The following is a 57,671-nucleotide window of genomic DNA, read 5'->3' as shown; positions in this document are numbered from 1 at the left end:
CAGCAGGTTCGGCGCAAAGATGCCGCTGTCGAGGAACGTCTTCGAACCGCCGTGCTGATTGTTCACATAGGTCACGCCGGCATCGATCAGGCCCGTGACCGTTACGCTGCTCTGCGGAAAAGCGGAACCGGACGCCGACAGGGCAATGGCCCCCACGCAGAGCGGGATATTCTTTCGTTTCATCGTGATCGTCTCCGCTGCCGGCCGGCTTCGCCGACCCTGGCCAATCTCGTGTTGCCCCGGGCCGGCTTGCACGGCCCAGGTGGAAGTCCGGGTTGTTCGTCAGGAGTGCAAGTCAATAACTTGACGACGCCGGAACCGGGTGTCACAGGTATCGTCCGGGAAGCATGGATGGGTGCGGTTTCCATGACGCGGATCGCCGCTGGAAATCTCGTCGCGAGCATGCCGGGAGCGAAGTACATGGCGTGTCCGATGCCGCGGCGCTTGATCGCATGGCAGGCCGGCACCGGAGCGATTTCTCCGCCGGAAGTGAGGGTGGCAATCATGAAGAGGGGCGTCATGAACAGGAATCCTGGATCGACATGCCGGTTTCACCTTCCCGTGGAAATCCGATGATCTGCGTTTTCGGTGCATCGCTTCTTCATGTCCAGTCGCATGCCTGCTCGACTGGACGCCAATCGCCGCGCTAGTCGAATCGGGAAGACGTCGCGGGCACGACCTGTTCGAGCGGGCGCTCGGACACTTCCGCAAACCGGTCATGACTATCGGCAAGTGCCAACGGAATCTCGTGCTTCAGGAACTCCACCCAGGCCCGTGTCTTTGCATCGATGAACTGGCGAGATGGATAGATGACGTACAGGTTGAGCGCGCTCAGCTTGACGTCCTGAAGCACGCAAACCAGTTCGCCGCGTTGAAGCGCGGGCAGGGCCGACGCGGCGGGAAGCACGCCGATCCCGAACCCTTCCTGCATCGCGGCGAGCAATGCGCTCTCGTGATTGAAGGAAAGCCGGACGGGTAAATCCCGGATCCGGTCGAGCGCTTCCTTGCCGGCAAGCGTCCAGGTGCCTGTCGGCATATGCGGCGTGACCATGCGCAGGCAGGTGTGCCGTGCGAGATCGTCGAGGTTGCGTGGTGCGCCGTGGCATCGAACATACTCGGGAGATGCACACGCCACTGCCGCGACGGCGCCCAGCGTATGGGCAACCATATCGGAATCGGGCAGCGCGGGGGCCAGCACCAGGGCAGTGTCGTAGCCGCCGTCGATGAGATGCAACGGTGCGTCCGAAAGCACCAGGTCGACATCGATGGAAGGATGCTTCTCCCGGAACCGCAGGACGGTCGATACGCTTTCGCTCTGCCCGAATCCAAGCTGCGCGCATACCCGGAGCGTGCCGGTGGGATCTTCGATCGCCCCTCGGGCTTCCGCTTCGGCCGAGTCCAGCCATTTCATGATCGTCTTGCAACGCTCGAGGTACTTTTCGCCGGCTTCAGTCAGCATGAAGGTGCGCGTGCTGCGGTTCAGCAGTCGCGCCTGCAGATAGTTCTCGAGCTCCGATATCGCGCGCGATACCCGTGATGCGGAAACCCTCATGCGTTTTGCCGCGGGAGAGAACCCTCCCGAGGCAACAACCGTCATGAAGATGCGCATGTTCTTGATCGTATTCATCTGAGATATTCAACCTGGATTCCGCTTCCCGAACATCGAGTCCGTGCCGCCAGAGATCCGGCGGGAGTCTTGCCGCAGCCGCAGCCGCCGGCGGTCGAAGCGGGAGGTCTTGCACCGGTGCCGGCCCGCTTCCGGGCGCTCGCGGCGGCCTGCCAAGCCGTAGTCCGATCGCGTGGATGGCTTGTCGTTCGACGGTCAACCTTTCCGGCCGCGGATGCGGGAATCGCATCCCGGCGGACTGTCGCGCGTGTAACGTCAAGCTGTCTTCCGGCACCGTTGTGATGCTGGCCATGGGCAAGCGGCAACGAATGCGCTGCAGTGTCCAGATTGCGTCTGGTCATGACTTCGCCGGCTCGATCGCCGCGCAGGGGCAGGTCGTCGCACACGCGCCCGGGCAATGTATCGGGCGCGGGGTCGCCGCGCTTCGATTGCCACGTCCGTACCGGCATCCGATGTTTCGACTGCGCGGTTCGCGTACGACACCTGGCTTCCGTCCTGGCAATTACCGGCGGGTACCCCTGGCTTGAGTCCGCTGCCGTTACCGCTTGCTGCGTCACGTGTCTGGCCCGGGAGCGCATTCACGTGACGCACGTCATGTCAGCCCGGCGCGACGCCCGAGGCGGATCGCCCGGGCGGACGCCGACGCCGATGCTTCAGACGCCATACTCGCGGTAGATCTGCGGCAGGAAGCCGCCGAGGCAGGTGAACTCCGTCATGTCGTGCAGCGCCATTTCGTATGCGAAGTTTTCCAGTGCGACCTTGTCCATCCCCATGCGCTGGATCAGCGACTTCGAGAGATGCGCGCCGCCGGGGAACTTCTTGAAGCGATCGAAGGACGCGTGCGTCCCGATCCAGTAGCGATTGATCATCTCGAGCCCGGCCGGCGTGTCGCGACCCAGGTGGATCATCAGGACGAGCGGCGTATCGCGTGCGTCTGCCGGCGTGATGATCCCGCTGGCATTGAACGTGAACCCGTGTTCCTTCAGGGCAGCCTTGCTGACGCCGAAGCTTTCCGGCGTATCGAAGTTGATGTAGCCGTCGAGGAAGAGGTTGCCGATGTACTCGGTGATGTGGTTCGGGTTGCCATACAGGCGCTCGCCGTAGGACAGCTTCGAGTTGGCCAGCCGCTTCGGGTCTTCCACCGAGTTGTGGATATGCGCGTACGGGAACCACAGCATGTACCGTTCGCTTTCCAGCGGGTGCCACGTGAACCACCATTCGAACATCTTGGCGGTGACGCCCGGAAAGACGTGACGCGACTGCGCGTAGGCCAGGGGGCCTTCTTCAACCAGCGCATAGCCGGAGACCGGTGCGCTTTCGAAGGTGTGCATCATCTTGTCGAGACCTGCAACCGTCGGCGGCAGGACGTATTCCGGCGGCAGCGGGCCCTGCTCGAGGGCGTTCACCATTGCCATCGGTGCGACCAGGTCCTTCGTGAAGTACTTGGCGTATGACTTTTCCTGCACGAGCTGCTCGTTGATCGGCCAACGCTTCTGCATCGGCACCTGATAGTACGTAATCCTCGTCCGATCGGCTTCCGTGCAGCCACCGGCCGCCGCAGGCGTGGCCGCCATCGCCGACGGCAGCGTGTTTGCAACTGCAACACCCGCAAGAAGGGCCGGGGCCGCACCGAGAATCCGTCGTCGTTTGATATCCGTTGTCATCGCTTCGTACCTCATTAGTCGTACATATCACCTGGAACCACTCTCGATCACCCATCCGATGGTGGCCAATCAGAGTCCGGAAAAGACGCACACCGCTCTGATTTGTTCGAATTGCAAGCCGCGCAGCCGTTAGATCCTGAAACGGGGGCGAACCCCTTGTCTGCGCGGAATGCACCGAGACGCGCTGCGCTTCGGCGTTTTTGATACGCCGCAATCGCACCGCTATTCGATACTTGTGTACCGTATAGCGGTGCGATGCAAAGTCTGGCAAAATTTCACCCGGGCGTCAAGGGAGAAATGAAGTGACAGATGACCGGGAAGGTGATGGGGGCGGGAAACAGGTGGTGGCGCGTGCGGTATCGGTGCTGGAAGCACTCGAGGGGCAGGCGTCGGGCTTGAGCCTGGGCGACATCGCGAAGGCGACCGGCCTGCCGAAGAGCACGGTTCAGCGTCTGGTCGGCGCACTCGAGGCCCGACGTTTCGTGGTCGCCGGTGCGGCCGGCGTTCGCTTGGGTTCGGCGATCACGCGGCTTGCCGCGTCGATCCATACGGACGTGGTCGCGATCAGTGCGCCATTTATCGAAGCCGCATCGAGGCGATTGCGCGAGACGGTCGACCTGTCGGTTTTCCGTGGATCGCACGCGATGACCATCTTCCAGTACGCATCCGATCGGGAATTACGGGTCGTCTCGCCCGTCTGGGCGGCGTTTCCGCTCTATTGCACCGCGCACGGGAAAGCCATTCTGTCGACGCTGGAAGACGACGAGATCCGGAGGCTCGTGAGCGGCCATCTGGACGCGCGGAACCCGCGCACGATCACGGACATGCAGGCGTTGCTGGACGACATCGCCTCCGTGCGACGTACCGGATTTGCGCTCGATGACCAGGAGCACGAGGAGGGGGTGTGCGGAATCGGCGTCATCCTCGAGTGCCGAACGGACGAGCAGCATGCCCTCTCGATCGCCGTACCTTCAGTGCGGTTCGAGCGGCAGCTGTCGGAGATCAAGGGCACGTTGTTGAAATGCAAGGCGGAAATCGAAGCCCAGTTTGGTTGAGCCGACTCCAAACCCGGCCTAGGCTTGCGGGAGCGGCAGGCGGTCGCAAACGCACGATGCCTGCCACCCGATCGCCGAAGCACCAACTGTTGGACCCTGGGCAAATGTGAAGGCGCGGCGCCCGAAACGCCGGCACGCTGCCTGCCGCACGTCGGGAGCGCGTCGGCAGTGATCCGCGCGGTGGTGCGGCCGGCGCGTGCTCATGGTGCTCCGGCGGCCTGAACCCGGGCACTGCGGGAACAGGCTGGTCGAGCCGAAGGCGAGTGCGATCGCGTGGAGCCCGCGAATCCACAAGAGCGATCTTTCGCCGCCTTGCTACACCTTCGTTTCCGCATCTGGACGACATCGAACGGCACCCCAGGGACGATCGCGACGATGTGAACCCTTCCCTGCAACGCGATACCGACGGCCGAACGCGTTCGCGGGGAATGCACGCGCCGAGCCTTCGACAGGCGGTCGACACGGAGGGGGCGCCGCCATGCAGTCATTCAGTTTCTTCCGGGGCGCGTGATTGCGCATGGCGCGGACGCGTGCGCCGCCAGGCGACACTTCGAGCGAGCAGGCGCTGCGCGCCGGCGAAATGGCTGATCGAACCGGCCATCGTGGTGACTTCACCGCCAGCCGGAAATCGACAGGTTCAAGCAACGTGTGGACGCTGCCCGTTGGTAAAGCGAAGGCACGTCGAAGATCCATCGACAGCCAGGTCGGAAACAAAACTCAAGTGGCCGTATTGCGAATGAAATGCCTGGAGCACTTTACGCAACTTAACATTCCCGAACCGTGGTGAACGGTAACCAAGTCTACGATACGTGAATCGACGGTCCCTAAGGTTCGTCAGGTTTCGACCTCGTGCTCCGGCCGTACCCCGATGGTTCACTTGTTTCAATGTCCGAGTTGCGACGACTACCCGTCCGAGGTGCATGCGCGGGTACCGGATTAACTCGCTAAAGAGGCGACTTGCTGGTCTGTATCTGCCATCGAATCCCGGCGCCGATGCACCTTGCAACAGTCAACTTCGTCTTGTCCATGAAATTTCCTCGTCCCTATCACCTCTTTGTCGTAGACGACGATTTCAGTCAGAGAGCCAGGCTTTGTGCGTATCTTGAAAAATACGGATTGTTAATAACGCAAATGAAGACCGGAGAGGAAATGCTGCTTCGGATTCATCGGGTACGTCCGGATTTGATCGTGCTGAACGCGGTCTTGCCAAATATGTCGGGACTTTGTGCTTGTCGCGAGTTGCGTGCGGACGGTGACCGCATTCCCATAATCTTGCTGAACGACCACGGTGACGACATTGAGCGCGTGCTTGCGCTGGAAACGGGAGCCGATGACTGTTTGAGCGAACCCTATACATCCCGCGAGTTGCTCGCGCGGGTGCGGGCAGTCTTGCGCCGCGCATCGTCGGCGCCGGGCGGGTTATGGGATTCCAATGTTCCGATACAAATCGGAGACTACGAATTCAATGTGGCAAGACGAAGCCTGATACGAGGGAAAGATGTAAGAATTCTAAAGACCGTCGAATTCTCGATGCTTGCCGAGCTAACGGTAAATGCCGGGATTTCGGTGTCGCGCGAACGGTTGAGGGCCGTTTCGCACGGTCGTGATCAAGCGATTTCGTTACGTGCCGTGGACGCCACCGTTGTTCGGTTGCGTAAATTGCTCGAACCCAATCCTGGCGCGCCCCGCTATATTCAGACCGTACGCGGGCACGGCTATGTGTTCATAAAGAATGAGCAGAAAGGCTGGCATGAGCGATCGACATAAATGTCCATTGGTGTGTCAGCTCGCCGTACTCGTGATAGGTGCTGCAGCGGTACTGCTTTGCGCACTGGCCATCGATATCGATTCCGATGCTTTGTTCGATGGCTGGTTGGCGTACTCTATTTTATTCCACGATTAGCCTTCGACCTTGCCGCCGCACTAATGTCGGTGCGACGCTGCTGCAAAGGAATGACGGCGAGCGTAGTCGAACCGAGTGTGAACTGAGAATGCCGGGAGCGTGTAACTGGCCATCGGGTCACGACCGTCATCAACACGCGGCTTTAATGAAGCAGGCGGGTCGAAGATTATCGACCGCGAGTCCGCACGCAGACGAACCTTCTCTGACGCAGGCGAATCCGTCAAGGGCGCAGCGCGTGCGAGCGCAACCGGCGGAATCTCCATGGTTCGAGGGTAGTTGCCGGAGCGACGCGCTCTCGCCGTAGGTTGAACGGTCCGGTGCCTGGGGGCGTTTCGGTCTGAGCGTGTCTGATTGATCCATCTTTTCCGGCTTGGGCGTTGCATGACTGCTTCCTGACATAGTGGAACCGACACATGCGTGTTTACGATGAACATCCGAATATCGTATTTGGTTGGCGGCTTCGATGCCCGATCGGTGGGTTGAGGTGTGGTACCCATCAACGCTTTCTCCGGGATGCCGCGGAGATTCTCTTCGGAAATGCAGGCTGTTCGAATATGTTCTCGCGAGCTTCCAGGCGAAGACCCTTTAAGGGCCCGGGCAACTCCCGGGTCCGGGGTCCCGGCTTCCGGTGGACTTTGTACAAATGCACCGACGTTGAAAGCTGTCGCGATCCGGACGAATGATCTCGCTCCAATACATGTGATGGCGCTTCCCCGTTAAAAAGAGGAATCGACCGTTTATGCACCAGTTCGACCTCGACTAAGTACAAGAGGTGACGTCGTGTGACGGATATATCCCTCTTGTGACGTAGCGTATCAGGCGTTTGTGGCGTGGTTGGTATGTCGCGATGCAAGGTTGGCGCTCTCGGTTACCGCGCTGCGATCCCGATCCCGATCCCGATCCGGTATTCGGGAGGATGGTCCACGTCACGAATATGGCTGATCAGGATCAAGCTCGACCCACGGGTATCTGCGAATTTTGCTTTCAAAAATTTTGGCAGGTTTTGAATTGCAATTTTTCAATCAATTTACAACAGGACATTCCTGCATATGAGTATCAGAATCGTGAACTTCATGACTAGATTTGCAGTGGTAGGTACGGTTTCAGTTGCATTTACCCTTGCCGGGTGCACGTTACTGGAGCCTGCAAAGCCGACGGTTTTTCCGGAAAGTGTGCCGGATATTGAGGTTTCCATCGACTGTGGCGAGTGCGAGGTCCGACCGGCGGTCCCGGAATCGCTACGAAACGGCTACATTGCCGCAGCCGAAAAGGCTGGCGTAAAGATCGATCCTAATATGCATGCGAATATTATGATCAAGGCGTACAAGGAGCGCAGCGTTGCGATGCGATCCGCGACTCTCATCGTTTCCATCATTCTGCCCCCTGTCGCAATGGTGTTGAAGGACGAAATAAAAGCCGATGTGGTGATAAACGGCAAGGTTGCGCAGGTGGAGTATAACTATCGGATACCGTTTTTGGGGGTTGAGTCCGTCGCCCGGAAGGTGGGCGAGCTGAGCTTTTACGAAGCTGTGAAGCATATCAATAATCCGAAATCAGCCGATCAGAAGGATTCTCTGAATCAGGGTTTTTACGTCAACCCGGCGGTGAACCTCGCGTCGATATTGTCGCAATCCAATCAGACCCGACCGATGGCGGTCGGAAGCTGATTGGCTTTCCACCCTTCTCCCGGAGGCATCAGCCAAGCTGATGTCATCCGAAGAGGGCAGGAGGGGCAGGGCAAGAAAGCACGTTACCGACGAATCCAGGCGTGAAGCCGCGCGGCGGTGAAATGAGCCTGGTGCGACGGTCATGCAGATCGGGTGAGGCCTGGATATTGGCGATAATGCATCGTGTCTCAGGCCGGTCGGGCCGGGGCCGAATTGCTGAACCGCGAATGATTTCACGGTCGCGCCGCCGCCACGGGCACTCTTCTGACGCTGGCGGACGTTCTACAACGAGCGACTCGCAACGCGCGAATCGCAACCCGCTTCCGGCCGCGGCCCATCGGGCCTGGCCGGATTCCGACAATGTCGGTGCGAGACTCGCTGCCCGATCGGTCACGGAACGTCGCTGAAGATCAGCCGGTCATTCTCGCGGTGCGCCTGGAGAGGCGCCGGATCCAGCGCTCAAAGTCGTCCACGTACGTGTAGCCGACGGGAATCACGACCAAACTCAGAAACGTCGATGCAAGCAAGCCACCGATGACGACAATCGCCATCGGCTGACGAAAGCTGGGCTCCGCACCGAGTCCAAGCGCATTTGGCAACATGCCGGCTCCCATCGCAATGGTCGTCATCAGGATCGGACGCGCGCGCTTGTGGCACGCGTCGACGAGCGCTTGCAGCCGGCTCATTCCACGCTCGCGTCGTGCGATCACGACGTACTCGACCAGCAGTATCGAGTTTTTCGTGACGATACCCATCAGCATCAGCAGTCCTATTAGCGCCGGCATGGAAAAACTCATGCGCGTGACGAGCAGCGAAAGCAGTGCGCCACCGACCGATAGCGGCAATGCACAAAGAATGGTGACCGGCTGCAGGAAATCGTGAAACAGGAGAACCAGCACCGCGTATACGCAGAAGATACCGATCGCCATGGCGACACCGAAGCTGCCGAACAACTCGTCCATGTGCTCGACCTCGCCTTGCTGCACCTGATGGATCGTGGGCGGCAGATACTTGAGCGCTGGCAATCGCTGTGCTTCCTGGCTGACTTCGCCGAGTGTGCGTCCATTGAGTTCCACTGAAAGCGTGACATTGCGATCACGGTCAATTCGGTCGATCTGCGATGGGCCGCTTCCGATCGAGAGCGAGCCGACGGAGTTCAACGTCACACTGCCGTGGGTGCCTGCCACGCGCAGTTGGCCGATTGCATCCAGATCCTGCCGTAGCAAGGGGTCGACGCGCACGCGTAGCGGGATCTGCCGTTCGGGCAAGTTCAGCTTCGGCAGCGACGTGGAGTAGTCGCCATAGGTACCGATGCGCATGGCGTCAGCCGCCGCCTCGGCCGTCACGCCGAGTGCGGCAGCGCGTGCCGGGTCGATCCTGAATTGCACTTCGGGACGCTGCAGCGCGGCACTGGATGAGACGTTGCCGATTCCCTGCAGCGTGCGCAACTGCTTTTCCAATGCAGTGGCCGCCGCCTCCAGCGCAGCGGGATCGCTGCCGGCCAATGTGATCTGCAGCTTCTCGCCATTGCCGCCGTTGTTTGCGGAGACGCGTACGCCAGGCAATTCGCGCAGCTTCGCGCGAATGATCTCTTCCACCTCGAATTGCTTGAGGCTTCGCTCCTTTCGAGGCACTAGATCGACGATGAGCGTTGAACTCCGTGCGTCCACGGCGCTGCTTGTCCCGGCGGCAGGATTGCTTGCATCGGTCGAGCGACCGACCGATCCGAATACACCGGCTACTTCCGGCAACTGACCGATCAATCTGCCTGCCTGGAAGACGATGTCGCGGCTTTGCTCCAACGTGGCGCCCGGCTCCAGTTCCAGCTTTATCTGCGTCTGCGATTTGTCCTGGAACGGGATGAACCCGGTTTTTAACGCCGGAATCAGCGCGAACGACAGCACCAGGAATATGCCGACGGCGATTGCTGTCCGACGACGCTTGTCCAGACATGTTCGGACCCAGCCCAGATAACGCGTCATCATCGATCCGTCGGGCCCTTCGTGCATTGCCGCCTTCATCACGTAGGCGGCCATCATGGGCGTGAGCAGCCGCGCCACCAGTAGTGACATCACCACGGCCACGGAGGCCGTTACCCCGAACTGCCTGAAGACCAATCCGGGAATGCCTGTCATGAACGCCGTCGGCAGAAAGACGGAGACGAGACTGAGTGTCGTCGCAATGACTGCGAGTCCGATTTCATCCGCGGCTTCCATCGCGGCCTGAAAGGGTGGCTTGCCCATGCGCAGATGACGCTCGATGTTCTCGATTTCGACGATCGCGTCGTCGACCAGGATCCCGATCACGAGCGAGAGTGCGAGCAGCGTCACGGTATTCAACGTGTATCCGGCCAGATACATGAAGCCGAAAGTGGGGATGATCGAGAGCGGCAGCGCCGCCGCGGACACGAGCGTCGCACGACCATCGCGCAAGAACCACCAAACCACCACGATCGCGAGAAGCGCCCCCTCGACCAGCATGCTCATCGAGCCTTTGTAGTTGTCCTCGATGGGGGTGACGGTGTTGCTCGCCTCGTCGATCCGTATTTGCGGATTCCTGGCTTGGAATTCGGCGATGGCTCGACGTACGTCGTGTACCACCGTGACGTCGGAATATCCTTTCGCACGCGTGATCTGCACGCCAATGACAGGCTTGCCGTTGATGTAGGCATAGGTCGTGCGGTCGGCGGCACCATCGCCGACACGCGCGATTTGATCGAGGCGCACGCGACGCCCGTCGCCGGCGGCGATGGTCAGCGCGGCCACGTCCTGTACCGTCCCGATGCCGGCGAGCGTGCGTGCTGCTTGCCGTTGACCGCCGATATCCCCTTGGCCGCCCGAGCGCTCGCGTTGCATCGCCTTGAGCTGATCAGAAACGGTTTCTGCCGTCAGGCCGAGACCCGACATCACCGACGGATTCAGATCGATATGCACCTCTCGATCAATGCCGCCGATGCGTTCCACCTTGGACACGCCTTTGACTGAAAGCAGCACTTTGGACAGGTCGTTGTCGACGAGCCACGAAAGGTCCTGTTCATCCAGCTTCGTCGAGTGCGCTGCGTAGGTGAGCAGTGAAGCCCCTGCGTTGTCGACCTTTGAAACGGTCGGCGCCGCCATTTCGCCCGGCAGGTCTGCGCGTGCGCTGTCTACGGCGTTACGCACTTCGCTCAGTGCGGCTTGCGGATCCTTTTCCAGTTTGAACGTGACGCTGATGCTCACCGCGCCATCGGTGATCTCGGTCGTGATGTGATCGAGCTTCGAAATCGACGTAAGCTTGTCCTCGATCTTGCGTGCTACCTCATTTTCCAGCTGCGACGGCGCCGCACCTTCAAGTGACGCGGAGATGGTGACGGTCGGGAGATCCATCTCCGGAAAGTCCTGCAGTTGCAGGCGTTGAAAGCCAACGAGTCCGAACAGGGTGAGCAGGATAAAGCAAAGTATCGCGGGAACCGGATTGCGAATCGACCAGGAGGAGATATTCACGACGCGCGCCCCCGTTCGGTGTCGGTTGCAGTGGGCCTGGATGGTGCGTTGCCGGGTGATTGCCTGTCGGCAATCACCTTCACGACTACGCCGTCGGATAGGAAGCCGCCGCCGCCGTTCACGACGCGCATCCCGGACTCGAGGCCCGAGAGGATCTCGCTGCGTCCGTCGCGGTGGCGGCCAACGACAACGGTACGGCGTGTAACGGTCGTGCTGTCGGAATTGAGCACGTAAATGTCGGTTCGACCATCGCGCGGCACCAGTGCCGCTTCCGGTAGCGTCCACGCGTTCGTCATGCCCAATTCGATGTTGCCGCCAGCAAACATGCCGGGCTGCGCATCGTGCCCGCTCAGGGCGACGTAGACAATGGCACGGCCGGTGCTGGTCGACACGGTCGGGGAGACCAGTCGGACGTTCCCGTTGACGGTTTTGCCGCCAGGTAGGGTCACGTGTGCTGACTGACCCGCGCGAATACGCGCGAGTTGCCGAGGATCGACTTCCGCCTGCCACTCGACTCGTCCGCCACGAATGAGTCGAAACAGTTCCGTGCCCACGCTGACAACGTTGCCGAGTAATGCGGAGCGTGACGAAATGGTCCCGTCGTCCACCGCGACGATTCGCGTTTGCGACAGTGTGATCCGCGCATTCTGCAGCTCGGCTTGCGCCGAGGCCAGCGCGGCGCGGTCGACGGCCGCCGTGACGCTGTACTCGTCAAGTTTCTGGCGCGACAGGGCGCCGCTGTCCGCGACCAGCCTCGAGCGCTTCACGTCCGCTTCGGCTTGATCCAGGTTGGCACGTGCCTGGGCGACCGCGGCCGTCTGCTTGCGCAAGTTGGCCGTTGCGGTGTCGTCGGCGAGCCGTGCAAGCAACTGGCCGCGCTTCACTGTGCTCCCCACATCGGCGTGCAACTCGGTAATGCGCAAGCTGCCCGTCTCGGCGCCGACGATTGCCTCCTGCCAGGCCGCGGTATTGCCATTGGCTTCGATGGTGTCGGGCCATTGCAGGTACTGCGGCATGACGACGCTCACGGACAGCGCGGCCGGAGGCGAACCGGGTTTGTCGGCGGCTTTGAGGCCGGGTCTGATGACCCAGAAGACGCCGATTCCGACGAAGAGGATGGCCGTCCATGCGGACGTGCGTCGACTCAGCTTCACTGTGTTGTTCCTTGGGAGGTGGCGGGTGTGGCGGGGGCCGTCGATACAGCGACATCGGTGTCTTGCCAGCCGCCGCCCAGGGCCTTGTAGAGTGAAATCCAGCTGCGTACGCGATCTCGCCGAAGCTCGATATACGCGATCTCTGTGCTCGTCAGCGAGCGACGCGCTTGTTCCAGCGTCAGCAACGTGTCGAAGCCCGCACGCCAATTGATTTCGACCGCGTCCGTGTAGCGGCGATATTTTTCCGCTGCGCGGCGTGCGTCGTCGGTCCGGCGCGCCGCACCATCGAGGTCGGTGAGTGCCACCTCGACCTCCTTGACCGCGCTGCGTACTGCACTGCGGTATGAGGCGATCTGCTCGTCATACGCTGCGAGTGCCGAATCCACGGCGGCCTTGCGTTTTCCAGCATCGAAGATCGGCGCGGACAAACTCGGTCCGAACGACCATGTTGAAAGCGGACTGGTGAGATTGGTGGCCGAGAGCCCGATCGACCCGGACAGGGACAGGCTTGGAAGGCGCTCCGCCCGGGCTTTCCCGATCGATGCGTAAGCCGACGCGAGTGCGCGCTCCGACGAGGCGAGATCCGGGCGCTGCCTGATCAGGTCGGCCGGTGTCGTTTGCACACTGAAAGCTTCGGGACGAGGCAGATCGGGCGCTCCCGATCGGTCGACGATTGCGCGCAGCGTTTGCTCGTCGGCACCGGTCAGCTCGACCAGAGACTTGATCAATTCTTCACATGTCACTTTCTGTTGAGTAGCGGTCGCGCGTGCGCTCGCGGTGCTGGCTTGAGCGAGATCGCCGTCCGACGCGGGCGTCATGCCGGCTGCGACGAACTTGAGCGTCGCTACTTCCGTTGCGGCATAAGATTCGACCGATTTGTCATAGGCGCTGGCAAGCTGGCGACATGCGCGGTATTGCACATAGTCGTCGGCGACTTCGGCTGCCAGCGACACGCGAGCGTCGTGCCAATCGTCGATGCGGGCTTGCAACTGGGCGCGCGATGCTTCGCGGGCTGAACGCACCTTGCCAAACAAGTCGAGTTCCCACTCGGCATCGAGCGAGCCGCTTCGCGTGGTTGCCAGGCTTGTTTGGGCGATGCTGCCTGTCGCGAAAGAGGACTTCGCGCGCGTCAGCGTGCCGCTGCCGGTCAAGGAGGGCGAGGCTGCGGAATCGCTGGACGCGAGAGTGGCGCGTGCGTCCGCGATACGGGCTACGGCCTTTGCGATCGTCGGGCTATCTTCCTCTGCGATGCTGATCAATTCCGCAACTGCCGGATCGTTGAAACGGCGCCACCAGTCGACAAGATGCTCGACACTGCCATCGTGTGGCAATTCCGCGTGCCAATTGGTGGCCGAGATGGCATGTGGCGCTTGATATGGCGGTTGCAGCGAGCAGGCGCATAGCGCGAGGACGTACCCAATTCCGGCCGGCCATGCCATTCGCTGCCATTGTTGCCTCATCATTTTCAACGCATGCTCCATGGCTCAACCCGAGTCGAAGGCTGCCATTGTCCCGAGCGGACGATCCAGTGCGGTATGGGTAAGTTAAGTTGCGTAAAATTCGATGCGAGGGACTTTCTCGTCCCGCACAGGCGCGCCATACTGATCCCATGATCAATCCCGACCAATCTTCCATGACCGCGGTGCTACTGGTCGATGACGACGCCGAACTGACCGGTATGCTGGTGCAGTACCTTGCTCATGAGGGTTTTGCGGCTGAAGTTGCGCACGATGGGGAGGCGGGTGTGGCTGGCGCGCTCTCAGGGCGGTTCGCCATTGTCGTTCTCGACGTGATGATGCCGCGCCTGACCGGTATCGAGGCGCTTCGGCGCATTCGCTCGGCGAGCAAAGTGCCGGTCCTCATGCTGACGGCCCGAGGCGATGACATTGACCGCATCGCAGGGCTCAATCTCGGCGCGGACGACTATGTTCCCAAACCTTGCACGCCCGGCGAACTCGTTGCCCGTCTACGGGCGATTCTGCGTCGCGTATCCAGTACGGATGCATCCGGTATCGGTAGCCCGATCCACACTGGCCAACTTGTCCTGTGGCCTTCCAGCAGGCGCGCTACCTGGCAAGGAGCAACGCTCGACTTGACCGGGACGGAGTTTAGCCTGCTCGAGATCCTGGCGCGTCATGCCGGGCGGCTCGTCAGCAAGGAGGACATCTCGCTGCAGGCGTTTGATCGGCCGTTGGCACGTTTTGACCGTCGCATCGATGTCCATGTCAGCAGCATCCGCCAGAAACTGGGGCAACGCGCTGACGGGCAGCCGTGGATTGTGAGCGTACGCGGGATGGGCTATCAGCTTCTCACTGACTAAATGATGCAAATGCCCCTCGGACGCCTGTTTTGGCGAGCGTTTCGCTTGCTGTGGCTTGCCATGGTGGCAGCATTCGGATGCGCGGGCGCCTATCTTTCCGCGACAGGACACAATCCCCCGCCGTCGGGCGCGATGCCTTGGATTTTACTCATCCCTGGAATTTCGGGAGCCGTGGTAGCACTGCCATTGGCTTTCATGATGGCGTGGCATTTGTCAAAACCGTTGCGCCACCTCAGTTCGGCGCTGCGCGACGCGGCGCGGGAGCGATTCGAAGTTCGTGTTTCCCCCGCGCTTGGTGCCCGACGCGATGAGTTCTCGGACCTCGCGCGAGAGTTCGACGACATGGCCGCACGTCTTCAGCAGGCCGCGGTACAGCAACGCCAACTCTTTCACGATGTATCGCACGAACTGAGATCGCCGCTGGCGCGCATTCAAGCCGCGATCGGACTGATGCAGCAAGACCCTCATTCGGCCGAGGCAATGGCCGGGCGCATTACGCGGGAAACCGAACGGCTGGACCAGTTGATTGAAGAACTCCTGACTTTGCACAAGCTGGAAGTGGGAGCGATGAATCCTGTCCGCGAGCGCGTGGATGTCGTGGAATTGCTGGCCGATATTGTGCAGGATGCCGCGTTCGAGGCACAGGGGCGTGGTTGTGCCGTGACATTGGACGCATCGGACGGCTTTGTGGCAGATGTCGTTGGGGAGCCGCTCTATCGCGCATTTGAGAACGTCGTCCGCAATGCCGTCAAATACACCGCACCCGGTACGGTCATCGAGGTGTGCGCGCGCAAGCTCAAGCCATCTCAATCTACCCATGATGGCGCGGAATGGCTCGAGGTTACCGTATGTGACAGAGGGCCGGGTGTACCGGTGGAGTTGTGCGAAGAGATTTTTGAGCCTTTTCGGCGTCTTGAGCCGTACCAGCGCGACGAGGCCACCGCGGTGCCCGGGACGGGGTTGGGGCTGGCCATTGCCCGGCGCGCACTGATTTTGCACGGCGGCGACATTCGCGCCATGCCCCGCGACGGGGGCGGCCTCGCCGTAACCATTTCCCTGCCGAGCAAGAGATGATCGTGCGCTGCACTTTTATTTGAGTATCGAACGCCGTGGGTGCTGTTCGCTGATAACTCCGGAATGGTTTTGTCTATTTAAATATATCGTATTAATTTTAATTTCTGACGATGGATGCATCGTCTCCATCTCGTTTTGGAATTCGACTTTTCGGGGCGTCATGGAGTTTTCACATCGGACGTTACGAAATCGGTTCGAACAGCCGGTTCATGCTCGGTAGTCTATTCGAGTCTGGCCGGACCAACCAGGCATAAACAGGACGGAAATGACTCGGAGCTCACGTATCAAGCGCAAGCCCCTTACGAAGGCGCAACTGTTGCCGTTGAGTAACGCGAATGTCAGGACATTGTCGCTGGAGGCGCATGTTGCGCTCGCAGCCGTTCGCAGCGGACAAGGTGGAGCAATTCAGGTTGGACATCTTGCAAGAACAGTCTACGTAACATTTTTTCTTTTGGACTCGACGGCCGAAGGCATGGACGTCGAACTGTTTCAGCGAGCCGAGAGCGTCGTTGACCAATGTATCGAACGCGCATCGAGCCTCGGAAAATGGTTCGTGCCGGAGGAAGATCTTGCGTTGTTTGAGCGATTGTTGAAACTGTATGACGCGCAACTGGAGGCGGTGCCGGCGTACCGGTTCTCCGAGGCGATCGGACAGTTCCAGCGAGCGATGATCGATAGCCTCCGGCGCCCATTTGATTCGGCGGAGCGGGCGAGGCTTGAATTCACGATAAGCGAACTTCGGGCCCAGATGAAATAGTTTGATCGCCTGGTGCGGCGCGAGCAGGTCTGGAGTCGCGCGCCGTCGAATCATTCGCATGCGTTGCGCTTCCGACTACGGGTCGTCTCGCCTGTCCGGGCGGCGTTCCGCTCTATTGCACCGCGCACGATCACGGACATGCAGGCGCTGCTGGATGGCATCGCGCCCGTGCGACGTCCCAGATACGCTCGATCCCCAGGAGGGGGTGTGCGGAATCGGCGTCATCCTCAGTGCCGAACGGACGAGCAGCATGCCCTCTCGATCGCGGTACCTTCGGTGCGGTTCGAACGGTGGAGGGTCGTCATCCCCTTCGATACATTCACGCAATGAATGCCTCACATTGAAACAATCAAGTTGAACCAGGAACATGCCCGGCCCATGATTGCTACTACCAAGGCATAAGTGGCCCGCGCCACCAGATACTGGAGACGGTATTCAAGACTACGCATACACACACCGACCATGTCGGAGCATCTGCTGCTTTCGCCCACGGGAATCACGGAGCAGGCAATCGAGGCTGCCGAGGCCGGGGCGGAGATACGCCATCTGCATGCACGTGATTTCCGTGCTCGTTGCAGGCCGCCACCAAATGTCTCTCCTTGCGGCAGGTGCCGTGTTTGGCGGAAACGTTCGGGTTGACCTCGAAGAGGGCCTGTTGCTCGATCTGGCCGACGCTTCCGAACGCGGGAACGATGACGGCTGGAACCTTGCAGCGCCGCAGGTCAAAGCCGACCGTTCTTATGGATCCCGGCGTCACGCATCGCACATTTTCGAGATTATTGATAACGCCTTTCTCTGAAGGGCGGTAGTAATTGGGGGCATGGCGAGCGACGCGAAGCAGAAATTTACCGCATTCCTGCAACCGTGCCGGAGCGTAATTTCGAAAGCACTAGCGCGCTATCCCGACCGTCTTTTTTAAATGGATGACGAGTTATGATGAAGCTGATCATTGCTGTAAAGAGAAAGCCTGGTTTCACGCGAGAACAATTTATCGAGTATCTCAGTGAGACGCATGCGGCCATTGTTCGGGGTTGCCCGGCAAGTCATCGATATGTTAGAAAATATGTACAGAGTTATACGCTACAGATCGGAATTGACGGGAAGCCGATGGAGCCATCGCTCCAGGAGTACGATGCCGTATCCGAGCTGTGGTTCGATTCCATTGAAGATGTGAAGTCGTTTTTTTCGGATCCGGAATATTTGGCCTCGGTTCATCCGGATGAGGCGCGCTTCTCGGATAGGGATAAATGCGTCTTCTTTATCACCGAGGAGCGTCAAATAATCTGAGGAACCCCGCTCCGGGTAGCTCGGAAGTGCCGCGAGCGTGTTCGCATGCATTTAAACGAGCCGGCTTCCGCGATGCCCGGTACGAAATCGATTAATTTGATATGGAGTTCTTAATATAATTCTGGATTGCGGTGCCGAAAAATGTTTCAAGGAGCGCTGACATGAGCGACAGTGCCGGGCCATGGCTCGTGATCGTCGCTGCGATAGGCGGGTTCGACATGCCGTCGGTATCGTCGGACATATCGCGTCGCCAGAGTGTCATGCGCGACCGACTGCCGTCGTCGGACGAGACGGTCAATCCGACAATCAGCGTGCTCGAACGCCCGACGCCCGACACGGTGATGATTTCGTGGTGCGACGCATGCACCGGTCGCTACGGGTATCAAAAATGGCGGCTGCTCACGACACGCAAGCGCGGCGTCTGCGCCCTGTCGAGACAAGCGATCGCGGTCGGCGACCGCGTCTACGTTCCTCAACTAAGGGGATCCCGCCCGGGCAACTCAGCAGCAATGATACTGGCGTGCTATCTCGACAGGGCTCGGGTGCCCGCGGCACCTTGAGGTCAAGCGACGGGAACTGCTGTTCACGTTCGTTCCAGCGCTCGACTGGCAGGAACTCGCTTCAACGCGTGCGCTTGCTCGATGGCAACGCGTGAGCGACCGATGTGATCTGTTCTCTGAACCACGAAAGCGCCGAATCATGTTGCTGGTATTTGTGCCACTGGATGGTCTCCGTCAGCTTGGGCAGCGGTACCGGGCATGGCAAAACCCTCAACCCATACGACGGTGCGATAGCGCGAGCGAGTCGCGTGTGAAGCGTCGCAATCCTGTTGGTTCCCACCAGCAGCCGCGGAACGAGCGTAAAACTGGGCGCGATCACCTCCCGCCTGCGTTGCATGCCGCGCTCCAGCAGAACCGTCTCGTCGATTGTATGTAACCTGTTGATCCCCCATTGAACAGCGACATGTCCGAGCGACAGGTACTGTTCCTTGGTCAGTTTACCGGTGACTTCATCGTTTCCTTCCCAGATCAGGCAAGAGAAGGTGTCCTCAAAGAGTTTCTCGGAAGGATGGCCTGCCGCGTTGAAGAAGTCCGGGACGACCAACATCTCGACGTCTCCATTCTCGAGCTTTTCGCGCGAGTTCTCGGTGAGTACCGACAGTTCGATCAGCATGCCTGGCGCAGACTCCCACACCGTGCGTACCACGTCGGCCAGCAGGATCTCGATGACGTAATCGGACGCCTCGATTCTGATCCGTTTCGTTGACGTCGAGGGATCGAAGGTCGGTCTTACGGTCGTGATTGCCTGAATCCTGAGGAGTACGTCTCTCACCGGCTCGACGAGTGTCTCGGCGAGCGGCGTCAGCACCATCGACCTGCCCACATGCACCAGAAGTTCGTCGGAGAAAAACTCGCGCAGACGAGCCAGGCCGTTGCTGGTCGCCGGTTGGCTCAGGAACACGCGCTGGGCGGCCCGCACGACGCTCTTTTCTACAAGCAACGCGTCCAGCAGCACAAGTTGGTTCAGGTCTAACTTGTTGAATCGCATGGCGCTATCCCCTTCGATGCATTCACGCGATGAATGTATCACATTGAGACAATCAAGTTGAGTTGAGGGAGTGTCCGGCTCATGATTGTCACCACCAAGACATAAGTGGCTCATGCCACCAGATACTGGAGACGGCATTCATGATTGCGAATACCCCCACCTGATCTCGGCGTCACTCGCCATCCCCTCCGTGTTGCTCTCGAAAAATGGCACGCGTTTCCACGCAGGCCATGGGGCACGTTCGTCTTCAAATTTAGGTCAATGCCATGACTATTATTGGAATCAAATCGCTCGTTTACGGCGTCGAAGACGTCGCGGAATGCACGCGGTTCTTCGAGGATTTTGGACTTCCGCTTGCGATGATCAATGCCGAGCAGTCGATTTTCGATCTCGCGGATGGATCGAGCGTGATTGTTCGGAACCTGGAAGACAAACGTCTTCCGAAGAGTGCTCTTGCAGGTCCAGGCGTGCGCGAAGTCGTATGGGGCGTCGACAACGCCGCGTCTCTCGAGACGTTGGTTGCGAGCCTTGCGGTTGATCGGGAGGTGGTCGTCGACCAGCAAGGAGACGCGCACTTTCTTTCGGATTGTGGATTGCCGATGGCACTGTCGGTTTTCCACAAGCGATCCGTGGCAAACGCTCCGGACCGTCTGAACGCACCGGGCGTCGTCAATCGGCTCAACACCCATCGTAAATGGCGCAAGCGCGCCCATCCCAAGACGATCAACCATGTCGTCTTCGCCGTGAAAGACTTCAAGAAGTCGTTCGCATTCTTCCGTGACAGGCTGAACTTTCGTCTGACGGACTACCAGCGCGGTTTCGGCATCTATTCCCGCGCGGCCGGAAGCAACAATCATCACAACCTCTTTCTGCTGGACGCAGCGCTACCGTTTCCCGGGCTCGATGGTCAGCCGAGATTTCACCACGCGAACTACGGCGTCGAAGACATAGACGAGATCATGACCGGCGCGAACTACATGGAGCGCAAGGGATGGCCGAAATCCTATCTCGGGCTCGGGCGGCACCGTATCGATTCCGCACTGTTCTTCTACCTGCCCTGCCCGACGGGAGGTGAAGCCGAGTACGGAGCGGACGGCGACTATATCGACGACGCGTGGGTGCCTCGTGAGTGGACTGTTCCTCTCTTCGGTTACGCACACTTTGTTCATAACCTCCCGGAATGGCTGCGCGATGCCCCGGAGTGGGAGTTCAAGTATCTGAACGCGCGCGGCGAACTGCCCGAATAAACCTGCAGGAGCGAATGGAGAGGTGACGACAGTTCGCCTCCCGGAGGAGATCGATTGTGGAAGATGTCAAGAAAGTCCTGATTGTAGGCGGCGGTATCGCTGGACTCACCGCGGCGGTGGCGCTCAAGCGCCGGAACATCGAGGCATTGGTGGTTGAGAAGAACCCGGACTGGTCCGTGTACGGTGTCGGAATCATTCAACCGTCGAACATGCTTCGTGCATTGCGCAGCATTGGCCTCGGTGACAAATGCCTTGCCGCGGGGCGCGGCTTCAACGGGTGGCGATTTTGTGATCCGGATGGCTGCGTGCTCGCCGAGGCGGCAGAGTTCAACATCGCCGGGCCCGGCTATCCCGCCGCAAACGGAATCACCCGCCCCGCGCTCCACAAGATCCTGACCGAAGCCGTGCTTGAACAAGGCACGGAAGTTCGTCTCGGCGTCACCGTTCAGACTTTGCGTGACGATGGAGAGGGCGTCGAAGTGCTGTTCACCGATGGGACGCTTGATCGCTTTGATCTCGTGATCGGCGCGGACGGTGCCTATTCGAAGATGCGCGCGATGCTCTTTGGTGACGCGATTCAGCCGAAGTACACCGGTCAGGGCGTATGGCGATACAACTTTCCGCGTCCCGAGGGTTTCGACTGGGGCTCGATGTACTTTGGTCGAAAAAGTAAAGCCGGTCTCGTGCCGCTCACCGAGTCGACGATGTATCTCTTCCTGGTGACAGCCGAAGAGGGCAACCCCCGCATGCCTTCCAGCGAACTCGGCGCGTTGCTGCGCGAACGTATGCAGGAATACGGCGGCCTGCTTGCGGACCTGCGTGAGCTCGTCACCGATTCCTCTGCCGTTGTGTACAGGCCGATGGAAGTCGTGATGTTGCCCCGGCCGTGGCACCGGGGCCGGGTTCTCCTCATCGGGGACGCGGCTCACTCGGGCACACCTCATCTCGCCGAGGGCGCCGCCATGGCAATCGAGGATTCGATCGTGCTGGCCGAGATGCTCGAGGGCATGACGGACATCGACGCAACACTGAATGCCTTCTGGGCGCGGCGTGCGCCACGTGCGCAACTTGTGTACGACACCGGCATCCAGCTTGGCGAATGGGAACAAGCCGAATGGAAAGGCCAGCCGGTCGGCGGAGCGGCGCACGAAGCTTTTACCCATGCATACAAGGTTCTCAGCGAACCGGTCTAACCGAACGAGGTAACGATGAACAAAGTCATTGTCAGCTGTGCAGTGACGGGCGCGATACACACCCCGACCATGTCGAAGCATCTGCCGCTTTCGCCCACTGAAATTGCGGAACAGGCAATCGAGGCTGCCGAAGCCGGGGCGGCGATACTCCATCTGCATGCACGTGACCCGAAAGACGGTAGACCAACCGCCGATCCCGCCGTCTTTCAGCAGTTCGTGCCGCAGATTGCCCGGTCGACAAATGCGGTGATCAATATCACGACGGGTGGCAGTACGAGCATGTCGCTGGCTGACCGGCTGGCCTACCCGCTCGTCGCAAAGCCTGAAATGTGTTCACTGAACATGGGCTCGATGAATTTCTCGATCCATCCGGCAGCGAGAAAGATCAAGGATTGGCGCTTCGACTGGGAGAAGCCCTACGTGGAGGGCACCGAGGACATCATCTTTCGCAATACGTTCAGGGATATCCGAAGAATCATCGAACAGCTCGGAGCGTGTGGAACGCGATTCGAACTCGAATGCTACGACGTCGGTCACCTCTATAACCTCGCGCACTTTGTCAACGAGGGGTTGATCAGGCCGCCGTTCTTCATCCAGTCGATCTTCGGCATTCTGGGTGGCATGGGCCCGGATCCCGAGAATCTGAGCGTGATGCGTTCGACCGCCGATCGATTGTTCGGCAGGGAGAACTACCGCTTTTCCGTGCTCGGCGCAGGTCGCCACCAAATGCCCCTCCTTACGGCAGGTGCCGTGTTTGGCGGAAACGTTCGGGTCGGCCTCGAAGACAGCCTGTATCTCGAACGCGGAAAACTGGCGACGTCCAACGCGGAGCAAGTACGCAAGATCAGAAGAATCCTCGAGGAGCTTTCGCTGGAAGTGGCGACGCCTGATGAAGCGAGAGAAATGCTGCATCTGAAAGGTGCCGCGCAGACGTCGTTCTGATCTGAACTTGGCGCCAGCGCACGGCAACGCTTGGCGTCACCATTCTTCCCGACTTTGTAGAGACAGACATGCTTGAATATTTCCCGACCAACTACGTGTGGAACCTTGCCACGAACCTCGCCCTGATGATGGGCGGCAACACCGGTGAAATCGACGTCATTTGCCGCAAGTTGATCGACGCGTCCAAACGCGGGGACGACGACGGTACGGAAGCGTTCTTCGACGCGTGGTGCGCGCAGGCGGACACGCTGGTGGAACTGGCCAATGAAGATATCGAGAAGGGGCGGTCGCTGAGCGCCGGAAAGAAATTCGGCCGGGCCGCGATCTACTATCTCACCGCCGAGCGCGCACAGAATCGAGAATATGCGCCGCGACGCGTGGCCTATTCAAAGATGCTGGAGTCCTTCGACAAGTTCACGAAGCTCAATCAGGAGAATTGCGAGCGCGTCGAGATCCCGTACCGCGGCAAGGTGCTCGCCGGTTTGCTCGTCAAGGCCGACCGGCCCGACGGCACGCCGTCGCCGTGCATCGCGCATTTCAACGGGCTCGACAGCACAAAGGAGATGATCTACGGCGCGGGTATCGCCCAGGCGCTTGCCCGCCGGGGCATCTCGACACTGATGGTAGATCAGCCAGGCGTCGGGGAAGCGCTTCGCCTCCACGACTTGCATGCGATCGTCGAGAGCGAGGAATGGGCCGGGGCGGTTGTCGACTTCCTTCAAACGCGCGAAGAAATCGACGCCAGCATGATCGGCGTGTGCGCCTGGTCGTTGGGCGGCTATTACGCTCCGCGAGCCGCCGCCTTCGAAAAGCGCTTCAAGCTTTGCGTCGCCTGGGGCGCCAACTTCAACTGGGGTGAGTTGCAGCGCCGTCGCCTCGCGCGGGAGGGGGACAAGCCGGTACCCCACTACTGGGAACATGTTCAGTGGGTATGGGGCAAGACATCGCTGGACGAATTTATGGCGTTCGCCCCGAGCGTGACCCTCGAACACGTCATCGACAAGATCACCGTACCGTTCCTCGTCACCCACGGAGCCAACGATCGCCAGATCCCGCTCGAGTACGCACATGCACAGTATGAAGGGGCGGTGAACAGTCCGAAGCGCGAGCTGAAGTTCTTCACCGAGAGGGAGGGCGGCATTGAACACGTCAGTGCCGATAACGTCGAAAACGCTCGCGACTATATCGCGGACTGGATCAGCCAGACATTTCGCGAACTCGGTGCGACTGGAGTACGTACATGAGTCAGCGAATCATCGATCTTTCGATCTACCTCGAAAATGACGTGGTGTCGGACCCGCCGATCTATCGGCCCAGGATCCACTACATCGACCACAAGATGTCGGTTCCCGACCTCACCGGCTTTTTCCCGGGGTTGGTGCAGGAGGATTTGCCGGATGGCGAAGCATGGGCAATCGAGCGGATTGAACTGATTACGCACAACGGCACACACCTCGATGCGCCTTACCACTTCGCTACTACCATGGACGAAGGAGAGCGTGCGCTCACGATTGACGAAGTGCCATTGGAATGGTGCTTTCAGCCGGGCGTGAAGCTGGACTTCCGGCACTTCGAGGATGGTTATGTCGTGCAGCCCGAGGATGTGAAAAATGAGCTGGCACGCATCGGCCATACGTTGAGGCCGTTGGAAATCGTCCTCGTCAATACCTCGGCAGGCAAACGTTATGGCGAAGACGACTACGTGAGCGCGGGATGCGGGATGGGCGCCGACGCAACGCTGTACCTGCTGGAACAGGGTGTCAAAGTCACCGGTACAGACGGGTGGAGCTGGGATGCGCCGTTCGTGCACACGAAGGAGAAATACGCCGCGACGGGCGATGCTTCCCTGATCTGGGAGGGGCATAAGGCGAGCCGGCTCAAGGGCTATTGTCACCTCGAGAAGCTCCATAACCTTGAGGTGCTTCCGCCGAGTGGCTTCAAGGTCGCCTGTTTCCCCTTCAAGATACGGGGCGGCTCCGCCGGCTGGACTCGCGCCGTGGCGATCATGGAAGAGTGAACCGGAATCGTCTTTATAACTGCATTCCGGATTATTGAATTCGGAATGTGGTTGCAGTAAAAAATATCGAATCTTTCCGAATCAAGTGGCGGGGAATCTGTTTCCCCTGGCTTCAGGCCAATTGCCACTTGAGTATCGGGCGCGAATAAATATATTGGAGACTTTGATGATCAACAGTAAACTTGAAGCGACAGTTGTCGTTTTGCTCGCGACCGCCTGTACGGGTGCCATTGCAACGGAGAATGGACAGCAAAGCTATCCCCTCGGTGTAAACACGGTTCTGGACGGTATCTTGCCGTATCCAGGGACTACGCAGTTTTATAACTACACCGTGTTCTATACCGCGAACCGGTTTGCAGGTTCGAATGGCGGGAGTTCGATTCCCGGCTTTAAAAGCAACGTATTTATTGATAGCCCACGGGTGCTGCACACCTGGAGTCCGATGTTGGGCCCGTTCACCATGACGTCCGGAATCGTGGTTCCGGTGGTGCATGCGAACGTAAGTGTATTTGGATCGAGCGATTCCCGATGGGGCCTGGGTGATGTCGTCGTGCATGCGATGACGCTCGGATATGCGGACCCTGCGCACTATTTCTTTTCGGCGTTTGCCTTCGATTTTGCACTTCCTTCCGGGAAGTTTTCTCCGAACCATGTTGCCAATACGGGCATAAACTCGTACGCGTTCATGCCGAACATCAGTGTGACCTATTTTCCGTTCGAGAAAGTCGAGGTATCGGCGACTGCCGGTTACGAGATCAATTCCCCGGACCGTGACACAGGCTACCACTCGGGGAACGTTGCTTTCCTTGACTGGGTAGCAGGCTACGCCGTGACGTCGAAGCTGCAACTCGGCGTGCAGGGGTATGCGCTGAAACAGACGACGGACGACACTCTAAACGGCGCTGCATACGAGGGTGGATTTCGCGGAAGAGTTTATGCAATCGGGCCGCAGGTCAGATTCGACTTCGCCCAGTATTCAGGCATCGTTTTCAAATGGCAGCATGAATTCGGTGCCCGGAACCGCCCTCAGGGGGACAGAATATGGCTGGAGTTGACTTTCCCGATCGATGGCAAGGTCGCGCAGTCCAGAGGAGCAAGTCAATCCGATTCACGGTGAGGGCGACGACACGTACGTTGCTTATTCAAAGCGACCGGCCGGGATCGAGCGGGGCCGCTTCCGGTCGTACAGCTCGATGTAGTTGCCGATGGTGCGCCGGGTGTGGCCGACCGTCTCGTCGTCGGCTTCGCCGGCGTTCTAGCCGGACGCCGACAGCTTTGCCGGGAGGGCTTCGATTGGCGAGAACCATCCTCCCGTTATTTGCAGAACCCCGTACATTGCCCCAAGAGGCAATGCGCCTTTCAGGAGCGCGAGGGAAATCCAGTCATACGTTGTGATCGTCGTGGCGACCTGCATATGATGTACCGGACCCGTGAACAATAGTAATTTCAAGACCACACATATATTCATCGTCGAATGTGCGCCGATGGCAAGCTCGAGGCGTTGATCGCGCAGGCACAAAGCGGACAACCCAAGCGAGGTCGCCAGCATCAGCGCCTTTATTTTCAGATCATATTGTGCATGGAAGGCGGCAAACAGGACGGCGACGAGTGTCGCGGCCAGCGCCGGCATGCGTACATGCTGGCCGATGGTCTGGGTCAGCCAGCCGCGGAAAAACAGTTCTTCCGCGAACGCCAGGAACGGAATGGCGATGATCGCAACAACTGCCGCAAAGATCGCGCTGGCGGCAGGCCGTTCAAAGTGATCGAGGGGAATCGTCCAGGCGCCATATCGCATCGAAATGTACAGCGACATGGCAGCGATACCGAGCAGGTTGGCAGGCAGGTACAACGCCGCGCCAACGAAGCATCTACGAACGCTGAACGTCAGATCGGTGGAAACCAGCGAGAGAAAAGGGCGTTTCAGGATGATTTTGCACGCCAGCCAGAGCCCGAAGATGCATACGAGGGGATTTGCCGCTCCGCTCACGACGGTGGTGCCGACGTCCGCGAGATGAACATGTTTCAGATAGATCGACCAGCCCGTAAAGGTCAACATGAGCGATGTGCCCAGAACGCTCAGAAGCACGACCAGCAGGATGGTCAGAACAGCGGCCTGCCAGCCGCGTCGCCCCGTTTTTGCGAGATCGATAAAAGCACGCGAAGAAGAATCAAGCTCGAGTCTCATGGATACTGTTCACTTGAAACAACGTTTGTTTCAGGCAGTGCACCTGCGAAGCCCGGTACTTGCCTGAAACGGACGTTCGAAGCGTTCAACGCGGGAGCCATCCGGGCGGGATCGAACCTTCGTCCGAAGGCGCCCGTGGAAACAGGCAGCGCGAGCGGAGCTGCAACACATGGACGCGCGCAGGGTGCCTGCGTGCTACGCGCGACTCAGGTGCAGCATCGTTTTAAGCTGGCCTACATCCGTTCCGCGGAGATTGCGCAGCCTTGGATTGTCCCAGCGGGCGAGCGCCGGGACGTTTTCATCGTCGACGAGCCCGATTTCCCTCAGGACGGCAACCGCACTTGCGTAAAGCGCCGACAGATCGCCATCGGCAATCTTGATGGCGATCCCCAAACCGAGGCTCTTGACTCCAATGACGTAAGTACCGTCTACGCCCACCTTGCCGACACAGTCCCCGCCGGTCGCTCGCGCAATCGCCAGATCGCAGCGGCCGGTCCCGGAAACCATTTCCGGGTGCGCTGCCATCGCCGCGAAGATCTCGGACAGGATGGCGTCTTCCTTTGCGCCCCGTCCCGATGCACCGGATGCGAGACGGGCCCACATCGTCGCAAGCCGTGACAGCGGCATGCCGATGTTGGGTGCGCTGCATCCATCCGTGCCGAACCAAAGCTCCGACGCCCGCAGCCCCGAAAGCTGCTCGATTTCCCGAACGATCCCTTGCTGCAAAGGGTGAGTGTCCGCAACGTAGTCCGTGTGGGTGTGACGATGCAGGCAGCAATACCCGAGGAATCCCGCATGTTTCCCGGAACAGTTGTTGTGTCGTTGATCGAAGCGGCTTCCGGCAGGGGGCAGGTTGTCTTCGCCGTACTGAATCGGCATATGCACCCCGCAGCGTAGATCCTGCTCCGACAAGCCGATCTTCGAGAGCATCGAGTCGACCGCGGCAACGTGGAAATCCTCGCCTGAATGACTGCCGCACAATAGCGCCACTTCCGGGTCGGAAAAGCCGAAGTGGGCCGGCCCCTGATCCCGCACGAACGGAATTGCCTGAAAAGGCTTGATCGTGGAACGAGAGAATGCATAGGCATGGGGATCGCCACACCAGGCAAGCAACGCGCCTTGGGCGTCCGTCACTGCGACCGACCCCCAGTGACTGCGCTCGACATGGCCATTGCGCATGGCCGTCGCTAAAAGAATGTGATTTGACATGATGATGTGTTCGTCGTGCATCGCCGTGAAGATGCCATCGGTCGCTCAACCTGCCCCGGACGCCGATACGTGCCGATTGTCGATGATCCAGGCGGCAATGTCGAACGGCCTTTCGCAGCCGAATGCCGATGGGTGTGGCTGTCTGTCGCCGACCCTCGACGGTCGCCGGCCATTCTCGTCAGGGCAGCCTTTGGCCGGGCGTTGACATCGCCGCTGCCCCCGGGCCCCGCATGGGGGCCCATGACGCGGCGCCGTCATCGGCCGTTGCGCCTGAAGGTGAACGCGGTGCCGCCGCAGCATTTGCCGTCTTGCAGGTAGACGTCGAAGGTCTTGTCGACGACGGCGTAGCTGACCGTCACGACGTCCACGCCGTCGTTCGGCAGATAGGTGCCCGACATCGCAGGCACGAAATCGATTGCGTCGCGGGCGAGCAGGTAGAGATGCTCGTCATGGACGGTGGTGGCGGGCGACAGCATCTTCAGATCGTCTTCCACGACGCTGTCGTGGGGCTGGTTGATCTCGTACTGCATGCCCGAATCACGGTAGGGAATCGACAGCAGCACCTTGCCGTCGACGCTCAGGCGCACGGCGAGCGAGGCGTCTACCGTGACCGTCATGCTGTTGAGCCGGTGCAGGTCGTCGCGCGTCAGGCTGACGTCCGAGAACTCGCGACGCGCCATTTCGATGGACGACACGTTCGATTTCCAGCGGCCCTTGTCCCGCCACGATTCCCACATGCCGTTGGCGCCCCCCGAGCCGCTGATGCTATCGAGCCGGTAGGTGCCGATCGCCTGCTTGAGAATCTCGCGCTTCGAGCCGATGACGATTTCCGAGGTCTGATGCGCGTCGACGGGCAGTTTCCGGTCGCCGCGGGCCGATGTCCACGTACCGCCGAGCGTGTCGCCGGCCACCTTGCCGACGAAGGTGCCGGTGCGTTTGCCGGTGTCTCCGGTCTCGTCCATCGTAAAGGCGCCGGATGGGTCGATCGTGCCGTTCACGTAGATGTCATTGCGCTTGCCGGCGTAGCGATAGCTTCCCGAAAGCCTGCCGTCGACATTCTTGAGATCCATCGTGAATGCATAGCGATCGCCGAGGCGGCCGGCAAATGTCTTGTGGAAATACTGGGGCGCGGCCAGCGCCGTGGTCGCGGTCATCCAGGACAAAAGCAGGGCGGCGAACCGCAGGGCGTAACGGAACATGGAGCGTCGTCGGTATGGGCGGTGGCCCGATTGTGTCACGCCTTGCCGATCGGTGATGGGTGGCCGCGCGCGGAAATCGCCTGGCTGGGAGGGTTTGCGGGGTAGGGAGCGTTGGCGATTCCGGACCAGGCTTTGCCGGACAGACCGTTTCCGGCCGATTGTCGACGTATGCGTTGAATTTCAGCCGGTTCGAGCATGACGTCGTCACGACCACCCAAAAAAGATCCATCGCAGACCTGCCGACTATCCGGCCGCCCGGTTCCTCGTGAATCGGATGTGTAGCGCAAATGCCCGGTGCCTCAGGTTTTGCGGAAAACTTCGATTCCCGGAAATCTCCCGCAGTAGCTCGTCTATCTCGTCGTCAACGGCCAGACCTTGCTCCAGCCAACCAATCGCCAGATCACACCAGTACGGTAACGGCCATCGTAGCCCTGCCATAACGACTTCACGGCAGAATCGATGTCCGACGAGAATGCCGCCAGGGGGCGTTCAAGCGGCCTGACTATCGAGGGCGAGTTCATCCCGAAGCGTGATTGGTTTTGGTTGAAGAGGTTGCGTACAAGGCGAGCCTGATCGATTCTCGTTGGTTCAGGCAACCAAGTCGACTGACCGATTGAATCCGCCGCCGGCCTCCGACCGTCGGCACTGCCGCTCTGCGCGGCCGGGGCGGCACCCGGAGACAGCGGGCGCCGTCCCGTTGCTGCCGGTCGAGCCGCTGCAGTTCCAGCGATGGGTGTCGAAGCACAATGGTCACTGCGTTGGCGGATCGGTCGGAGCAACGGAGCGCCGGGCGCACCCCGTGACTGACCTGATTCCAGCCCCGCGCCGGGCGCGACTCGAGACGCCAACGGCAAGCGATGGTCAGAGATCCCCGCGGACTTCACCGGTTCCCAGCTCGCTCCGCTGCCGGTTGACTTCCGCCCAAAGCTCGTCGCTGTCGTTCTCGCGCAGCCGGACCATCCAGTCCAGTTGATCGTCGGTCACGCCGAAGTATTCCAGGATTTCCAGGCGAACCGCATCGACGAACTGCGCGTATTCCGGGGACGCCTGGGCCTGCGCGTGCAACGCGTCGTATGCGGCGTCGTCCGCGCCGCTGCCGTGCTCGTCGATGTAGCGCGAGATCCACTGGTCGCGTTCGTAGTCGTAATCGGCCTCGGCGCGCATCGCTTGCGCAGCCGTGTAGAAATCCAGTTGGGCAAACGCGGCGATCGCCGCCGTTGTCGCCTCGTCGAATGTAGTCGTCATTCCATCTCTCATGTTGATCATGGCGCATCATCTCACGGGTCGCACGGGCGGCAGGGCGCTCGTTTGGCTGCATGGCAAGCACCGTGATGAAAGCAATCGGGTGCGGTAGATCGCGGAACACGCTTCGAGCGCCAGACTGGCCGCGGGTCGCGAGTGGCTCATCAGGGCCGGGCAATCGTCTCTGGTGATCGATGGAAGCCAACGGTGGATTCAACGCCGGCCGCGCGGCCTCGTACCCCGCCCGCCCCCCGTGAGCGGTTGCCTCGAACGCCGTCACTCCGACGTCCGAGGCAGCTCACGCGAGCTTCAGCAAAGCTGCATCGCGATCACAACGGCGCCATCCATCGAACAGAGGCCATCGGGTGACATTTTTCAGGCAAAAGCGATGCTGATCTGAAACGACTCCGAGGCAACCATTTCGATCCGATCCACCTGTCCGGCGCGACACAAATCGTGCTCCACCGATTGCAAGAGCGCCAACCGTTGCGCCGAATCGCTGACGGTCATGCTGGCGATACCCGCTTTCATCGACAGCTTCGATTCCGATTTGGTCCGGCGAATTTCCCGCAAGACATCGGAGACCACGTCGATCGTGGCGACGATTGCCTCCGGTCCGGCGAGCGCTTCGAGCAAGCCGGCGTCCGGCCACGGAGCGCGATGGACCGACGTCGCATTCCACCACGACCAGCTTTCCTCGGCGGCAAAAGGCAGGAACGGCGCGAACAGCCTCTGGAGGACCGACATCGATTCCGCCAGTGCCCGATGCGCGGACGCCGCCCCACCGCCGGTGCCGTGCGCCCGGCTTTTCACCAGTTCGACATAGTCGTCGCAATACCACCAGAAAAAGGCTTCCGTTTGCTCGATCGCCTTGCTGTAGTCGAGAGAGGCCAGCGCAGCCGTGGCGAGTTCGACGACCTTCGAGAGGCGCCCGATCATTGCGCGATCCAACGCCTCCGTGAGACCGTCGCCGCGAGTGCAGGCAAAGCCGAGCGCGAACTTCGACACGTTCAGAAGCTTCAACGCCAGCCGCCGACCGTTCTTCATCTGCGTTTCGTCGAACGCGGCGTCCATGCCCGGACGCCCCAATGCCGCCCAGTAGCGAACGCCGTCGGAACCGTACGTGTCGAGCAGCGCAAGCGGCGTCACCACGTTTCCCTTCGACTTCGACATTTTCTTCCGGTCAGGATCCAGAATCCAGCCGGACAGCATCGCGTTCTTCCACGGCAACTGCTTCGTTTCCAGATGCGATCTGACGACTGTCGAAAACAGCCATGTCCGGATGATGTCGTGCCCCTGTGGGCGAAGATCCATGGGAAACACGCGTTCGAAGCAGCCATCGATATCTTCCCAGCCTGCCGCGATCTGGGGCGTGAGGGAACTCGTCGCCCATGTATCCATGATGTCGGTTTCCCCGATGAATCCCCCGGGCTGTCCTCGTTGAGACGCGATGAACCCCGGCGGAACATGTGACTGAGGGTCGATCGGCAGCGTGGACTCGTCCGGGCAGATGGGCGCGCCAAAATCCGGCAGGCCCAGCGAATCGAGCGGATACCACAGTGGAATCGGCACGCCGAAAACCCGTTGACGGCTTATCAACCAGTCTCCGTTCAGGCCGCCGACCCAGTTCGCATAGCGGCTTCCCATGAAACCGGGATGCCAGCCGAGCGCCTCGCCCGACCCCAGAAGCTCGTCTCGTAGCGCGGGGTCACGGCCGCCATTGCGCAGATACCACTGGCGCGTCGCGATAATCTCGAGCGGGCGGTCACCCTTCTCGAAGAACTTGACGGTGTGCGTGATCGGCCGCGGCAAACCGGTCAGATCGCCGCTCGACGCCAGCATTCCGACGATCCGGCGACGTGCTTCCGCCACCGTGCAGCCTGCGATTTGCAGGTACGATGCACGACCCTCCGGCGATTCGATCCAGTCGGGCGCGCCGCGCTCCAGACGGCCGTCCTTGCCGATGACGGCGCGGGTCGGCAAATTCAGTTCGCGCCACCAGATCACATCCGTGAGATCCCCGAAGGTACAGATCATCGCGAGGCCCGTTCCCTTCGCGGGGTCGGCAAGCGCATGCGTCATCACGGGGATGTCGATCCCGAACAACGGACAACGGACCCGGGCGCCGATCAACCGGCGAAAACGCTCGTCCCCGGGATGCGCAACCAGCGCGACGCATGCCGGTAGCAGCTCCGGCCGGGTGGTGGACACGATCACGTCGTTGCCGTCGACGTCGATAAAGCGGAGATCGTGATAGGCGCCCGCGATATCGCGATCTTCGAGTTCGGCCTGGGCGATTGCGGTCTGGAACGTCACGTCCCACAGGCACGGAGCCTGCTGGCTATAGAGCTCGCCGCGTTTTAGATTTCGCAGCAACGCACGCTGGCTGGTGCGCTGCGCACGTTCGTCGATCGTCGCGTAGGCGAGGCTCCAGTCGACCGAAATACCGAGGCGAATGAACAGATCGCGGAACGCGACCTCGTCGATCTTCGTCAACCGATGACATAGTTCAAGGAAGTTGCGCCGGCTGATCCGGGCAAACAACGAGCGCTGCGACGGTGCGACATCAGGCGCGCAATAGTCCGGATGATATTCGGCTTCCGGATCGCAGATGACGCCGTAGTAGTTTTCGACGCGCCGCTCCGTCGGCAGGCCGTTGTCGTCCCAGCCCATCGGATAAAAAACCGTCTTGCCTGTCATTCGCTGGAAGCGGGCAATGATGTCGGCATGGGTATAGCTGAACACGTGGCCGACGTGCAGCGAACCTGAAACGGTCGGAGGCGGGGTGTCGATCGAAAAGACGGATTCACGGTCGGCCTGCCGGTCGAACGCGAACGTGCGATCTGCTTCCCATTGTCGAGTCCAGCGGGCTTCGATCCCTTCGAGGGTCGGCTTGTCGGGAATGCGGTGGGTCGATGGACGTGGCGATTCCGGAGAAAGTAGTGGGCTCTTCATTGTGTGTCGGCACAGATAAGGTGACGAGTCCACGTTTGCGCAACGACCGGTGCGACTCGCGACATGAGCGAGCGCAGCGCAGGCCGGTACGGCAAACGGGGCGGGCGGTATTCAGGAACGTGGGGCAGACTGCACGCCAGCAAAGGCCGTCGTCAGCGAAGGCTGGACTGGCTTGCGAAAACGGCGCGCAACGGCACGAGCGACTGCGATATCGGGCGACGGAGGGAAGAGCCAGCGACGGAAAAACCGGCTGCAAAGAGATCCAATGAACTTGCGAGTGCCACTGGATGAAGCAGTGCGCAATGACAGATGCGCTTGAGGCGGGATTGGGTGAAGCAGTGACGCTGTTGCAGCGCTTAGCGCGTCGTTACGTTTAACGGTGACATAGCATCCTCCGGAGGTAAATGGGAGAAAAGGATTGTTCCGGCTTGTGGCGCGGACGTATTTTTATAACCGATTCCCGTCATTCCCGCAACAGGTGCGCCTCTTGAAAGGTGTGACGAAAGTCAGCGGCGGTGAGTAATGGCGCGCATCGTCGCGCTGAACGAGGATCTCTACGGCAATGGATGCCGGGGGATGGGGCAGGGGACGACAGGAAGCGATGCCGACGTCAGGCGGGCTCTACGGCGGTTGCCGGATCAAGCCAGGATTTCGTCGTAAGGAAAAGCGATGCGCCGGGTTATAAGCGTGGCAAACAAGCTTCCGTCCGTATGCGGCGCCGTCGATATCGCGGATATCGAATTAAAAGAGCGCTACGGAGATAAGTGGAAGTGCGCTGCCCTTTCCCTGATTCAGCGGGTGTTTCGGACAAGTTCGAAGATTGGGGTAATCCCGCGTTGCCGTCTTATGGAGATAAAATGCGGGATGCCAGGGGAGAAACATGAATACGTTGATTCTGTACACCTCAATAGATGGCATAATAAGCGGCATCGCGCTTCGCGATCAACGAAACAGGGAGATCGATTCATGGCAACGAAAAACTACAAGGAACTGAAGGACCAGCTTGCGAAGCTGCAAGAGGAAACCGAGACGGCACGTGTCGCTGAACTGGAAGCCGTGGTTGCCGACATTCGCGTAAAAGTGGCCGAGTACGGCATTACGGCCGAGCAGATCTTCGGTCGTCAACGCGCAAGCAAGGGCAAGACGGTTTCTGCGCCGGTTGCCGCCAAGTACCAGAACCCCAAGACGGGCGAGACGTGGAGCGGGCGCGGGCGAGCGCCTGCCTGGATCAAGGACGTGAAGAATCGCGATCGCTTTCTGATCGCATGAGCAAAGGGAGCTGCGGCTCCCTTTTTCTTTGGGCGTGCGATCGGCGGCAACCTGCTGCCTTGATAAACGAACGCAAACTGCGTCGCGCGGATCGGCGTGCGGCCTGCTGGAGTCGGCACCGCCGCGCGAACGAATCAGGGCGCGGATCAGGCGAGGGCATAGGTTGCTTTCCACACTCGAATCGCGGATGATTTTCGGGTAATGCGAATGCAAGGCCAAACCTGTTTCGTCGTTTAAAAAAATGGAATCCACCGACCTCAATCTTCTGCTTGCGCTCGATGCCATGCTGACTGAAGGCAGCGTCACCGGCGCAGCGGAACGTCTGAATCTCAGCGTACCGGCCATGAGCCGAACGCTCAATCGCGCCCGGAAGATGGTCGGCGATCCGCTGTTCGTCCGGGCAGGGCGCGGGCTCGTGCCGACGCCGCGCGCCGAAGAATTGCGCGAAAGCGTGCACGACGTCATCCAGCAAGCGACCTTGTTGCTGCGTCAAACCGATACATTCGACTTCAGGAATTTGCGCAGGACCTTCACGATTCGCGCGGACGACGGCGCGATCAGCACGATCGGCCCCGATGTCCTGAATACCCTCAAGACCATCGCGCCGCTCGTCACGCTCAGATTCACGGCGCAAGGCAGGCAGGATGTCGTCGCGCTTCGCGAGGGCATGATCGATCTCGACATCGGAGTCATCGACGACCTGGGGCCGGAGATCGTCCGGCAGACGTTGCTGCATGACCATTTCGTCGCGGTCTTTCGCGCCGGCCACCCGCTTGCGAAGCTCAAGCGGCTCTCGCCGAAGGAGTTCGTGAAGTATGAACATGTCACGGTCTCCCGTCGCGGTCTGTTGAACGGGCCGGTCGATATCGAACTCGGCAAGCATGGCCTGTCCAGACGCATCCAGTCCGTGGCCCCCACCTTTATGGAAGCGCTATCGATCGCGCGACATACCGACCTTGTCGCAACAGTCGCTTCGCGCCTCACACAAAACGCGCGCGCCGACATGGCGTTTCGCGAGCTGCCGGTTCCCACGCCGCGCATCACGATCTCCCAGGCGTGGCACCCGCGCTTCCAGGCGGACCCGGGGCACCGTGCGCTGCGCACCCTCATCCATCGCATCTGCCAATCCGGAAACGGACGAACGCCGCCGGCGCGCTGACTGTGCGCGCATGCAGCCCGTCGCGCCACACCGTCGGCGACGTGCGGGCTAAGCAGGCACGGACGAACACATCTCGTATATGACGCGCCGCAGCCACCGATGTGCCTGATCGCTCTGGAACCGGGGGTGCCATGCCTGGACGATAGCCACCGGTTCGAGCGGAACGGGAATGGCAAACCTGCGGACCCGCACGCCCATTTGCTCGATACTCCACGCGACGTGTTCCGGAATCGGCAGGATCAGGTCGGACGAACACAGCGCGAAAATCGCCGAGTAGAACGTCGGCACCACAAGCGACACGCTTCGCTCGAGGTTGCATTCAACCAGCGCCGTGTCGATCGGCCCCGCGGTGCGGCCGCGGCGGGACACGCCGATGTGTTCGTAAGCGACGAAGCGCCCGGGGGTGATCGCCTCATCGAAGATCGGATGATCGTTGCGTGCAAGCCCGACGAAGCGCGTCGAAAATAACGACTGGACATGCACGTCGGCGCCGGGTTGCCGCATCGCGTCGATATGGAGATCCGCCGTGTCGTTTGTCAGCACGTCGACTTCCGCATCGGTTTCCGGCATGAACCGCAATACGCAGTGCGGCGCCTCCTGCTTCACTCGGTCCAGCAATCTGCCGCCGAACGACCCGGTAAACGTATCGCTCGCATAGAGGTTGAAGTGGCGCTGCAGCGCGCTCAGCTCGACCTGGCGATCCGGCTGCAGGATCCGGGTCGCCGTTCGGACGGATTCCCGGACCTGATCGCGCAGCGCGATCGCCTTCGGCGTGGGCACCATGGATCGGCCCACCTTCACCAGTATCGGGTCACCGACCACGCGCCGGATGCGTCCCAGCGCACGGCTCATCGCGGGCGTACTCAGCTCCGTGCGGCGAGCGGCACCGACGACCGACCCCTCATCGAGCAACGCGTTCAGGGCAATGAGAAGGTTCAAGTCCGGCAGCGGCATGGCAGTTCCTCGTCGATACGCAGATCGCGCTGCGCAATGTGTTGCGTGTTGCATGTCGTGCAAGGCTGCGCTGCGCAAGACGGCATTTACCCGGGCGCACGCGTGCGCGGAAGATGATGCGTCAATCGGCTCGCCCGCCTCGTGGTCGAAGTCGGTCAGCAAGCAGCCCAAAGCAATGCGTCATGAAACACGATCCATTTTCGGCCGTTCATATCAGAAAGGTGCCTCGTCAGCGGCGCTCCTCCAACACGGTCGACCTCATCCTCGCGACCGCGCGCCGGCTCTGGTCGGAACGCGGGCCGCGAGGCTACACGACCAACGAAATCGCACGCGTCGCGGGTATCAGCGTCGGGTCGCTCTATCAATACTTTCCGAACAAGGACGCGGTCCTTCATGCGCTGGTTCAGCAAGAGCTGGAACAACTGATTGACGCACTCAGTTCACACCATGCGTGGCAACGCGAGGGTTCCGGTCTGCACGACCTGATACTCGCCCTGGTCACGCATCGCGGCCGCTTCGTCACCGTCCAGAAAATGCACTGCGCATGCGCTGACGCATCGCGTCCCGCATACGTCGGCGAACCGCTCGCCGGGATCCACGACGTTTTCGTGAGCGCCCTCGAACGCGACGAGTTCGTGAGCGATCTCGAGATTCGCACCGTCGCTGTCGATATGGTCGCCATCATTCATGGCATGCTCCGAGCCGCGAACCCGAACCCTGCCGACGACGCAACGCAGTTGGTTGAACGGATCGGGCGAGCGGTGTTCGGCTATCTGGAAGCGTCGCGGCGATGATCGACGATCGGCCGGCGCGTGAGCGCCGTACGCGACGCGACAAAGCGACAGGCTTTCGGTAGCGAAGGTCGGGGGAGCGCAGCAGCAACCGGAGCCCCGACCGTGAGCGGTCAATCCCGGTGGTCGGCCGCGCCTACTTTCCAGTAACCCTTGCAGCTCAGACGCTGGCGGTCCAGGAACTTGCGCTCGAGCCAATAGGCGCGCCAGCTCTTGACCCATTCCGCTTCGCCCGCCACCCAGACCTGCCCCGGCCCGCCCAGCGCGTCGATCGTCGTGATTGCATCGTCCGACGCGCGAAGCGACTCCGCACGATCGAGATCGTGACGCCACAGGATCGTCAGGTCGGCGTCCGAGCGCACCACCTGATGGTCCGACGCGTCGTGCACGACAAACAACCCTGCCGCGTATGTCTCTGCCGGCAGGCTTTCCAGAATGGACAGTGCGGCGGGAAGCGCGCTTGCGTCCGCCGCGAGCCAGACCCAACGCGAGTCCGGCAGCAGCGCGAAGCCGCCATTGCGCGGCCCCGCGATGTCGACCTGGTCGCCGCGTCGCGCGGCGCGGGCCCAGGCCGAGACCGTGCCGCCATCCCCCGCGTCGCCATGCAGGACGAAATCGATGTCCAGGGTGCCGGCCGCCGCATCGACGCGACGGATCGTGTAGGCCCGGCCGGCGCGATCGGGCGGAAACACCTTGACCCACGCGGCCGGCGAACGGACGCCGTCCGATTCGAGCCATGCCGCCAGGTCGGGGCCGCCCAGCACCAGGCGACGCATGTGAGGGGTGATGTCGAGCGCGTCCAGCACGATGGCGCTGATGCGGGCACGCGGCGAACGGCGAAGAAATTGAAGATCCATGATTGCGTTCCGTGAATGAATTGACAACGATCGATAGTGTTCGATACGGACACCCTGTGAAGTCGGCTATCCGGGTTTCCTGGGCGACCTCGCCATCCAGACGATCGCGATCGACAACGTGAAGCCGAACGTGGAGAGCACGAAGAAATCGTTGAGCGACAGCATGTCCGACTGCACCATGACGTGACGCCAGATCACCGCCCACGACTGGTGTTCGGTCAGTCCGCCCTGTTCGAGCGTGCGCAGTCCATGCGCCACCCGGTCGGAGAACGGCGTCAGCGTGTCGACCAGCGTGTTTTGATAGAAGCGCGAGCGCTCGTCCCAGAAGGTCTGCCCGAGCGACGCCACGAGGCTGCCGGACATCATCCGTATCGAAGTCTGGAGCCCGGATGCCGCGGCCAGGCGCTCCGGCGGCAACCCCGCGAGCGACAGCGCGACCAGCGGCGTCAGGAACAAGCCGATGCCGATCCCTTGCGCGAGACACGTCAGCGCGATCGTCGCGGCGTTGACCTCGGTCGTCATCGACGCGCGCCACCATGCCACCAGCGCCCACGCGACGAACGCGAGACTTGCGAAGACGCGGGCGTCGCCCCGCTGCACCCACTTGCCCAGCAGCGGCGCGAGCAGGATGCCGAACACGCCCATCGGCGCCGTGACGAACCCTGCCCAGGTCGCGTTGTAGCCCATGTCGGTCTGCAACCAGAGCGGGATCAGCACCAATGCCGCGAAATAGAGACCGAAGCCGACCGCGACCGCGAGCGTTCCCATTGCGAAGTTGCGGTGGGCAAACAGATGCAGGTCGATGATGGGGTGCTTCTCGCCCAACTCCCACACGATGAGCAGAATGAATCCGAGCACCGACAGGATCGCCGTCGTGCAGATCACCGGCGACGAGAACCAGTCGAGGATGCGCCCGCGGTCGAGCGTGATTTGCAGGCAGCCGATGGCGACCGCGAGCAACACCAATCCCGCCACATCGACGGGCAGCTTGGTGCAAGGCGTGTCTCGTCCCTTGAACAGCATCAGTGCGGACGCGACGACGAACAACCCCACCGGCGCGTTCACGAGAAAGATCCACGGCCAGCTGTAGTCGTCGGTGATCCACCCACCGAGCATCGGCCCCGCCACCGGTCCGGCCATGTTCGTCATCGCCCACATGGCCAGCGCGAAGGTGCGCTTGTTCGCGGGAAAGATCGCGACGAGCAGCGCCTGGCTCAGCGGCACGATCGGCCCGGACACCATGCCCTGCAGTACGCGCGCGGCCAGCAGCGATTCGAAATTCGGCGCAAGGCCGCACATCACCGAGGCAACCGTGAAGGCCGCGACCGACATCACGAACAGGCGAACCTGGCCGAATCGCCGGGACAGCCATCCCGTCAGCGGAATGCAAATCGAGTTCGCGATCGCGAAGAACGTGATCGCCCACTCGCCGATTTCGGAGCTGACGCCGAGATTGCCCGAAATCGTCGGGATCGACACGTTCGCGATCGTGATGTCGACGACCGCCATGAACGATGCGAGGCTCACCGTGATCGCGGCGATGATCAGCATCGGCCCCGACAGCGGCTCGATGGGCTGGAGTGCGGCGCGGGTCACGGTTGTTCTCCCCGGCCGTCGCCGATCGCGGTTGCCGCGTGTTCGTCGGCGCGCTTCTGCTGGTCGGCGTACAAGGCGGTGCGCTCCACCGTCGCGGCCCGCTTCAGGTCCTTGCCCGAAACGCAGGTGGACGTGTCGATGTCGACCTCGGTCGACATCCCGATGCGCAGCGGATGCTTTGCCACTTCGTCAGGATTCAGCCGGATCCGGACGGGTACGCGCTGGACGACCTTGATCCAGTTCCCCGTCGCATTCTGGGGCGGCAGGAGCGCGAACGCCGACCCGCTGCCCGCCTCGATGTCGTCGACCGTGCCGTGATAGGTCACGCGGCTGCCGTAGATATCGGCCTTCACGACCGCCGGCTGGCCCGAGCACACGCCGGCGAGCTGAACTTCCTTGAAGTTGGCGTCGACCCACACCTGGTCGAGCGACACGACGGCCATCAGCTTGTCGCCCATGCCCACGCGCTTGCCGAGCTGCACGGTGCGCTGGGCCACCATGCCCGAGATCGGCGAGCGGATGGTCGTTCGCTCCAGCGCCAGCGCGGCGGCACGTACGCGCTCCAGCGCGACGCGGACTTCGGGATGATCGTCGACGTCGGTGCCTTGAATCTGCGCGAGCGCTTCCGCATGCGCCTGCACGGCCGCGTCGAGGGCCGCGCGGGCCGTCTTGACCGTGTCGCCGGCATGCCGGGTCTCCTCGGCCGTCACCGCGCCCTGGTCGACGACGCGCTGCCGCGCGGTCAGGTCCGCGCTCGCCCGGTTGAGTTCGGCCTTGCGCAGCTCGATCAGCGCGGCTGTCTGCGCTTCCGATGCAAACAGCCCTTTCACCTTGCGAATGGTTTTCGCGAGTTCGGCCTGTGCGGCATCCAGCGCGATGCGCGCATCGCTCGAGTCCAGTTCGACCAGCGTCTGGCCGGCCTGAACCCGGTCGGCGTTGTCGGCCAGGACGGCGGACACGGCCGCCGCGACTTGCGGCGTGATCGATACAACGTGGCCGTTCACGTAGGCATCGTCGGTAGAACGAATCGTGTCGCCGGACAGCAGCTGCCATCCGCCCCAGGCCGCCGCCGTCACGGCGAGTACCCCGGCGATCGCGAGCAGGCGGCGGCGACGGGCCGCCGATTCGGGTGTGTGGTTGGATTGGGTGTCGGTCATGTTCGATTCCGTTAATGGGTAGTAGCGGGAGAGGGCGTCCATGCGCCCCCGAGTGCCCGTATCAGGGAAACCTGCGCATCGGCCAGCTCGGCGTCCGTCTCTGCCACGCGCCGCTGGCTCATCAGCGAGGCTGTTTCCGCCGCGAGCAGATCGCCGGCATCCGACAGCCCGCTGCGCTTGCGCGCGCGCTGCAGGTCGACGACGTGCAGCCGTTGGCGCTCCGCCACCGTCGCCTGCTGTTGACGAATCCGGGCTGCCTTGACGGTCGCGATGCCGTCCGCCACTTGCTGAAGCGCCACCGCAATCGTTGCGTTATAGGCACTCACGGCCGCGTCGTATTCGGCCACCTTGCCTTTCAGGTTGGCGCGAAGCCGGCCCCCTTCGAAGATCGGCAACGTGATGGCGGGGCCCAGGTTCGCCGTCGTGCTGCTCGCCCGGAGCAGATAGCCGATCCCGAGGCTCTGCATGCCGGCGAACGCAATCAGGTCGACGTCCGGATAGAACGCGGCCTTCGCCACGCCAATCTCGTTCGCGGCGGCCTCGACGGCTTCGCGCCGCGCCGCGACATCGGGGCGATAGCCGAGGAGCAGCGACGTGACGTTCGACACCGGCGCGGGGTCCGCCAGCGCCCGAAGGTCGGGCCGCCGCAATTGATCGGCGAACGCGGGCGTTTTGCCGAGCAATGCCGCGATTTCATGGCGTCGCCGGGCGATGTCCGCGTCGTAGCGCGCGATGTCCGCTCGCGTCTGCGTGGCGGCATCGCGGACTTCGATTGCATTGAGGTCGGTGGACAAGCCGGCGTCGATGCGCAACGCCTGCAGCTTCAGTACGTCCTCGCGCCGCGACAGTCCTTGCGCGGCGACATCTCGCAGCTTGTACGTCGCATCGAGTTTCAGATACGCCGCCGCCAATGCGGTTTGAAGTACCAGCCTGGCGTCCTCCGCTTCGAATCCGGCCGATTCGGCGCGAAAGCGGGCGGCATTCGCAGCCTTGCTCCACTTGCCCCAGAAGTCGACGTGATAGCGCAGGTCGAGACCGAGCGCGCCTCTGCTGCCGGTGTTGTCCGCATAGGGCGCGGAATACGTGTCGTGGCCGGGGAACCGGTTGGCGCTGACCGACGCGGTGCCGTCCACGGTCGGCAGCAGGCCGGCCGCCGCGACTGCGCCGGCCGCCTCGGCTTGCTGCAGGCGAGACTCGGCGATCTGGATCGACGGTGCGTCACGGGCAGCCTGTTCCATCAGGGCATCGAGCTGCGCGTCGCCGAACGCTTGCCACCACATGGGGGCGGCGATGACGGGCTCGGCGGAACGCTGCAACGCCGAGATTTCCTTTCCGCTATCCAGCGTGTCGGGGGAGAGCGCGACGCGCGACGGTTGCATCCCGTTGCCGCTCGCGCATCCGGCGAGCACGGCGACCATGATGGCGGTGAGCGAAGCAGCGATGATCCGGCCGTCGATCGAGCGGCTGTCACGGCCGCTGCGGGAGCGGCACCGTCTCGTCGGCTCGTCGAGCCGTTTGAATAAGGAGCGGTTGATTTTGAGTCTCCGGTTGAGTGCATGGCTCGTATCCTGGAGGACTCGGTGAGTTGCGTGAATGATCTGTGCGATAAGTTAAACTTGCGTTTTTTGCAAGTGACGGATGTAACGGCGAGCGATCCGGGGGACATCTGGCGAGCTACATGGGAATCCTGCAGGCGGATGTTTTCGGCGGGTATGACAGGCTGTATCGCGACGGCACGAACATCGAGGCCGGGTGTATGCGCGGCGCAAGTTCCACGACCTGTGAAAGATGGATGGCCCATCAATTGCCCCAACAATAAGGCGGAGCGTGCGATCAGGCCGGTGGTTCCCGGCAGGCAAATTTGTCTGTTCTCAGGCTCCGACGGCGAGGGGCCAAAGCTCGACGGTGATCTATAGCCTGATGCACGAGTTCGTCTTCAGCGAAGACAGCTTGGGTAAGCCGGATGATTTCGGATTCCATATCGATCAATCGATGATCGATGAAACACGCATCACGCTGGAAAGGGCGATGGGACGGATGAAGTTCTACGACTAGGGTGACAACTGGCAGCCTGGGAGAAAGGTCGAGAAGGCGCTGGTGCTCGTTCCAGACAGACGCCGATCGCCGTGCTTGGGTGGGCGGAATGCGTGTCCACCGGAAGACGTCGATGGAGTGCGAGGATACGCCGACTTCTTCTGAGCGATCGCCGATCGGACGCTTGGTGTGGCGGCAGACTCGATCCCGCCGTGGCCGATCTCGTGCTCGCGAATCAGCGGTTCTCGGAGGTCAAGTTCCAATCGTCGAGACGGCGTCGGATTGACGCTTTCCTTCGAGCGTCGGCGCGACATTCGTCTTGCGTTGCTTTCCTTGGCCGCTGCCGTTATCTGTTCGCGATTTGCGGATGCCCCGTGTCGGCGAACCGGAATACCTAGTAATTCACATTGACGGTCACGGTGTCGGAGTAGGTGTCGGGGGTGTAGTTTGCGTTGGGTACGGTCGCATAGACCGTGAGCGACTGGCCCTGACCGCTGCCGCTACCGGATTTGCCGTTGCCTGCCGTCGTCGACGTAGCCGTGTTGCCCCACGGCGTTCCGCTCGGACCGGGCGTGGAACTGAGCTGGTACGGTACTTGATCGGTGTTGCCGCTCAAGGCCCCCTTCATGACGCCGGCGCCCGCGGTGTTGCCATTGGAAGGCGCGAGACCCACGAAATAGGGCGTGCCGTTGGTGCAGCTCACGTTAAGGGTATTGCTGGCGGTTGTGTTGACCGAGGTCGAGGGAACCGCGCCAAGGTTGACGTTGTTCGCCGTAACGACGCAGGCCTTCTGTACCGTCGCGGACGCGACAAATGACGCACTCCCGGCGTTGAGTGTGTTCGGGCCGCTCGAACAGGAACCCGGCGGCGTGCTTGTGTTCATGTTGTAGGAACCGCTGACGGTCGCGGAGAGCGTGCTCGTGTAAGTGCCGACCGGGGCGGTCGTCTGTCCTCCGGGTAACTGCGCATAGAACGGAGTCTGGCCCGTGACCGTGGTCGTCAGGATCAACCCGGCCGGAATGGCGACGGAAATGCTCAACGGTATCGGTGTCGCCGAGGTCGCCGTGGAACCCCATATCTGACTATCCGTCGCATTGGCATAAAGCTGGTATTGCAGGTTGCTGCTGCCGTTGTTGAGCAGGCGCGGGTTGGCCTGAGTCCCGCCGGTGCCGGTATTGAGATTCAGGCACATCACGATGTTTGCCTGCGGCGACAGGACGACACCCAGGATCCCCGTGCTGGTGCAGGACCATCCGATCGAGCCGCTGATGTTGACGGCGCCCGACGTGAAGTCGACCGTGCCGAACTGGACATTGCTGATGGTGGGGTTGGCGCAAGTGACCGTCTGGGCGTCGGCCGAGCGCGGCAGGGCAAGGCCGCCGATCAGCAGCGTCAGGATAAGGAGCAGCATGCGCTGATAGTGCCGGCTCATGGGGAGGCGTCCTTGCGACAGCGTAGTGGCCCGATCTCGGGAATGGTCCTGCTCTCGTTGTGATAGTCGAAACTCGCCTCACATGTTCCGGTGGGCGTGTGGACGACGAGCGTATTGTGTTCGTCCAGTGTGTCCAGGTAGACCACGCCGTCGAAACCGGTCATGGATCCACTGTCGGCGCGGTCCTTGATCGTCACGCGGCTGCCGAGCGGCAGGGGCTGGCCGCTGTCGTCATGCAGGATGATCGAGGCAGCGCGTATCGGTGCGATGCCAAAGCGCACCAGCGCTCCGGCGCGGTCGGTGGGGGTGGCGAGCGCCTTGACGCGATCGATTCTCACGTTCGCCGGAAGATCCATCGGATCGATGCTGAGCAGATTGTTCTGATAGGCATTCAGCGGCGACACCAGCAGCATGCCCCGGCTGTCCGTCGTGCCGATCGGATTGTTCTCGAGCTTCACGGGCACATCGGCGATGCCATCGGTGGATACCACGGCGAAACCCGTACTGATCTGCCGTGCGGCAAAGACGTCGCCGCTCATCAGCACCAGCGCGCCGGTGGCGCCCGCATACCCGTAGCGGGTCTGGCCGACGGAATTGACGCCTGCCTGCAACTGGCCGTAACGTCCCAGATAGTCGACCTCGCCTTGCGCGCCATTTTGATCGTTGCCTTGACGCGCCGCGGCGCGCCAGCTGAAGCCGCCCTCACTGGGTGGCGACTGGCTTGCGTTGACGACGAAGCCGGTACTGTTGCCGTTGCGCTGTACGCTGCCGCTTACGGTCATGTTGTGTTCCAGCGCGATGGTGGCCACCAGAAACATGCTTCGACTGGCCGCATTCCCTATGTTCTGGTTGAAACTGAGATTCAGCGACAAGGAATGCCCGAGGGATTTGAACCAGTACACGCTGGCAAAACGGGTGGCTTCCTGCTGCGGGTAGCGCAATTGGACGTAGCTCGCGCCGAAGCTGCCGAGATGCGTCGTGCTGTAACCGGCGGTCGCCTGCCCGCTGAGGTTGGGCGGAGGCGGCCCGTAGAGCGTGGCCGCATCACTGTAGTCGCCACGGGTATGAACGCCGCTGGCACTGAAATTGAAGCGGTCGTTGCGCCAGCTGTAGCCCAGCCCGTACTGCGATCCGCTATGACCGGCGAATGCGCTCTGCGCCAATGACGCGGACACGACGCCACCGGCGCTACCCAGCAGCAAGGCGCCGCCGCCGCCGCCGTTGATCACGCGGCTGGTCGCCTCGGCATGAGCTTCGACGGTGAGGTGGTCATTGACGCCGTAGCGCCACGTACCGCTGCCGACGGGGTCATGGCCGTAGCTGAACGAGGTCAGCCCGTAGTTCTCGCGCACGACACCGAATTCCGCCGACCAGTCCGAGAGGCCCTGCTTCAGCAGTTGCCGTTCATCGTACAGCGAGAAATCAAGGGTGGTGGATCGGCCCAGTGCATCGGTCAGCACGACTTGCGCGTTGCCGGCGCCGCTTATGTTGGGGATCGTATTGAGCTGGAACGGACCGGCCGGCACCTGGCCGCTGTATTGCTGCAAGCCGTTGATGAACAACTGCACATTCGAGGGCAGCGTGGCCGAACCGAGAAACGACGGTAGTGGCGCGGTGACCAGATAGGGCTGTAACGTGAAATTGGTGCCCAGCTGCACGCCGGCGATACGAGTCGGGCGAGACCACGACAACGCGTCAGTCAATGTGTCGCCGATCCGCAAGGTCGTCAGGCTGTCTGGAAACGAAGTGCTCCAGCTGGTATCCAGGCGGACCGAGTGGTTCTGCCAGCCCGTGCCGCTGCCGTGGGTGGCCTGCGAGAGCGTGGTGGAGCTCAATACGCCACTGCTGTCGAACGCACGCAATTCCGTGAATGCACTCAGGCTGCCGGCCTGCGGGCCCTGAGTCCCGAACAGGTTGTAGTTCAGCAGGATGCCGGGCGAGGCGGTTGCATGGGGACGACTGTTGTCGGGGGCATTGAGCACCGTCGTGCCCAGCTTGAGCATGCTCAGGGGGGCGATGACGGCCACCGTCTGGCGACGGGTATCGTAGTTCGCCTGCACCCCGTTCAGGCTATTCAGGCGTACCGGATCGGGTACGCTGGCCGGCAAGATGAAGCCGAGTCCACGCAAGGTCGCGGTGCTGGCCCATAGCTCGCCGTCGAGGTAGATGAAATGCGCCAGACCGCCCTGAACATCGTTGACGGTGACCTCGAGGTACAAGTCGGTGCCACCGAGGCGGCTCGCACTGTCACTGCTGTCGACGAGCGGTGCGGTATCGGTCGGGGAACCCGTGGACGTAGCCGTGCCGGCGGCATGGCTACCGGACACGAGCAGGCTCTGCAACAGGATGATCTCAGTGAGAACGGTCGGCCAGCGACAGGTTCTGCGTGACCTTCTCGCCATTCACCATTGCCTCAAGAGTGCCGCCAGATGCAAAGACCGCGGTGGATGGCTTCAGCATCCAGCGCATGGTCGCGCCCGGTAGCACGTAGCCCAGTAGTCCCGCGGTGATGTCGGTACGGTGTCCCGTGGCGTCCACATAAGCCAGGCCTGCCAGTTGGGTATGACTGCCGCCGTGATTGCTCACCTGCAGCATCACGTGATTGCCGTCCCGCAACAGGCTCCACTGCAGTTGTGGCGGAGCGGCCGCTACGCCGCCCGGCTGAATGAACACAGGTACCGAGTAGTGCAGCACAAACTGCAACCCCGGCTTGCCTTGCGCATCGATCGGCAGCTCGTCGATCGACAGCCGGTAGGCATCTTCCACCGCGCCGACACCATTCGGCGGCGCATCCACCCGGATAACCCGCACCAGTTGGCGATCGCCGACCGCCAGCTGCAGCATCGGCGGGCTGATCACGAGGCCGTGAGACTCCGCGAGTCGATCGCCCTGGCTATCCTGTGTCCAGTGGTATACGCGAACCTGTGCATGCACCACGCTGTCGCCGGTATTGCTGAGCCACAATCCGTCGGCGTTTTGCGTGGCCTTCAGGCTGAGGGTGGTGGGGGCCACCTGCAAACCGCTCGCATCAGCGCTTCCGCCTGCCGCCAGCAGACTGACGAGCAGGCCGCTGCATAGCGCATGCAGCCACCGTGTGTGCTTCATGGCATCGGTTAGAAGTTCACGTTGACGGTAACCGTATCGGCATAGCTGTCAGGCGTGAAGTTGGCACTGGGGGCGGTAGCGTATACCGTCAGCGATTGCGCGTTTCCCGTACCTGTGCCGGCCACGCCATTGCCCACCGAGGTCGAGGTTGCGGTATTGCCCCAGGGCGTACCCGACGGACCCGGGGTGGAGCTCAACTGGTACGGCACTTTGTCGGTGTTGCCGGCCAGTGCGTCGGCCGTGCTCATGGCGCCGCTGCCGGTGGTGGTGCCGCCGTTGGCGGCCGACGGCGCAAGGCCGATGTAGTACGGCGTGGTCTTCGAGCAGGTCACGCTGATGGTGTTGCTGCCGGTGGTGTTGACCGCAGTGGCGCTCACGGTGCCGAGGTTGATGTTGGAGGCGGCGCCGGCCGTCACGGAGCACGCCGTCTGAATGGTAATCAACACCTGGAAGGTCGCCGTGGCAGGACTGGCGGCGGTGGCGGGAAGGGCCGCCAGGCCGGCAGCGACGAGCAGGCTGGCGGCGAGCGGGGTTTTATTGAGCGACATGAAAGCATCTCCCGATGAATGAATTAACCGAAAACTCCAGGCAATATGAGGCGGCGGTTGTTAAACCACGGGGCGTATCTCCGGTTTTTTAAAATTCATCACGCGAGAATTATCGGCATTGCACGTAATTGAGGCCCCGGCAGCCACTAATCTTGAGCATGCCAGCCTGTCGAGCATCGCACTCCGCTTGCGGCTGCATACCCTCATCAGAGGCTGATTGTCGAGTACTTCCTTTTGTTTTGCTGTTTTGATTCGGACTGCTGTTAATTTAATGTAACAAAAAGGAATCTGTCAGCTTCGTCAGTCGTATGAAATTAAACGGATGCTCACTGCGCGACGCAGATGCTACCGAAAAATTTTCTCGCTTAATGTTAACAAATGATAGTACGAGTCGAACACTCCGTAAAAGTATTGCCGCGTCGGCGGAGCGGGTTCACGTGGAGCCTGATGGTGCCTATTGATTCGTGATGCAGATGGAATCTGGATGATTTCGGTGAATTCACACCATGTCGAGAAACGTGCGCCACGGCGTTTTCGATAGCGGCAGGCGCGCAGCAGATGCCGCTTCGAGGTATGGCCTTCGCGTCCAGTCGGACACATCATTCCGGGTTTCTCGACCCTTGAACCGGACTGTTTCTCGGGTTCGGGGCAGGTCAGGGTTGCCGGCGCGGCGTATCCGACAACGCGCACTTCGTTCCTACTACGAGTAGCGCGTTCCTCGCAATCCCCGAAAGACGATCGATTTCCCGCGTTTTTCGGGAAGCTGGCGCGCCTGGAGGCACTAGCATGATGTCGATCCAATCTGGTTCCATCGTATCCGTCCTGAAACAAGGCAAGGTTGAAAGAGCGGAAAGGTACAAGAGGTCAAGCCATGCTGAAAAACGCCACGACACGCGGGAAACTGCTTTCCGGGTTCGGTCTCGTTCTGCTGTTGTCTCTGATCGCTGGAATTGTGGCGCTGCTGCAACTGCGAATATCCAACGACAACCTGAGCCGGGTGGTGGTCGACGGCAACACCCGACTGGCCCTTGCCAAAGACTTATCCACGCAAATCCGGATCGGCCTGGCGTCGATTCTGACGACCGTGGTCGTGACGGATGCGGAAGCCGCGAAGTCCGCGATGAGCACCGGCCTCGCCGCGGAGCAACGATTCCTGAAAGGGAGGGAAGAGCTCCGCAAGCTGTACCGGGGCGACGCCGAGGGCAGCAAGCTGGTCGACGTCTTCTTCGACGTAGAGGACCACCGAACGAAGCCTGTTTTCTCGCACTACGTTGAGCTGGCGCAGCGGGGGAGTCGGGAGGAAGCCAGTGCCTGGCTGGTGTCGCGCACGCTGCCGTCGATGCAGCTCCTGCAGGATTCGATCACCAGTATCGTGGAATACCAGAGCCGCCAGATCCAGCAGATCCAGGAATCCAACAATCGCGACTACGGGCTTGCGATCTGGATGACCGTCGGCGCACTGGCGTTGTCGATGGTCGGAGGTGTCGCCGCAGCCGTCACCTTTTCGCGCAGCCTCTACAAGGAATTGGGCGCGGAGCCCAGGGACCTCGGCGCCGTCGCCAAGAGGATCGCGCAGGGTGATCTGAGCCAGGCCATTGACGCCGGCCATGATGACGTCAGCAGTGTGATGTCCAGCATCGCGAGAATGCAGGCCAATCTATCCGACGTGGTGGTCAAGGCGCGGATCAGTTCGGAAAGCGTCGCGTCCGCCAGTGCGCAGCTCGCGATGGGGAATACCGATTTGAGCCACCGTACCGAAGAGCAGGCCAGCGCGGTGGAAGAGATCGCGGCCACGACGGAACAGCTCAACAGCACGGTGCGCAACAACACCGACAACGCCAGGCAGGCCAGCCAACTCGCTCAAGTAGCGGCCGACGTTGCGACACAGGGCGGCGCGGTGGTGGGCCAAGTGGTCGGCACCATGCAGGCTATCAGCGACTCCAGCCGCAAGATCGGCGACATCATCGGCGTCATCGACGGCATCGCCTTTCAAACCAACATCCTCGCCTTGAACGCCGCCGTGGAGGCCGCCCGAGCCGGTGAGCAAGGTCGCGGCTTCGCCGTGGTCGCAGGCGAGGTGCGCAGCCTGGCGCAGCGCAGCGCAGTGGCGGCCAAGGAAATCAAGAGCCTGATCACTCACAACGTCGGGCAAGTCGGCCAGGGGACGACCCTGGTGGACCAGGCCGGCAAGACCATGCGCGACATCGTCACGTCCATCAAGCGGGTGAGTGACATCGTCGAGGAGATCAGCACGGCCACTCAAGAGCAGAGCAACGGTGTCCATCAAGTCGATGGAGCCTTGGGAAAACTGGACCAGACGACTCAACGTAACGCGGCCCTGGTGGAGGAGAGCGCCGCTGCAGCCGAGAGCCTGAAGGTTCAGGCGCAGCAACTCGTTCAGGTCGTTGCGTTCTTCAAGCTCGCCAGAGGCATCGGTATCAACGTCGAACAATCGGGATGACGAAGGGAATTGAACCGCATCGGGGTTAGTCGCGGCTCCGGCTCTTGAGGGAACGGAGCCGTGAGCGCGAAACCGGGCAAGTTGCCTCCGGACGTCCGGGAGCACGGCGCGTATCGCGATCAACTTTCCGCCAGGGCCTGTCGAGCCTGGCTGGATTCCGACAATATCGACGCGAGATTCGCTGCCTTGTCGAATCCGTCTCCCGGAGGCGGCTATCGCGGCGAATACGAGGACCGGAAAGTTCAAGGATTGTCATTTCCTGATCGTTTCCGTGCGCGGTCGGGGGGGACGACATTCACGCTCAGGCAAGATCATGCAAGAATTCCCGGCTGCTTCGCCGGTTAGGATCGAGAGTAAATAAAAAGCCTCCCACGCTTGTGACAAGGGTTCGATTCCTTTCGCTTGCTCCAGTGAAAGCATGATCGAGGAGCGTGGGCGAGCAGGTTTTCAGGTGAGTCGCAAAAAACGAAAGCGAAGTATTGTGATGCTCAAGATTGACGAAAAGCTTCCGATGGGAGCGCGCATTACCAATCTCATGTCGGACGGAGGTGAGTGGACCGTTACGGAACTTCGCCGATCGTTGGACCTGACATCCATTCAAGTGCGGCAAGTAATGCGCAAGTTGGCTGAAAATGGAATCGTCAGCGTTACTCACTGCCTTGTCGCGTCGCGCGCGCATGTCTATAAGCTCGCCGACGCCGAAACGTATGGCCAGGAGGACAGAGAGGCCGCTTTGGACCGAACTCACCGGTCGTACAAAGGATGGCCCGATGCAGACCTGAACGTATCCGCTGCCATGTATGCACTCGTGCGCGCAAGCGACAACGTTGAGGTCGGACTCGAAGATCAATAGGAAGCAGTCGGCACCGTCATGTTGCCGAGGGGTATCGCAGGATTTCGGGACGAAGAAGGCGAAATCGCGCGATCGCGCCATCGGTTTCAAGTGGCGGCCGTCGGCCTGGCCGCGCTTCAGCATCGCAAGACGTCGATTCGCATCGAAGGCGGCCCGGAATCCGCCGTGCTGCGTTCCGTTCTCGATCGCATTTTTCGATGATCGGTCCGCCTCAAAACACCAGGATCTGGATCGCGGCGGGCGTCACCGATATTCGATGCGGCTTCAATTCGTTGGCCGCGAAGGATCCGACACGGCCAAGGCGATTCGGTATGCACTGAATCGCTGGCCAGCGTTCGTCTACTGCTGCAGCGATGGGTGTGCCGAGATCGACAACAGGATCGCCGAGCGAGCACTGCGAGGCGTCGCTCCCGGAAGGCGGAACTATCTGCTCGCTGGCGCCGACTCCGGCGGCGAACGTGCCGCCACGATGTACAGCCTGATCGGCACGGCAAGCCTGAACGGCTCCGATCCCGACGCGTATCTCGCCTGCGTGCTCGAGCGCATCGCCGATCGTCCGGCCAACCGCGTCGACGAACTGCTTCCGTGTAACGTGGCGTCGTCGCTGTCGCCAACCGCTCGCGTCGAGCCCATCCGATAGCGCCGCGAATCTCGGTCTTCAACAACCAGCACTGCGGTACTGCCCGGGTGCTTTCGCCCCTCGACTAGAGGCAGAAATTGGAAAGCACCCATGCTGGACCAGGCTGGAGCAGGTATGTGCCATCAGGGGACCTCCGCGCAGTTCCCGGTAGGGCCCCCGCGATTTTTCAAAACACAGGTTCCCAACTCGATCGCTACCACTGCGCGTCCAGCCCCGAATCACAGCAACTGACCGAGCGGGCAAGACTTCGTTCGTCAGTGGCCCGCATGCGACACTCCGGCACTGCCGTTGCGACGGCAACACCGGCTCGATCTTTATCTAGAGCGTGCGCATCGAGGTTCGAGCGCGTGATCCGAACATAGCTGCGATGATCTGGCAAAAATGCAACCCAAAGCATGTTGCTTCGGTCCTCGTCCGTGCCTCTGTCGGAGAGCTCCCTATCCGGCCCTACCTCGTAGGCCGGCATCGCTACTTTGGCCCGATAGCACTCGTACATATTCGTTGCTGCGCCATCCGTGATTGGTTCAAACCAGGCCAAGTTCATTTTTCCGCCGGACCGACCATCGGACGGCACCACGGCAATGTTTACAAAGCCACCGCGTCCACCCTCGTATTCAACTTCACGGACGACATTTGGAACCTGCTTTGTTCCCGCCTTGATTCTTCCCATTTCAGGGAACATGCCGTCCTCACGCGGCGCCACGAAAGAACCGTTCCCCCACCAATTCGCAACCGAAATCCCCGTGAGAACGTACGCGTCCACACTTGGCGGCGATGTTGGCCGGACGCCATGCATGGAAAGATTGCGGATCTCGCCCTCGCCGGCATTGAGCACTTTGACAGTAACAGGCATGGGTGCCCATGCGCCCTGCGTCTCCTGAGAGGGGGCGAGATCGTGCACCGCATCCCCCTCGCGTTCATGGCCAAGCCATCGAACGCGCAGACGATTGCCGGGGAGAAACGTCAAGGACAAGATCGTGCGCGTAATGCCCAATTTTTCAGGCAAGGAAATCGGTGCCGTCACGCTGTGCACCTGCGACGTACCTTCAATTCGCTGCGACACCGACCACGTGACATGCAGAATGTCCTCGCCCGGTTGGGGCGGTATATCCGGGTGCACGGTGAGAGTCGGTTGGTCATCGCTCCAGTACGACTTTCCGGGACTAATGCCGTACTCGAGTACGTTCTGTCCATCGACGTGATGCAATTTGCAGCTCGGGTAACATGCCCGCTCACCAGACACCGAATACAGGGCTGGAATTACCGTGACTCTGAACACCTGATTGTCACCGGCTTCGTCCAGCGCGTTGTGTGCCTCGGCGAGTATTTCATGCGCGTTCGAGCCTGACTCTGCATTTGAAAGGGGCGTCGGTAGCTGCACGTCAGCAGGGTTGCAAGCAACCATCGCAGGCAAGACGAGTGCACCAACGATATTCGTGAATAGTCTGTGCGCAATCGGTTTCAGACGTGCTAAAAATGGCGTCATGCTGGTTAATAGGGCTTCGAAGGGGATTATGCAGAGGGGCCAAGGTGGGCCGATCATCACATATCAACTACGGCAGGCCAATCGAACGGCACTTTTGCGGGACCGCTTCCGGCCCGAACATGGGCAGCGGGCCACATTCGTTTGAGTGCTCGCGCGCCGACAAACTTGACTACCTCTTCGCTGCCGCCGGTTGCTCACGTCGAACTCATCCGGGGGCATCGCGTATCACTCATTGTCAAAGGCCTTCGCTACGGTAATGATCGAGCGCTTACAGTGCTCCTGCCCGGCTCCGTGCAAGGTCGTCACCGCCGGCTGCGCAGTTGTGCCGCGGCCAGACCCGAAGTAACGGAGCGGGGCGACGCAAAGTATGTGTTCGTCAGGGCGCGTGCCAAGGTCAACAACCTAGCACAGAAAGCGATCAGCCCGCCGGTGGACGTGAGCGGCGCATGCGCGGATTTCGTGCCTCGAAGCACACACTCACGCTAGTCGCGCGATCGTCGACCGATCCGTTGGCGTTTCGCCTAGTAGCGGTATCTGCTGCGTGCCTGCCTCCATCGCAAACACTTCGGCATACGTTTTTCGACATCGCGACACTTCGTCGATGTCGCCCGGAATCCGTCTGCGGCATGAAGCAATCGGCCGCTTTCACGGTCCTTGTGAACCTACTCGGTTGGCTGACAATTCGGTCGGACGATCTTACGGGCGGTAAGCGTTGTCAAGCATTGCAAAATCACCCGTACGGCGCTTGTCGACTGAAATGGGATCACGCAACATGGATTCCATAATTTGCCGAACTTGGTATTCGGCAATCACGGTGTTATTTCCGATTCGATGGGTTGTATGAAATATGATGAAACAATTATCAATCGCCATTCGGCTGCCGGACTATGCACGTTACGTGCTGATTGATGCGGCAAAGTTCGGTATCGATCGAATCGATCAGGTTGCAGAAAGATTGCGAGCGGAATATCCCGACGCCTTTCATTCTGAGGAATCTCTTCCGGAGCGAGGCTTCGTGCACCCGCCGATGACAGGGATTCCACACCGCCGGCACACATACAAGCAATTCCCACCGTTACTTATTTCCAGGCCAATCGTTCCGTGATGTCGGTTCACGTTTCCAATGATATTCAATAATTATTCTTGGTCGCATTAATTAAATATATTAAAAAATACGGGAAAATCAGTATATTTCTGAAACTTGTTGTGTGTTGGTTGATGAATCACTCAAGCTGGCAGAGCCATATCCGTTATGGAGGGTTCGGCACATTCAGGCTCCGGAAACCTCTTGCGGCGCCTGGCTCCGTGGTGTTTCGCATCTCTGGCTGTCTATCCGGTTATTTCAATGCAACGCCAGTGAGAATTTGCAGGTATACACGGGTTTGGATGCCATAAATCGTTCTCTTTATCCGCCGTGCGCCAGCGGGAATCAATGTGATCGACTATTCCCCAATTGTCGCTATCGGTTGAATAAGGCCACTCAGTAGATATGTGTAATTTGTTTGCGGAAACACGGTAATACGTGTCGCCCATGAAGTAACCGCGTATGTGCTTGAAATAGTGCTGACCATTCTTGGTTCCGAGATACCACAATCGATCGTAGCGGCTATCCGGCTGGTTTTTTCGTCGACCCATATCGGCCAGCATGGCGTCCAGTGTGAGCGGACGACTGATGTAACCCGATGACAGCCAGACGGCTCCACCCATTATCATGTTATCCAGGATTGGCAAACGGCTGAGGAAACCAAGAGACGCGAGTGCGACCACACACCAGCAGCACAGCAAGAAGCGCTTGCCAACGGGTTTCCCATTTCGTGATTTTGGCGATTTCATGATGTTATGGATTGGGCTGAACGTTCAGGCCACTTCGTTATACCTGTCTCGGGGCTTTATGTGCCCGATTTGCCGCCCGGCCCAGTGCGCGGGACTTTGCCGCAATCGAGACGCACCGGGGCAAGGGTTTTGCGGGCGGCTGGAACAACCGGCGAAGCATTGTCGCACGGGGCCTCGAACAGTCGACGGCATCCACCGTCGGACTGGTCGGCTAGCTGTAAAGCCTTGCCGGATAGGGGCGTGACTTTCGGTACGGTGTGTCCTTCGTCGGAGCGATTGTTGACGCTTCAGACGTTGGGGGCAAGCGGCTGCTTCCGGGCGCTCACCGCCCTATACCGGAGCGTGACAATCGCTTCGGGTGTGCGCTCTCGTTCAATCGGCATGACCGGTGGTTTCAAATTGTCGCGCCGTCAAGGTGGCGCTCATAGTGAATCTGGTCATGCCAGGTTCCGTGAAACTGCATGCTGCGTCGCGAAATTCCGTACGTAGCGAATCCGTTGCGCTCCAGCACGCGAGAAGAGGCCTGATTATCAACGCGGACTTGTGCTTCGATTCGCCATAAATCCAGGTCGACCAGGGCCGTTCGCAATACCAGCCTGACGGCCTGAGATGCATATCCGAGTCCGGCGAAGCGCTCACCGATACGATAGCCAAGAGAAGCTTTGCTGAAATAAGGTCGTACTACGCCGGTGAGGTTCACCCTGCCAACAATCACTCCGTCTTGCTTCAGGAGATGCTGATAGGCTCTGTCGTTTCGGGCGTCACTCGTTGCTGCCGCGATTGCATTTCGCACCGACTCGATGCTGTAGTAACTGTCATCCCGAGCTTGAACCCAGCGTTCAAACCATGCCCTGTTGTCGACCTCGAACTGCAACAGGGGTACCGCATCGTCTAGCGTCGGGTGGCGGATTTCCAGCATTTTTTTGAATGAGGTAAGAGCGGCCCGTTTTCCCGGGCAGATGGATTGCCTGTACTGTCGGACAGGGCTCATCCGACGATTGTCGATGATTTATCCGGTGCTGTCGAACGTCTCGACGTGGCGGATCCGGTCAGGTGTTTGGGCGGCACCGATACAGACTCGCATGACCAAGCTCGTACTCCCGGAGCGGGCCAAGTCGAATCTCGTCGGCATTCAATTGGCTTGCGAGCTTCACATAGGCAAACACGGATATCGATTTCGGGTTCGTGATATCGGCCGGTCTCACGTCGATTGATACGCGCCTGTAACCATCCGGCTGGCCGATGCGCTCCAGTAGATCCATCGCTGCCAACGTTTCCACGTCGACCTCGAACACCTGCCCCTTGACATGCTCGCCCCGGCCGGCGTGCAGGACTAGCCATGGCGAGTGACGTTCGCCCACGAGATACAGCGGATAGAGATCTTCCGTCTCGAAGTTGCCGCCGAGGCGAGTGCCTTTGTTGACCGCGAAGTTGGGGAAGCCCTCTTTCAGCGTTCCAAATACAAAGATTCTGTGCGTGGCGTTTGACATGGCGGCGTGCTCGATTCGCAAGTCGATTGCTCTTCGGTTCAGTTGAATCCAAAATCGGAAGACATGACTATGTGTTGTCAATATTCGGGCGTCCAGGAACGGCGCTGGCGGACCGGCGGTTCGAAAATCATTCGCTATCGATTGGCGTTGATTGCCTGCGGATTCAACCCGTCGATGCAACGAATTGATGAAATCGCTCAGCCGGTGTATCGAAGTCTAGTGTCTTTCGCGGACGCTCATTGAGCCGCCTGGCTACAGCATTGAGCTTGGCCTGCGAAT

The 57,671-nt window shown here is 60.7% G+C and carries 51 protein-coding genes and 2 pseudogenes (1 of these 53 running past the window's edge); 28 read left to right on the top strand and 25 right to left on the bottom strand.

Annotated features, from left to right (window positions below; all coding sequences use genetic code 11):
• The 3 genes from GQ57_RS30100 to GQ57_RS30090 all read right to left on the bottom strand — a co-directional run.
• Positions 1 to 183, bottom strand: the 5' end (the start) of a protein-coding gene (locus tag GQ57_RS30100) for a porin (RefSeq protein ID WP_034199770.1). 933 nt of this gene lie to the left of the window's left edge; 183 of the gene's 1,116 nt are visible here — the first part of the coding sequence; its start codon is at positions 181 to 183; its stop codon lies off the left edge, out of view.
• Positions 184 to 646: 463 nt separating this feature from the next.
• On the bottom strand, positions 647 to 1,627 hold the full coding sequence (locus GQ57_RS30095) for a LysR family transcriptional regulator (protein WP_052001532.1): 981 nt from the start codon (positions 1,625 to 1,627) through the stop codon (positions 647 to 649).
• A 653-nt stretch (positions 1,628 to 2,280) separates the two neighbouring features.
• On the bottom strand, positions 2,281 to 3,306 hold the full coding sequence (locus GQ57_RS30090) for a DAPG hydrolase family protein (RefSeq protein WP_200878007.1): 1,026 nt from the start codon (positions 3,304 to 3,306) through the stop codon (positions 2,281 to 2,283).
• Positions 3,307 to 3,593: 287 nt separating this feature from the next.
• Between GQ57_RS30090 and GQ57_RS30085 the strand changes: the two genes are divergently transcribed.
• From GQ57_RS30085 to GQ57_RS43455, 4 genes are all read left to right on the top strand, one after another.
• Positions 3,594 to 4,346, top strand: coding sequence for an IclR family transcriptional regulator (locus GQ57_RS30085; protein WP_034199769.1), 753 nt, complete (start codon positions 3,594 to 3,596; stop codon positions 4,344 to 4,346).
• Positions 4,347 to 4,863: 517 nt separating this feature from the next.
• On the top strand, positions 4,864 to 5,133 hold the full coding sequence (locus tag GQ57_RS42310; RefSeq protein ID WP_152603388.1) for a hypothetical protein: 270 nt from the start codon (positions 4,864 to 4,866) through the stop codon (positions 5,131 to 5,133).
• A 239-nt stretch (positions 5,134 to 5,372) separates the two neighbouring features.
• A complete protein-coding gene (locus GQ57_RS40545) occupies positions 5,373 to 6,113 on the top strand; it encodes a response regulator (protein WP_235215152.1) in 741 nt (246 codons plus the stop codon).
• A 1,185-nt stretch (positions 6,114 to 7,298) separates the two neighbouring features.
• The gene (locus GQ57_RS43455) at positions 7,299 to 7,916 is read left to right on the top strand and encodes a hypothetical protein (protein WP_174923292.1); all 618 of its coding nucleotides are present in this window, start codon (positions 7,299 to 7,301) and stop codon (positions 7,914 to 7,916) included.
• Between the two features lie 410 nt (positions 7,917 to 8,326).
• Here GQ57_RS43455 and GQ57_RS30075 read toward each other — a convergent pair whose 3' ends face one another.
• Genes GQ57_RS30075 through GQ57_RS30065 form a run of 3 tightly spaced genes read right to left on the bottom strand, consistent with a single transcriptional unit; the run spans position 8,327 to position 14,033 of the window.
• Positions 8,327 to 11,398 (bottom strand): efflux RND transporter permease subunit, encoded by a 3,072-nt coding sequence (locus GQ57_RS30075; protein WP_034199768.1) that lies wholly within the window; start codon positions 11,396 to 11,398, stop codon positions 8,327 to 8,329.
• Entirely contained in the window at positions 11,395 to 12,552 is a 1,158-nt protein-coding gene (locus GQ57_RS30070) for an efflux RND transporter periplasmic adaptor subunit (protein ID WP_052001531.1), read from the bottom strand. The genes GQ57_RS30075 and GQ57_RS30070 overlap by 4 nt, the downstream gene beginning before the upstream one ends.
• A complete protein-coding gene (locus GQ57_RS30065; RefSeq protein ID WP_425322009.1) occupies positions 12,549 to 14,033 on the bottom strand; it encodes an efflux transporter outer membrane subunit in 1,485 nt (494 codons plus the stop codon). Before GQ57_RS30065 ends, GQ57_RS30070 begins: the two co-directional genes overlap by 4 nt.
• Positions 14,034 to 14,185: 152 nt before the next feature.
• On the opposite strand from GQ57_RS30065, the gene GQ57_RS30060 reads away from it, so the two are divergent.
• From GQ57_RS30060 to GQ57_RS40525, 7 genes are all read left to right on the top strand, one after another.
• Positions 14,186 to 14,872 (top strand): response regulator transcription factor, encoded by a 687-nt coding sequence (locus GQ57_RS30060; RefSeq protein ID WP_031401671.1) that lies wholly within the window; start codon positions 14,186 to 14,188, stop codon positions 14,870 to 14,872.
• A 3-nt stretch (positions 14,873 to 14,875) separates the two neighbouring features.
• Entirely contained in the window at positions 14,876 to 15,946 is a 1,071-nt protein-coding gene (locus tag GQ57_RS30055) for a HAMP domain-containing sensor histidine kinase (RefSeq protein WP_031401672.1), read from the top strand.
• 265 nt (positions 15,947 to 16,211) lie between these two features.
• Complete coding sequence (locus tag GQ57_RS38565; RefSeq protein ID WP_152601869.1) at positions 16,212 to 16,703, top strand: hypothetical protein; 492 nt, start codon at positions 16,212 to 16,214, stop codon at positions 16,701 to 16,703.
• 462 nt (positions 16,704 to 17,165) lie between these two features.
• Positions 17,166 to 17,342: a 3-keto-5-aminohexanoate cleavage protein gene (locus tag GQ57_RS44435; protein ID WP_081896802.1), complete on the top strand. Its 177-nt coding sequence runs from the start codon at positions 17,166 to 17,168 to the stop codon at positions 17,340 to 17,342.
• A 16-nt stretch (positions 17,343 to 17,358) separates the two neighbouring features.
• Positions 17,359 to 17,502, top strand: a complete 144-nt coding sequence (locus tag GQ57_RS44430) for a hypothetical protein (protein ID WP_160257569.1) — start codon at positions 17,359 to 17,361, stop codon at positions 17,500 to 17,502.
• 137 nt (positions 17,503 to 17,639) lie between these two features.
• Positions 17,640 to 17,990, top strand: a complete 351-nt coding sequence (locus GQ57_RS40530) for an EthD domain-containing protein (RefSeq protein WP_160257568.1) — start codon at positions 17,640 to 17,642, stop codon at positions 17,988 to 17,990.
• Between the two features lie 161 nt (positions 17,991 to 18,151).
• On the top strand, positions 18,152 to 18,550 hold the full coding sequence (locus GQ57_RS40525) for a DUF3331 domain-containing protein (protein WP_081896800.1): 399 nt from the start codon (positions 18,152 to 18,154) through the stop codon (positions 18,548 to 18,550).
• Positions 18,551 to 18,611: 61 nt separating this feature from the next.
• Here the strand turns inward: GQ57_RS40525 and GQ57_RS30030 are convergent, their stop codons facing one another.
• Positions 18,612 to 19,538, bottom strand: a complete 927-nt coding sequence (locus tag GQ57_RS30030) for a LysR family transcriptional regulator (protein ID WP_034199764.1) — start codon at positions 19,536 to 19,538, stop codon at positions 18,612 to 18,614.
• Positions 19,539 to 19,804: 266 nt separating this feature from the next.
• Between GQ57_RS30030 and GQ57_RS30025 the strand changes: the two genes are divergently transcribed.
• The 6 genes from GQ57_RS30025 to GQ57_RS30000 all read left to right on the top strand — a co-directional run bounded on the left by GQ57_RS30025 (position 19,805) and on the right by GQ57_RS30000 (position 26,054).
• The gene (locus tag GQ57_RS30025) at positions 19,805 to 20,785 is read left to right on the top strand and encodes a VOC family protein (protein ID WP_031401676.1); all 981 of its coding nucleotides are present in this window, start codon (positions 19,805 to 19,807) and stop codon (positions 20,783 to 20,785) included.
• A gap of 56 nt (positions 20,786 to 20,841) precedes the next feature.
• Entirely contained in the window at positions 20,842 to 21,978 is a 1,137-nt protein-coding gene (locus tag GQ57_RS30020; RefSeq protein ID WP_034199763.1) for an FAD-dependent oxidoreductase, read from the top strand.
• A gap of 15 nt (positions 21,979 to 21,993) precedes the next feature.
• A complete protein-coding gene (locus GQ57_RS30015; protein WP_031401678.1) occupies positions 21,994 to 22,920 on the top strand; it encodes a 3-keto-5-aminohexanoate cleavage protein in 927 nt (308 codons plus the stop codon).
• 68 nt (positions 22,921 to 22,988) lie between these two features.
• Positions 22,989 to 24,164 carry an alpha/beta hydrolase family protein gene (locus tag GQ57_RS30010; RefSeq protein WP_034199762.1) on the top strand — a complete coding sequence of 392 codons (1,176 nt, stop codon included), beginning with the start codon at positions 22,989 to 22,991 and terminating at the stop codon, positions 24,162 to 24,164.
• Positions 24,161 to 24,937, top strand: coding sequence for a cyclase family protein (locus tag GQ57_RS30005; RefSeq protein WP_034199761.1), 777 nt, complete (start codon positions 24,161 to 24,163; stop codon positions 24,935 to 24,937). Before GQ57_RS30010 ends, GQ57_RS30005 begins: the two co-directional genes overlap by 4 nt.
• Positions 24,938 to 25,103: 166 nt before the next feature.
• Positions 25,104 to 26,054, top strand: a complete 951-nt coding sequence (locus tag GQ57_RS30000; RefSeq protein ID WP_052001533.1) for a SphA family protein — start codon at positions 25,104 to 25,106, stop codon at positions 26,052 to 26,054.
• Positions 26,055 to 26,192: 138 nt separating this feature from the next.
• Here the strand turns inward: GQ57_RS30000 and GQ57_RS29995 are convergent, their stop codons facing one another.
• The 5 genes from GQ57_RS29995 to valS form a co-directional block, all read right to left on the bottom strand.
• Positions 26,193 to 27,122, bottom strand: coding sequence for a CPBP family intramembrane glutamic endopeptidase (locus tag GQ57_RS29995; protein ID WP_034199760.1), 930 nt, complete (start codon positions 27,120 to 27,122; stop codon positions 26,193 to 26,195).
• Between the two features lie 195 nt (positions 27,123 to 27,317).
• Positions 27,318 to 28,331 (bottom strand): asparaginase, encoded by a 1,014-nt coding sequence (locus GQ57_RS29990; RefSeq protein WP_034199778.1) that lies wholly within the window; start codon positions 28,329 to 28,331, stop codon positions 27,318 to 27,320.
• Between the two features lie 254 nt (positions 28,332 to 28,585).
• Positions 28,586 to 29,569 (bottom strand): hypothetical protein, encoded by a 984-nt coding sequence (locus GQ57_RS29985; RefSeq protein ID WP_235215151.1) that lies wholly within the window; start codon positions 29,567 to 29,569, stop codon positions 28,586 to 28,588.
• Between the two features lie 822 nt (positions 29,570 to 30,391).
• On the bottom strand, positions 30,392 to 30,775 hold the full coding sequence (locus tag GQ57_RS29980) for a hypothetical protein (protein ID WP_034199758.1): 384 nt from the start codon (positions 30,773 to 30,775) through the stop codon (positions 30,392 to 30,394).
• A 372-nt stretch (positions 30,776 to 31,147) separates the two neighbouring features.
• Entirely contained in the window at positions 31,148 to 33,727 is a 2,580-nt protein-coding gene (valS, locus tag GQ57_RS29975) for a valine--tRNA ligase (RefSeq protein ID WP_034199757.1), read from the bottom strand.
• Positions 33,728 to 34,693: 966 nt separating this feature from the next.
• Between valS and GQ57_RS29970 the strand changes: the two genes are divergently transcribed.
• Both GQ57_RS29970 and GQ57_RS29965 read left to right on the top strand, forming a co-directional pair.
• Positions 34,694 to 34,996: an H-NS histone family protein gene (locus tag GQ57_RS29970; RefSeq protein ID WP_031401687.1), complete on the top strand. Its 303-nt coding sequence runs from the start codon at positions 34,694 to 34,696 to the stop codon at positions 34,994 to 34,996.
• 241 nt (positions 34,997 to 35,237) lie between these two features.
• The gene (locus GQ57_RS29965) at positions 35,238 to 36,155 is read left to right on the top strand and encodes a LysR family transcriptional regulator (RefSeq protein ID WP_031401688.1); all 918 of its coding nucleotides are present in this window, start codon (positions 35,238 to 35,240) and stop codon (positions 36,153 to 36,155) included.
• A gap of 48 nt (positions 36,156 to 36,203) precedes the next feature.
• Here GQ57_RS29965 and GQ57_RS29960 read toward each other — a convergent pair whose 3' ends face one another.
• Positions 36,204 to 37,109, bottom strand: coding sequence for a LysR family transcriptional regulator (locus GQ57_RS29960; RefSeq protein ID WP_034199756.1), 906 nt, complete (start codon positions 37,107 to 37,109; stop codon positions 36,204 to 36,206).
• Positions 37,110 to 37,291: 182 nt separating this feature from the next.
• On the opposite strand from GQ57_RS29960, the gene GQ57_RS38345 reads away from it, so the two are divergent.
• Positions 37,292 to 37,903 (top strand): TetR/AcrR family transcriptional regulator, encoded by a 612-nt coding sequence (locus GQ57_RS38345; RefSeq protein ID WP_160257567.1) that lies wholly within the window; start codon positions 37,292 to 37,294, stop codon positions 37,901 to 37,903.
• Between the two features lie 110 nt (positions 37,904 to 38,013).
• On the opposite strand, the gene GQ57_RS29950 is transcribed toward GQ57_RS38345, so the two are convergent.
• The 4 genes from GQ57_RS29950 to GQ57_RS29935 form a co-directional block, all read right to left on the bottom strand.
• Positions 38,014 to 38,706: a siderophore-interacting protein gene (locus GQ57_RS29950; RefSeq protein WP_160257566.1), complete on the bottom strand. Its 693-nt coding sequence runs from the start codon at positions 38,704 to 38,706 to the stop codon at positions 38,014 to 38,016.
• A 117-nt stretch (positions 38,707 to 38,823) separates the two neighbouring features.
• The gene (locus GQ57_RS29945) at positions 38,824 to 40,353 is read right to left on the bottom strand and encodes a DHA2 family efflux MFS transporter permease subunit (protein ID WP_034199754.1); all 1,530 of its coding nucleotides are present in this window, start codon (positions 40,351 to 40,353) and stop codon (positions 38,824 to 38,826) included.
• The gene (locus tag GQ57_RS29940) at positions 40,350 to 41,510 is read right to left on the bottom strand and encodes an efflux RND transporter periplasmic adaptor subunit (protein WP_052001528.1); all 1,161 of its coding nucleotides are present in this window, start codon (positions 41,508 to 41,510) and stop codon (positions 40,350 to 40,352) included. The genes GQ57_RS29945 and GQ57_RS29940 overlap by 4 nt, the downstream gene beginning before the upstream one ends.
• 11 nt (positions 41,511 to 41,521) lie before the next feature.
• Complete coding sequence (locus GQ57_RS29935) at positions 41,522 to 42,928, bottom strand: efflux transporter outer membrane subunit (protein WP_052001527.1); 1,407 nt, start codon at positions 42,926 to 42,928, stop codon at positions 41,522 to 41,524.
• 138 nt (positions 42,929 to 43,066) lie between these two features.
• On the opposite strand from GQ57_RS29935, the gene GQ57_RS44425 reads away from it, so the two are divergent.
• From GQ57_RS44425 to GQ57_RS43910, 3 genes and pseudogenes are all read left to right on the top strand, one after another.
• Positions 43,067 to 43,426, top strand: coding sequence for an IS66 family transposase (locus tag GQ57_RS44425; RefSeq protein WP_152603386.1), 360 nt, complete (start codon positions 43,067 to 43,069; stop codon positions 43,424 to 43,426).
• Positions 43,416 to 43,565, top strand: a complete 150-nt coding sequence (locus tag GQ57_RS43915) for a hypothetical protein (protein WP_235215150.1) — start codon at positions 43,416 to 43,418, stop codon at positions 43,563 to 43,565. The genes GQ57_RS44425 and GQ57_RS43915 overlap by 11 nt, the downstream gene beginning before the upstream one ends.
• Positions 43,566 to 43,577: 12 nt before the next feature.
• Positions 43,578 to 43,709 (top strand): annotated as a pseudogene (locus tag GQ57_RS43910) (IS1096 element passenger TnpR family protein); the annotation flags it as partial.
• 229 nt (positions 43,710 to 43,938) lie between these two features.
• Here GQ57_RS43910 and GQ57_RS29925 read toward each other — a convergent pair.
• Genes GQ57_RS29925 through GQ57_RS29910 form a run of 4 tightly spaced genes read right to left on the bottom strand, consistent with a single transcriptional unit; the run spans position 43,939 to position 48,629 of the window.
• Positions 43,939 to 44,976: a Csu type fimbrial protein gene (locus GQ57_RS29925; RefSeq protein WP_052001526.1), complete on the bottom strand. Its 1,038-nt coding sequence runs from the start codon at positions 44,974 to 44,976 to the stop codon at positions 43,939 to 43,941.
• The gene (locus tag GQ57_RS29920; RefSeq protein ID WP_200880673.1) at positions 44,973 to 47,318 is read right to left on the bottom strand and encodes a fimbria/pilus outer membrane usher protein; all 2,346 of its coding nucleotides are present in this window, start codon (positions 47,316 to 47,318) and stop codon (positions 44,973 to 44,975) included. Before GQ57_RS29920 ends, GQ57_RS29925 begins: the two co-directional genes overlap by 4 nt.
• A 10-nt stretch (positions 47,319 to 47,328) precedes the next feature.
• Complete coding sequence (locus GQ57_RS29915) at positions 47,329 to 48,081, bottom strand: fimbrial biogenesis chaperone (RefSeq protein WP_031401697.1); 753 nt, start codon at positions 48,079 to 48,081, stop codon at positions 47,329 to 47,331.
• 8 nt (positions 48,082 to 48,089) lie between these two features.
• Positions 48,090 to 48,629 carry a spore coat protein U domain-containing protein gene (locus tag GQ57_RS29910; RefSeq protein ID WP_052001525.1) on the bottom strand — a complete coding sequence of 180 codons (540 nt, stop codon included), beginning with the start codon at positions 48,627 to 48,629 and terminating at the stop codon, positions 48,090 to 48,092.
• 871 nt (positions 48,630 to 49,500) lie between these two features.
• Between GQ57_RS29910 and GQ57_RS29905 the strand changes: the two genes are divergently transcribed.
• The 4 genes and pseudogenes from GQ57_RS29905 to GQ57_RS29895 form a co-directional block, all read left to right on the top strand.
• Positions 49,501 to 51,090, top strand: a complete 1,590-nt coding sequence (locus GQ57_RS29905; protein WP_052001524.1) for a methyl-accepting chemotaxis protein — start codon at positions 49,501 to 49,503, stop codon at positions 51,088 to 51,090.
• Between the two features lie 484 nt (positions 51,091 to 51,574).
• Complete coding sequence (locus GQ57_RS29900) at positions 51,575 to 51,943, top strand: hypothetical protein (RefSeq protein WP_031401700.1); 369 nt, start codon at positions 51,575 to 51,577, stop codon at positions 51,941 to 51,943.
• A gap of 18 nt (positions 51,944 to 51,961) precedes the next feature.
• The gene (locus GQ57_RS42295; RefSeq protein ID WP_152603385.1) at positions 51,962 to 52,144 is read left to right on the top strand and encodes a hypothetical protein; all 183 of its coding nucleotides are present in this window, start codon (positions 51,962 to 51,964) and stop codon (positions 52,142 to 52,144) included.
• Positions 52,145 to 52,229: 85 nt separating this feature from the next.
• Positions 52,230 to 52,583, top strand: a pseudogene (locus GQ57_RS29895) (IS66 family transposase); the annotation flags it as partial.
• 193 nt (positions 52,584 to 52,776) lie between these two features.
• Here the strand turns inward: GQ57_RS29895 and GQ57_RS42285 are convergent.
• On the bottom strand, positions 52,777 to 54,069 hold the full coding sequence (locus tag GQ57_RS42285; protein WP_152603384.1) for a hypothetical protein: 1,293 nt from the start codon (positions 54,067 to 54,069) through the stop codon (positions 52,777 to 52,779).
• 850 nt (positions 54,070 to 54,919) lie between these two features.
• Between GQ57_RS42285 and GQ57_RS42280 the strand changes: the two genes are divergently transcribed.
• Positions 54,920 to 55,174 (top strand): hypothetical protein, encoded by a 255-nt coding sequence (locus GQ57_RS42280; RefSeq protein ID WP_235212774.1) that lies wholly within the window; start codon positions 54,920 to 54,922, stop codon positions 55,172 to 55,174.
• Between the two features lie 224 nt (positions 55,175 to 55,398).
• On the opposite strand, the gene GQ57_RS42275 is transcribed toward GQ57_RS42280, so the two are convergent.
• From GQ57_RS42275 to GQ57_RS29880, 3 genes are all read right to left on the bottom strand, one after another.
• Positions 55,399 to 55,902, bottom strand: coding sequence for a hypothetical protein (locus tag GQ57_RS42275; protein WP_152603383.1), 504 nt, complete (start codon positions 55,900 to 55,902; stop codon positions 55,399 to 55,401).
• Between the two features lie 394 nt (positions 55,903 to 56,296).
• Entirely contained in the window at positions 56,297 to 56,893 is a 597-nt protein-coding gene (locus tag GQ57_RS29885; RefSeq protein ID WP_200880672.1) for a GNAT family N-acetyltransferase, read from the bottom strand.
• Between the two features lie 58 nt (positions 56,894 to 56,951).
• Positions 56,952 to 57,392 (bottom strand): gamma-glutamylcyclotransferase family protein, encoded by a 441-nt coding sequence (locus tag GQ57_RS29880; protein WP_031401703.1) that lies wholly within the window; start codon positions 57,390 to 57,392, stop codon positions 56,952 to 56,954.
• Between the last annotated feature and the right edge of the window lie 279 nt (positions 57,393 to 57,671).

It is taken from the genome of Burkholderia sp. MSh2, assembly GCF_000731655.1.
GTDB classification, from domain to species: domain Bacteria; phylum Pseudomonadota; class Gammaproteobacteria; order Burkholderiales; family Burkholderiaceae; genus Burkholderia; species Burkholderia paludis.
This window is presented reverse-complemented; position numbering and strand designations above follow the sequence as displayed.

Excerpts from the sequence above, each read along its gene's own strand:
- GQ57_RS43455 (WP_174923292.1), top strand. The coding sequence starts at position 7,299 with ATGAGTATCAGAATCGTGAACTTCATGACTAGATTTGCAGTGGTAGGT.
- GQ57_RS29960 (WP_034199756.1), bottom strand. The coding sequence starts at position 37,109 with ATGCCGCTGCCGGACTTGAACCTTCTCATTGCCCTGAACGCGTTGCTC.
- GQ57_RS30015 (WP_031401678.1), top strand. The coding sequence starts at position 21,994 with ATGAACAAAGTCATTGTCAGCTGTGCAGTGACGGGCGCGATACACACC.
- GQ57_RS30030 (WP_034199764.1), bottom strand. The coding sequence starts at position 19,538 with ATGCGATTCAACAAGTTAGACCTGAACCAACTTGTGCTGCTGGACGCG.
- GQ57_RS29970 (WP_031401687.1), top strand. The coding sequence starts at position 34,694 with ATGGCAACGAAAAACTACAAGGAACTGAAGGACCAGCTTGCGAAGCTG.
- GQ57_RS29925 (WP_052001526.1), bottom strand. The coding sequence starts at position 44,976 with ATGAGCCGGCACTATCAGCGCATGCTGCTCCTTATCCTGACGCTGCTG.
- GQ57_RS29990 (WP_034199778.1), bottom strand. The coding sequence starts at position 28,331 with ATGTCAAATCACATTCTTTTAGCGACGGCCATGCGCAATGGCCATGTC.
- GQ57_RS29965 (WP_031401688.1), top strand. The coding sequence starts at position 35,238 with ATGGAATCCACCGACCTCAATCTTCTGCTTGCGCTCGATGCCATGCTG.
- GQ57_RS30095 (WP_052001532.1), bottom strand. The coding sequence starts at position 1,627 with ATGAATACGATCAAGAACATGCGCATCTTCATGACGGTTGTTGCCTCG.
- GQ57_RS44425 (WP_152603386.1), top strand. The coding sequence starts at position 43,067 with ATGGCTCGTATCCTGGAGGACTCGGTGAGTTGCGTGAATGATCTGTGC.
- GQ57_RS40545 (WP_235215152.1), top strand. The coding sequence starts at position 5,373 with ATGAAATTTCCTCGTCCCTATCACCTCTTTGTCGTAGACGACGATTTC.
- GQ57_RS29980 (WP_034199758.1), bottom strand. The coding sequence starts at position 30,775 with ATGACGACTACATTCGACGAGGCGACAACGGCGGCGATCGCCGCGTTT.
- GQ57_RS29905 (WP_052001524.1), top strand. The coding sequence starts at position 49,501 with ATGCTGAAAAACGCCACGACACGCGGGAAACTGCTTTCCGGGTTCGGT.
- GQ57_RS30025 (WP_031401676.1), top strand. The coding sequence starts at position 19,805 with ATGACTATTATTGGAATCAAATCGCTCGTTTACGGCGTCGAAGACGTC.
- GQ57_RS42295 (WP_152603385.1), top strand. The coding sequence starts at position 51,962 with ATGTTGCCGAGGGGTATCGCAGGATTTCGGGACGAAGAAGGCGAAATC.
- GQ57_RS40525 (WP_081896800.1), top strand. The coding sequence starts at position 18,152 with ATGAGCGACAGTGCCGGGCCATGGCTCGTGATCGTCGCTGCGATAGGC.
- GQ57_RS29900 (WP_031401700.1), top strand. The coding sequence starts at position 51,575 with ATGCTCAAGATTGACGAAAAGCTTCCGATGGGAGCGCGCATTACCAAT.
- GQ57_RS29940 (WP_052001528.1), bottom strand. The coding sequence starts at position 41,510 with ATGACCGACACCCAATCCAACCACACACCCGAATCGGCGGCCCGTCGC.
- GQ57_RS29885 (WP_200880672.1), bottom strand. The coding sequence starts at position 56,893 with ATGAGCCCTGTCCGACAGTACAGGCAATCCATCTGCCCGGGAAAACGG.
- GQ57_RS30000 (WP_052001533.1), top strand. The coding sequence starts at position 25,104 with ATGATCAACAGTAAACTTGAAGCGACAGTTGTCGTTTTGCTCGCGACC.
- GQ57_RS29995 (WP_034199760.1), bottom strand. The coding sequence starts at position 27,122 with ATGAGACTCGAGCTTGATTCTTCTTCGCGTGCTTTTATCGATCTCGCA.
- GQ57_RS30010 (WP_034199762.1), top strand. The coding sequence starts at position 22,989 with ATGCTTGAATATTTCCCGACCAACTACGTGTGGAACCTTGCCACGAAC.
- GQ57_RS29915 (WP_031401697.1), bottom strand. The coding sequence starts at position 48,081 with ATGAAGCACACACGGTGGCTGCATGCGCTATGCAGCGGCCTGCTCGTC.
- GQ57_RS29935 (WP_052001527.1), bottom strand. The coding sequence starts at position 42,928 with ATGGTCGCCGTGCTCGCCGGATGCGCGAGCGGCAACGGGATGCAACCG.
- GQ57_RS42285 (WP_152603384.1), bottom strand. The coding sequence starts at position 54,069 with ATGACGCCATTTTTAGCACGTCTGAAACCGATTGCGCACAGACTATTC.
- GQ57_RS38345 (WP_160257567.1), top strand. The coding sequence starts at position 37,292 with ATGAAACACGATCCATTTTCGGCCGTTCATATCAGAAAGGTGCCTCGT.
- GQ57_RS30005 (WP_034199761.1), top strand. The coding sequence starts at position 24,161 with ATGAGTCAGCGAATCATCGATCTTTCGATCTACCTCGAAAATGACGTG.
- GQ57_RS30060 (WP_031401671.1), top strand. The coding sequence starts at position 14,186 with ATGACCGCGGTGCTACTGGTCGATGACGACGCCGAACTGACCGGTATG.
- GQ57_RS42310 (WP_152603388.1), top strand. The coding sequence starts at position 4,864 with ATGGCGCGGACGCGTGCGCCGCCAGGCGACACTTCGAGCGAGCAGGCG.
- GQ57_RS30055 (WP_031401672.1), top strand. The coding sequence starts at position 14,876 with ATGCAAATGCCCCTCGGACGCCTGTTTTGGCGAGCGTTTCGCTTGCTG.
- GQ57_RS42275 (WP_152603383.1), bottom strand. The coding sequence starts at position 55,902 with ATGAAATCGCCAAAATCACGAAATGGGAAACCCGTTGGCAAGCGCTTC.
- GQ57_RS29880 (WP_031401703.1), bottom strand. The coding sequence starts at position 57,392 with ATGTCAAACGCCACGCACAGAATCTTTGTATTTGGAACGCTGAAAGAG.
- GQ57_RS44435 (WP_081896802.1), top strand. The coding sequence starts at position 17,166 with ATGTCGGAGCATCTGCTGCTTTCGCCCACGGGAATCACGGAGCAGGCA.
- valS (WP_034199757.1), bottom strand. The coding sequence starts at position 33,727 with ATGAAGAGCCCACTACTTTCTCCGGAATCGCCACGTCCATCGACCCAC.
- GQ57_RS30065 (WP_425322009.1), bottom strand. The coding sequence starts at position 14,033 with ATGGAGCATGCGTTGAAAATGATGAGGCAACAATGGCAGCGAATGGCA.
- GQ57_RS38565 (WP_152601869.1), top strand. The coding sequence starts at position 16,212 with ATGACTCGGAGCTCACGTATCAAGCGCAAGCCCCTTACGAAGGCGCAA.
- GQ57_RS30090 (WP_200878007.1), bottom strand. The coding sequence starts at position 3,306 with ATGAGGTACGAAGCGATGACAACGGATATCAAACGACGACGGATTCTC.
- GQ57_RS42280 (WP_235212774.1), top strand. The coding sequence starts at position 54,920 with ATGAAACAATTATCAATCGCCATTCGGCTGCCGGACTATGCACGTTAC.
- GQ57_RS40530 (WP_160257568.1), top strand. The coding sequence starts at position 17,640 with ATGAAGCTGATCATTGCTGTAAAGAGAAAGCCTGGTTTCACGCGAGAA.
- GQ57_RS29910 (WP_052001525.1), bottom strand. The coding sequence starts at position 48,629 with ATGTCGCTCAATAAAACCCCGCTCGCCGCCAGCCTGCTCGTCGCTGCC.